We start from the raw sequence: 57671 nt of genomic DNA on the forward strand, positions 1-57671 counted from the left end.
TTGCTACCCCATAGTGACCATGAAACCAATTTGCGACCATTTTTATGAGTAATGAAAATGGGTAAATAAAATAATGATCGAATATCCCTGTTGCTTGACTATCTATTGGATCAAGATTCATTGCACATCCCGATAATGTGAATACGGTAAAAATAATTATGAAACTTAAACTAACTTTTTTAAAAAGTGTGAGTAAGTTGTTTGTAGACATAATTGTCCTCCTCTTATTTTATTATGTTGATTAAAATAAGAGTGAACACCATCTTCTTTATCGTCTTTTTCAGTAATTCTTTTACATATCATCACAAACCAATCCATAAATGATTCATTAGTTATGATTGGTTTTTCTATTTGCGTTAGATTTATTTTTACATGTCGATGATCATTTTGAAATTCATAACTTTGTTTCATCATATGTTTGAAAACAAATTGACTAACATATGCAATCCCTAATGTGATCAACAATAATCCTACATAAAAATAAACCATAGAAACATCAACAAAAATATGATGGAACATATCCATAAACAATCTTACTCACCCCCTTCATGTTCACGTTGTATATTACATTATAATTTAATTTTACCAAACATTGTATACACGTACAACAATCACTTTATTTTTTAATCGTCATTCGGTGCATAAATATATAGCTTACAAGATAAACAATGATACTAAGTCCGAACATATAATAAAAGTAACTAAATTCAAAGTGTAATACGATATATTCCAATAATTGAAATACTGCTCCTTCATTACTCATATCGAAGACAAATAACACACCAATTAATCCCATAAATGAGAAGCCGATTAACTTCCCATATCGATAAAAAATTAACGATATAAAAAATACAACCATACTTAATAACATCGTAATTGATATATCTATAATTATTTCCGTTGCAAAAGTCGAATTCGGCAGTAAATCTGCGATATGATTGATCGTAAATTCACTAGAACCATTCCTCAATACTAATGCTCTACCATTCATATCAAAGAACATTTTCAATATTGCTTGAATCAGTTGAATGACTACTGCGTTCAAAATGGAAGCTATTAATAAGAAAGTACCTAATGATAAGAAAATCGGAAATCTTGTCACTCCTAATTTTATCATAAATGGCATGACTCCTGTCACAACCATCCCAGCAACAATTGGTGTGTAAAAATACATCGGTGCTGATAAGGTAAACTCAGTCATACTCGATTGCAATAAATACGTTGACCCCACTGATAAAATAACTATTCCTATTAAAATAGCCCAAAATGTTAGTAATGATATTTTATAATTCGTATATATCATATGCATTGTACCTTTAATTTCCTGTATCATTTGTTATGCTCCTTTCTCTGTATCAGTTAAATAAATCATTAAATCCTGGATCGGAATTCCTTCCACACTGAATCCCGCCTTTTTAGCTTCTTCTTTATTCCCATAAATGGAGGCAGTCATCATGTTCGCAATTTGCTTCGTTTCCATTACATGTTTATTAGCAATGAAATGTTTCACTTCCTCTACATCACCTGTAATAACGAAGGCACTATTGCGTAATTTTTCTGCTTGTTCATGAAGCATTAATTCTCCTTCTTGCAAAATTAATACTTCCTCAAATAACAAACTTACTTCATCAATTAAATGTGTCGAAAAGATAATCATTCTTTCATTTTTCTCATATTGCTCTAATAAAATATTGTAAAACTTCTTCCGTCCAGCCGCATCAAGTCCAATATATGGTTCATCAAAAATCGTAATTGGGGCATTACTAGCTAAACCAACAATTATTCCAACTGCAGAACTCATTCCTTTTGAATATGTTTTTAGTCGTTTTTTAATTGGAAGTTTATAAAGTTTCACTAGGTCACGTACCAATTGTTCGTCCCAATGGTCATAAATAATAGAGCAAGTTTTAAAAATATCTTTCACTTTCATTTCTTTTTGAAAATTATCGCCTTCTTTAATCATACAAATATTTTTCGTTATTGAACGATTATTAAAAGGAGTCTCGCCATCTACTTTTACTGTTCCAGAAGTTGGTAGTTGTAATCCTGCTAATATATCCATAAAAGTTGTTTTACCTGCTCCATTTCGACCGAGCAGTCCATAAATCTTTGGTCCATTCAATGTAAATGATACATTTTTTAATGCATCGGTCTTTTTATAAGTTTTTGTTAAATGTTCCACCTTCAATTGCATATTACTTCTCCTCCTTTAACATTTTTACTAATTGTTCACTCGTTATATTTAATTTTTTTGCCTCTTCTTGTAAGGGTAAAATAAAATGATCAAAAAACTCTTGTAATCTTTTTTCACGAATAATTTGGATTGCATCCTCTGTGACAAACATTCCAACACCTCTTTGCTTTTTTAATATATTTTCCTGCACAAGTTCATTCATCCCTTGTCTTGCTGTTGCTGGATTTATTTGATAAAACTTCGCTAATTCATTTGTTGATGGAGCTTTTTCACCAATCGCAATCGATCCTTTTAGTATTGCATCCTCTAAAAATTCTTTAATTTGTATATAGATTGGTCGTTGGTCATCTAATTCCCTTTTCATCTGTGCATCACCTTCTTTACGTGTTAGTTAGTTGTATAACTAACCATATAACCAATTAAGTGATTTGTCAATATCATTCCACAAAAAAAAGACGGAAATTATCCGTCTTTTTTAATATTCGTTATATTTGCCTCTACGACTTCGAGCCCGATCCGATCTACTCTTTGTTGTATTTCCTCTTGCAAAAGGTCTTTCATAGTTTGTGGTAAATTTTTTTCAAATTGATTTTTTGTTTCATCGCTTAATTGGGAAGTCATTAAAATTTTTATAGCGGCTACACTCTGTTCTTTCATATAGGTATGGTAATTTTCTACTTCATACAATGCCTTCGCCGTATCCACAACTTTATACTGTATATAAAGATGAACCGCCCATGTTTCATTATCTGTTCCATAAATGGTAATATCTTTTAAATGTATCGACTCATTTCTTAGTGAAATCGTTCGTTTCTTAGTAAGTGGAATGGTAAAAATAAACCCATGTTTGCGAATCGTCCCTACATATCCATGATAAAATGTAATTAATTTCGCTTCATTCGGATATATAAATGTAAAACTCGTTATAAAGAAAAGAGTTATAATAACTAATAATAATGCAACCACATAATGATGATGCAAGAAGCTAAGTACCGCGCATATTGCAAGAATCCCAATTATGATCATTCCTAAAATACCATTCAATGACCATGCTTCTTTTTCAATCATAAAAATTCTTCCTCTCCAAAAGCCATTTCTTCTAGTTTTGCCAATTTTGAGCATTTTAATAAAAATTATTCGAGTTATTTTGAAATATTCCTTTTTGTGTAGGAGTTGGTTATGGTATTCAACTGGATTCTTGCGATTTTGGGGTTGGGTTCTTGAAGGTTTGAAGTTGGGTTCTTACAGCTTCGGCTTGGATTCTTGCAACTTCTCACTGCATTCTTGCAACTTCGCACTGCATTCTTGCAACTTTGGCACGTATTCTTGCAACTTCGACACGCATTCTTGCAACTTCGACACGCATTCTTGCAACTTTGGCACGTATTCTTGCAACTTCGACACGCATTCTTGCAACTTCGCACTGCATTCTTGCAACTTCGCACTGCATTCTTGCAACTAACTAATTTACATAAAAAAGCGGTGCTATCATTGATAGCACCGCTTTAGCCCTTTATGCTTTTTTCATGACAATTTTTTCATCTTCTAATAGAACTTGGACTTCTTTAGTTGTTTCATCTTCTAAAATTAAATCCGTTAATCTATCTTCAATTTCATTTTGGATAACACGACGTAATGGTCTTGCACCAAAACGTGAATCATATCCTAATTTTACTAAATGAGATTTTGCCTCATCTGTTATATCGATAGAAATATCATTATTTTCAATCGTGTTTTCTAATTCTGTAAGCATTAAATCGAAAATGTGTAATAAATGTTCTTCTTCCAGTTCATTAAATGTAACAATTGCATCAAAACGGTTCAAGAATTCAGGCTTAAAGTAATCTGATAAGTTTTCAAAAGAAGAAATTACGTTGTTTTCTTTTTCAAAACCGACATTAACTTCTTTAAACTGTGAACCAGCATTGCTCGTCATAATTATAACTGTATCTTTAAAGCTCACTGTTCTACCATGCGAGTCTGTTAAATGACCATCTTCCATAATTTGCAAGAACATATTTTGTACGTCTGGGTGTGCCTTTTCAATTTCATCTAATAAAATGATTGAATATGGTTGGCGTCGTACCTTTTCCGTTAATTGTCCTGCCTCTTCATGACCTACATATCCTGGTGGAGAACCGATTAATTTTGAGACTGTATGTTTTTCCATATATTCACTCATATCGAGACGAACTAACGCATCTCTTGTACCAAACATTTCTTCTGCTAATACTTTTGATAATTCGGTTTTCCCAACACCAGTTGGTCCAACGAATAAGAATGATCCTATTGGACGATATTTTGATTTTAATCCTGCACGACTACGACGGATTGCCTTAGCAATATGATCCACTGCCTCATCTTGTCCAATAACTTTTGCGCGTAAATGTTCAGCAAAATTTTTCATTTTTTCGCGTTCATCTGTCTGAAGTTTTGTAACAGGAACACCTGTTTTCTCCTCAATTATTTGTTCTATATCTTCTACTTTGACTGCTGCACGAATTTCTGTATCAATTTCTTTCGCCTTGTCTAGTTGTTTTTGTAATTGGATTTCTTGGTAACGTAAGTTTGCTGCACGTTCATAATCTTCTTGTTCTGCAGCTGCTTCTTTTTCTTTCGTTACCTTTTCTAACTGTTGTTCAATAGAGTCAGAATCTTTCTCTGCATTCGCAAGGTTTAATCTAGCACCAACTTCATCCATTAAATCGATTGCTTTATCTGGTAAAAAACGGTCTTGAATGTAACGGTTTGATAATTGTACGAATGCGTCCACTACTTCATCACTATATGTGACACCATGAAATTGTTCGTAACGTGATTTAATTCCTTGTAAAATTTGCACCGTTTCTTCCAATGATGGCTCTTTTACGATAATTGGTTGGAAACGACGTTCTAATGCAGCATCCTTTTCAATTTGACGATACTCTTTTAATGTTGTTGCACCAATAATCTGTAATTCTCCACGAGCTAATGCTGGTTTTAAAATATTCCCTGCATCCATTTGAGATCCTTCTGTCATTCCAGCACCAACTAATAAATGAAGCTCATCGATAAATAAAATAACTTCTGGACGATCTTTTAATTCTTGGATTAATTGCTGCATTCTTTCTTCAAATTGTCCACGGATTCCTGTATTCGCAACTAATGAAGCAACATCTAATACATATACTTCTTTGTTCATTAATTTGGAAGGGACATTTCCCTCTACAATTTTTAATGCTAATCCTTCAGCGATTGCCGTTTTACCAACACCAGGTTCCCCGATTAAAACAGGATTGTTTTTGTTTCGGCGGTTTAAAGTTTCTATGACACGTTTTACCTCTATATCACGACCGATAACTGGATCAATTCGATTGTTTCTCGCATCGTCTGTTACATTATTACCTAATTGATCTAATAAACCATCACGGCCGCCACCTTGTTTCTGCTTAGTTTTTGTTCGACTTTGTCCTTGGTTAGATCCTCCCATATTTTGTTGGAAAAATCCTTGATCAAAAAATCCATCTCCATGCATAAAGTTACTCATATCTGACATTTGATTTTGTACATTGTTAAAACATTCATTACATAAATGTAATTGCATCTTCTCATTATTAAATTGCATTGCCATATTTACATTGGCACGATTAATTCCACACTGTTGACATTTCATATTATAATTCCTCCTTTAATTCATAATATGATGTTATACGTCAAGTTTGTCTTTCGTCATTTTGACTTTGACTATCTTTGACTATGATTTTATTATACACTGACCTTCTTTGACTTTCAAGTCTTTTTGCTTATTTTTTTTAAAAAAAATAAAACAACGCCGAATATGTAGATCGACGTCGTTTCTTCGCTATTTTGATTATTCATTTTATTCGTTATATCTTGCTTTTTCTAATTCTCTAAGTTCTACTCGACGGATTTTTCCTGATACTGTTTTCGGTAGTTCAGTTACAAATTCAATTTTTCTAGGGTATTTATATGGTGCTGTTTCTTTTTTACAAAAAGTTTTTAATTCATCGATTAATAAAGCCTCATCTACAACCTCTTCCCGTAGTACAATAAATGCTTTTACTAATTGGCCACGTATTTCATCTGGTGTCCCAACGACAGCACATTCCTGAACAGCCGGGTGCCTTACGAGTACATCTTCCACTTCAAACGGTCCTATTGTATATCCTGAACTGACAATAATATCATCATCACGGCCTTCAAACCAAAAATATCCGTCTTCATCCTTTTTGGCACGGTCGCCCGTTACATAGAAATCCCCGCGCTTTGCAATAGCCGTTTTTTCTTCATCTTTATAGTACCTTTTAAACAAGGCTGGACTATTTAATGTAACAGCAATATCACCGACTTCTCCAACGTCTACAATTTTTCCTGCTTCATTAATTATTTCTACCTCATTACCAGGTGTTGGTTTCCCCATCGAACCAGGTTTCACTTCCATTTCTTTCATTATACCTAATAAAAGCGTATTTTCAGTTTGTCCATATCCATCGCGTACAGATAAATTAAATGTTTTTTGAAACGTATCAATTACTTCGCGATTTAATGGTTCCCCTGCAGATACCGCACTATGTAAATGGTTTAAATTAAAAGTAGATAATTGATCTAATTTTGCCATCATACGATATTCAGTAGGTGTACAGCATAATACATTAATCTTTTCCTTTTCTAACAATGTCATATATTTTTCCGCATTAAATTTTCCATTATATACAAATCCTGTTGCCCCGGAGCCTAACACAGACATCAATGGGCTCCAAACCCATTTTTGCCATCCTGGAGCAGCTGTCGCCCAAACGAGATCATCTTTTTGAATTGCTAACCAATTTTCAGCTACTGTTCGTAAATGAGCATATCCCCATGCATGTGTATGAACAACACCTTTTGGATTACCCGTCGTTCCAGAAGTATAAGGTAAAAACGCAATATCATCTCTAGACGTATGTTCGATTTCATACTTCGGACTAGCTTCCTCTTTTAAGGCATCTAAAAAATGCCATCCTTCGACACTATCTCCAATTGAGAATTTCAATAAATCATCATATTGCTTGATCCCCTTATAAGCATTGGCAAATGGATAATAACTGACAATTCCTTTAACCTCTCCATGTGTCACACGATATTGTAAATCAGCTGTCGTTAACATTTCTGAACTTGGAATAATAATGATTCCTGATTTTAATGCAGCTAAATATGTTTCATAAGCTTCGATAATCCTAGGCACCATGACGAGTAATTTATCGCCTTTTTGCAATCCTTTTTTGACTAATGCGTTTGCTATTCGATTTACATTTTCAATTAATTTACCATATGTTATTTCTTTTCTCGTACCATTTTCTTCTTTATAGATGAGTGCCAATTTATTTGCCGGATGTCTTTCGATATCCATCATGATGTTATAATTATCTGGAGCAATTAAATCATCTCTATTCATGTTACCACTCCTTTATCTTTATATTATTTAGTATAACAAAATAAAGGAGTTATTTGAATATTCATTTTCTAGAACAATGTCGTATCAATAAATTGTTGGATCATTAGGTCGTCTAAATCTTTAAATGTATAACCTTCTTTTTGTAATTTTTCAATCACATGTTCTAACGCTTCGGCATTATCTTTAGATACTGTATGCAATAAAACGATCGCTCCTGGATGCACTTGTTGCATCATTTTATCATAACTATATTTCCACCCTTCTGTTTTATCGCGTTCCCAATCTTTGTATGCTAATGACCAAAATACATGTATATACCCTTTTTCTTCTGCCCATTGTAAAGATTTTTCATTAAATGTCCCTTTTGGGGGTCGTAAATAAACTAATTGCTTTTCACCAGTAATCTTTTCTACCGCTTTATCCAACTTCTCAATATCTTCATACATCTCGTCTTTCGATATTTTCGTAAAATCTTTGTGATGGTATGAATGGTTACCAATTTGATGACCATCTTTTACCATACGTTTGATTAATTCAGGCTCTTCTTTTACATAATGACCTGTAACAAAAAATGTCGCTGGGACATCATATTTTTTTAACACATCTAATACTTTTTCTGTATAACCTGCTTCATAACCTTGGTCAAACGTAAAATAAATTTCTTTTTCATCTGTATTTCCTATATACAATGTACGATATTTATCAATAATTTTTTCGTATATGCCAAACTCTGGAGGTTTTCCTTCTTTACTTTGTTTAAATCCCCAGCCATAAGCAGCAACATCATTCATTGGTTGAAAGAAACTGACTACCATCATAATCATGAAAATAGATAAAAAGCGTTTCATCACGTTTTCTCCTTTTTCATTAATTTGGCGTAGTAGGATGAAAATATACTTGGAAAAATTTACTCACTTCATACTTTTATTTCATATCACACAGCATAACAAAAAAATCTCCTTAAAGTAGAACAGACTTTATGTTTTATCTGTTTACCTTAAGGAGACTATTTCCCTTTAATTGCATTCCATTTATTCCATTATCATTAATTTAAATTCGTAATGAATGTTTCATACCTTTTTTAATTAAATAAGACTGCAAATCTTATTTCGCTTCTAAATCTTCAATGGAGTTAATGTCCATATAACTTGGAACGGCGAGGCCAATTTTAGCGCCAGATAAATTAGGACCTAAATCGACTAAATTCTTTTCATGTTTGTCGTAGTACTCTTTCGTCGTCACTGGCAGCCAAACTCCTACCGTTGCATCTGCATCCCCATTTGCGATCGATTCAAATAATACTGCTGAATCTAATGGTGTTACATTCACTTTGAAACCGACTTGTTCCATTGCTGCTTTTGCAACACCTGCAGAAGCACGTTCTGAGTCCCATGGATTGGATGCTAATTCAATTTCTACCCCTGTACCATCAACACCTTCCATCCATTTTGCGACTTTTTCTTCATTATCCTTTACCCATTTTTCTGCTACTACTTCTACTTCTTCTCCTGTTTCTTCCGCTTCATATAAAATTGTTTCCATATCTTCAATATCCCATGCAAACTGTTCAAAAAATGCAAAAGCTTCTGGTTCATCTTCCTCTAATCCTAAACGGGTCAATGTATGAATATCTTCTTCCTCACCATAAATACCGAGGGGATCATCTAAATATATCAAATCATCATATTTCACAAACATCCAATGAGGATTCCATCCTGTTATAATAATTGGTTCTTCGTTTTTATATGCACTTTCTAATGCAGCCATCATTGCTGCTGTCGAAGAAAATTCTACATCCCATCCCGCCAAGCTATCGTATTCCTCAATCGCCAATTCTGTTTTATTAGAAATACCTGCACCCGCTTCAATACCAGTAATCGTATAATCTACTCTTTCGCTTAATGACACATCATTTTCTTTTTCATTCGAACATCCAAATAAAAACAGAGAAAATAATATGCTCGATATTATGAAACTAAGCCTTCTCCAGTTATGCATCGTTTACACCTTCTTGTTTAAATGGATTTTAGAAAAAGTCACACCTTTACTTACTTTGCTTCTAAATCTTCAATCGAATCGATATCCATATATTCAGGAACAGAAAGACCAATTTTTGCCCCTGTTAAATTTGCGCCTAAGTCAACAAGTTTATCTTCATGTTTTTCAAAGAAATCTTTATGTGTCATAGGTAACCATGCAGCAACTGTTGCATCCGCATCTCCATTTGCTAATGATTCAAAAACAACCGCAACATCTACAGGAGTAACTTTCACTTCAAACCCTACTTGTTCCATCGCTTCTTTTACAACTCCCGATGATGCTCTTTCAGAATCCCATGGTGTGGAGACGAGTTCAATTGATTCTCCTTCCCCATCTACTCCATCGATCCAGCTAGAAACTTTATCTTCATTCTCTTCTACCCAACGTACTGCCACATCTTCTACTTCATCACCTGTTTCTTCCGCTTCATACATAATTTCTTCCATATCTTCTACATCCCATTTAAATTGCGATAAAAATTTATAAGCTTGTGGGTATTCTTCTTCAAAACCGATACGTGTTAAAGTATTAATTCCTTCTTCTCCACCATAAATATCGAGTGGGTCCTCTAAATATTTTAAATCAGGATATTTTGCGAACATCCAATGTGGATTCCAACCAGTCACAATAATCGGCTCTTTATTTTTATATGCAGTATCCAATTCTGACATCATTGCTGCTGTGGAAGATAATTCTACTTCCCAACCAGACAATTGTTCATATTCTTCGATCGCTTTTTCTGTTGTGACAGAAATTCCTGCACCAGGTTCAATTCCAGTAATTGTATAATCGACCGCTTCACTATAATTTGTATTCCCATCGTTATTTGTTGCATCATTATTCGAACTACTACATCCGGCAATTAATAATGCACTTGTTACTCCTAAAGTAATTAAACTTTTCTTAAATATTTTTTTAAATGTAAGCACTCCCATTTTTTTATGTAAAGAAAAGAGGCTATATAAAATACAGCCTCTTATATCATTTATTTCGTATCTAAATCTTCAATGGAATCAATGTCCATATATGCAGGTACTACTAAACCAATTTTAGCACCTTCTAAGTTTGGACCTAAATCAACTAACTTATCTTCATATTCAGCGAATAAATCACCATGTGTACCTGGTAACCAAGCTGCAACCATTCCATCTGCTTCTCCTGATGCAACAGCTTCCCACATTACAGCATTATCAAGTGGAGTAACTGTAACATCATATCCTAAATCTTCTAACACTAACCCAACGACATTTGTTGAAGCTACTTCTGTATCCCATTCAACGTACACTAGCTCAATACTATCTCCGTCTACTTCATCGATACCGTCTGTCCAAGCTTCTACTTTATCTTCGTTCTCACCAATCCACTCTTCTGCAGCTTCTTTCGGGTCTGCACCTTCAGAAACTTTTAACATAACTTCCTCTAAATCATCTGGAGTCCAGTTGAAATTATCTAATAATGCATATGCTTCAGGCATGTCATCTTCTAAACCTTCACGAACCATCGTATTAATTGTTTCTGCATCACCAAAAGTACCTTCAGGATCTTCTAAATATTTTAAATCATATTTAGCGAACTTCCAGTGTGGTGACCAACCAGTAACAACGATTGGTTCTTCATTTTTAATTGCCTCTCCTAATGCTGTAGCCATCGCACCACTTGAAGAAGCTTGTACTTCCCAACCTTCTAAATCATAATCTTCAATTGCTTGTTCAGATGCTTTAAATACACCTGCACCAGGCTCAATACCAGTAATTTGATAATTCATTTCTTCCCCGTAGTTAGCGCCAGCGTCATTATTGTTCGCTGCACCATCATTGTTGTTTCCAGCATTATTATCGTTACCTCCGCCACAAGCAGCTAATAACAATGTTGCTGATAAACCAGAAACTAAACCAATTTTCTTAAGTTTTGTCAACATAAGATGTATACTCCCCTTTAAAGTAATATATATTTGGAAACTTTTCATATTTGAAAAGATAACCACAAATTATTTTTGTTTATTCATGTTTTGCGTAAAGCGGTCAATAATGATTGCTAAAATAACGATACCGATACCCGCAACAAATCCTGTACCTACTTGAGCACGTTGTAATGCAGATAACACTTCTCTTCCTAATCCTGGCGCACCAATCATGGATGCTATAACAACCATAGATAATGCTAACATAACCGTCTGGTTAATCCCAGCCATAATTGTCGCTTTCGCCATTGGAAGTTCAACCTTAAATAACTTCTGAGCCCCTGTACTTCCAAATGCATCTGAAGCCTCTACTAATTCTTCTGAAACTTGTCTAATCCCTAAATTTGTAAAACGAACTGTCGGTGGTGTTGCGAATATTAATGATGCAAACACACCTGGTACCATTCCAATTCCGAAGAATGCTACTGCTGGAATTAAATATACGAAAGCTGGCATCGTCTGCATAAAGTCAAGAATAGGCGTAATAATTGTTTCAGCAACTTTACTCTTCGCCATTAATATACCGACTGGCACCCCAATAATAATCGATAACAAACTAGCGATTAACACTAATGAAAATGTATCCATTAAATGTCCCCAATAGCCTTGATTTTCGATAATTAATAACCCTACAATGGAAAATACAGCTAATCCAAAACGTTTTCCAGATACAAGAAATGCTAAAATTGCTACGATAATAATCATTGCAATCGGTGGTACCGTGTTTAACATTTCGGCCGTCCACTCCATGAAACTACCAAAATGTTTTTTAATCGGCGTGAATAAGAAAGAAAATTTCTCAGTAATCCATTCTGTAGCTAATTCTGTTTTTTCAGCGATAGGAATCTTGTTAAATAATTGTCCAAGAAGTAAATTATTCATTTCCATTCACACTCCCTTCATTAGCTAGTCCTGCTATAACAGCACCTCGTACGAGTACACCAGCTAATTTTCCATCTTTAATAACTGCTAATGGAATTGGAGTATCATAAATCATATTAAAGATTTCATTCATCGGTGTTTCGACATCTACTTCAGTAATATCTGTACGTAATATTTCGTTTAAATTCGTTATTTCTTCTTTTCTAGCTTTTAATACATCATCTGCCGTTACATACCCTTGTAAACGACGGTCTTTATCTACAACTAAAATGCTAGAAATCCCTTCAGCACGCATTCTTTCTAAAGCAACACGTGGTCCATGACGATCAATATTTACCGTTTCAGGTCGCTTCATAATATGTCCTGCTGTTAACACTTTCGAACGGTCCACATCTTCTACAAATTTTTCTACATAGTCGTTCGCTGGATTTGTTAAAATTTCTTCCGGCGTTCCAATTTGAACTATTTCACCATCACGCATTAATGCAATTCGATCGCCTAATCGTAATGCTTCATCAAGATCATGCGTAATAAATAAAATAGTTTTCTGCATTTTCGCTTGTAAATCGACCATTTCATCTTGCATGTCTTTACGAATCAGTGGGTCAAGTGCAGAGAATGCCTCATCCATTAATAACACTTCTGGATCATTCGTTAATCCTCTCGCTAATCCAACACGTTGTTGCATCCCACCTGAAAGTTGACCAGGGTATTGGTTCGCATAATCCCCTAATCCTACTAATTCTAAAGATTTCAAAGCGATTTCTTTCCGTTTTTCTTTATCCATCTTTTGAATTTCCAAACCGAATTCTGCATTTTCTAATACAGTACGATGCGGGAATAAGGCAAATCGTTGGAAAACCATACTCATTTTTTTACGTCTTACTTCACGTAAAGACTTTTTGTCTAAGTTAGAAATATCTTTTCCATCTACTTTAATCATACCTTTTGTCGGTTCAATTAATCGATTAATTAATCTGATTAATGTTGATTTACCACTACCTGATAAACCCATAATAACGAAAAATTCTCCCTGTTCTACGGAGAATGTTGCATTGTTTACTGCCACCGTACATCCTGTTTTGTTTAAAATTTCTTCCTTTGAAGCACCTTCGTTTACTAATTTCAATGCTTCTTTTGTGTTTTTACCAAATACTTTTGTTAGTCCTTCTACTTCTATTACTGGCACACATTTTCACCTCAACCTATATTTGATGAACCATTTTCAACCTTTAAAAATGGACATCACTTATTAACGTTAACATTCTTCTATAGTTTGTTTCAAATTGCATTGACATTCATTTATATGTTATACACGCGATTTATTATGATTGACCTTAATTTTCTATATGATTACTGACATTTACTCGCTTATGCTCAATAAATGTCAGTTTTATGAGGAGTTCGTGAAAAAATTGCCAAATATACAGTAGAAAACGTTTTATTTTCCTTGGAATTGAGGTTTTCGCTTTTCTAAAAACGCCCGAACTCCTTCACGATGATCTTTTGTTTGGGAGGCTTTCATTTGTCCAGCCTTTTCCAATTGCAGTATTTCTTCTAATTGTAGTTTATTTTGTGTATGTAAAATTTCCTTCGTTTGTAAAAACGCTTGGATTGGTGCCTGTGAAAGTTTAAATGCTAATATTTTTGCTGCCGTAAAAGCATCCTCATCTGATAAAACATCTACATACCCGGCTTGTTTTGCTTCATCTGCATTAATTTGCTCTAAACTCCATATGAATTGTTTAGCTTTTTCGGTTCCTACTCTCTGTTGTAAGAAAAAATGGGCTCCTCCGTCTGGAATAAGTCCAATTCCTCCAAACAACATACCAAATTTAGCCTCTTTATTTGCAACAACATAATCAGCGTTTAACGCAAGGCTCATACCAAGTCCTGCTGCGGAACCGTTCACTGCGGAAATGACTACTTTCGGCATAAAATATAGTGAAGTTACAATATTTGTAATCGCATTCATTAAATCGTCAAATAAATCAACATCTTTTAATGTTGCCATCATACTTACGTCGCCACCTGCACAAAATGCCTTTCCCTCTCCTGTAATAATGACAATTTGATCTTCATTGTTTTTTACTTCCGTTATAATCGCTTCTAACTGCTCTAATGCTTCAATATCTAAAGCATTGTATGTTTCCGGCCTATTTAATTGAATAATTGAAACGCCACTTTCACGAACTAAGTTTATTTTTCCCATTAAAATCACTCCTATATCAATTATGAATAGTCATTCATTATGTGTATTATACCGTATTTTTACTAAAATTCATATAGTGTGATTTTTTAAATACTTAACCATATTTATTTACAAACAATATCCGACCTCCCACCCTATATTATTCCATAAGAGTATATACCCATTAACAGAAATTTCAAACTATTTTTTGTTAAAAAGACTTAGGACAATAGTAAGTGAAATTTTACATCATATGAATATTGAATAATAAGTAATTCGTCCAAAAAATAATGCATGCTTTTTTTAATCATTATTCGTATTTCGTATGAACTCTTAATCTGTCCTAAGTATTTTTAATATATTTACTGCCGAAACATTTCCCCTAATGAAGTTCGTTCTTTTTCCAATGCTTTTACTGTTTCTTCAGATACTTTCTTGTGATCTTCAAATTCCTTTATAAATGCATTGGTTGATTCGTGCACTTCCATTAGTTGATCAAATAGTGCCTCTCCTTCTATAACCCATGCCCCTTCTTCTAAACCTAATTCAATCGTCCAATTCGACATTTCCTCTTTATCATACTTCGTTCCTTCTCCAAAGATAAATAACTGTCCATTTGTTTTAGTTATTTCTTGTACATTAGCTTCTTCCGTTGTCTCCAATGTTTTATCGATAAGTGGAATAATTGCATCAACGTATTCTTTTACCGCTGAAAATCCGTCGACATCGTATGCGTCATGATCAGATTGACAACCTATTAACATCATGTAGAAAACAATTACGAATATAATACCTTTCTTCATCTGTTTGCTCCTTTTAATCAAATGTTAAAGTTGCGAAACGCTCTATAGCCTCTTGTAACGTCGCCGCATTCTGTATCAAAGCAATTCGAACATACCCTTCTCCTTCTGTTCCAAAAGAAGTGCCTGGAACTGTAACGATACCTACTTGTTCGATTAATTTAAATGTAAAATCAATGGAACTCATTCTATAAGGATATTTAGCCCAAACGAACATACCACCAGTAGAAGGAGCAACTTCCCAACCAATCTCTTGTAACCCCTTCGTCATTATTTGATGGCGTTCCTTAAATACCGTTCTTAACTGATCAGTAATTTCTTCTGCGTTTTCCAAAGCAGTCACTGCCGCTTTTTGAATAGGTGCAAATATTCCATAGTCTAAATTAGATTTTAATTGTTTTAATACAGCAATTGCATTTTTGTTACCTACAAAATAAGCAATCCTTGCACCTGCTAAGCTAAAACTTTTTGACAAAGAGTTAATTTCAATGCCAACATCTTTAGCTCCATCTACGGAAAGAAAGCTCGACGGTCTGTCTCCTTCAAAATAATATTCCGAATATGCTGCGTCATGTAGAACTAAAATATTATATGTAGTACATATTTCAATCACTTCTTTAAAAAAAAGTTCATTTGGCATCGCTGGAACCGGATTACCTGGCAAATTTAAAATAAGTAATTTAGCCTTTTTTAACACCTCTTCAGGGATATCTTTTAAATTAGGTAAATAATTATTCTCCTTCTTCAGAGGCATATAGTACGGTTCTGCACCAGCTAGTTTTATGCCAGCATCATATGCAACATATGCTGGATTTGTCGTTAATACAATATCCCCTTCATCACAAAATGCAATCGGTAAATGCACGAGGCCTTCCTGTGATCCCATCGTTTGTAAAACCTCTGTCTCTGCCTCTATATCAACATTTACTCTTCGTTTATAATAATCACTCACAGCTTCATTAAACGATTTGGTTCCTGTTAATGTGTATCCATACATATTTTCTTGTAAACTAGCATCAGATAATGTTTTTCGTATTTTTTCATTTGGCGGAAGATCTGGACTTCCTAAACTTAAATCAATTATTTTTACACCAGTTTTTGCTTTCTCGTTTGCAGCTTTTTTTAAATCCCCAAAAATAGCTGGAGAAAAAATTTCCATTTTTTTCGAATGTTGAATCATCTCAGCTTCCATCCCCTTTTATAACAATCTCCTTTTTATTTTACCATGAAAATATTTTTTACAAATAAAACGTCTACACATAGCTTATTTCCTGGGAAAAATTTTTGAAAGTAGACGAAAACATACATAATATGATACGTTAAAGAAAACTTATTTTAGGAGATTGAAACATGACTTGGGAATATTTAATTTCATTAGAACATTTGAAAACAGTCGGGATAACAATCGGGATTTTCCTATTATTTATTTTGTTCCGAAAATTTTTCACAAAATATATATTTAAATTTTTACTTAAAATTGGTCATAAGGGGAAAACAGCGCTATTCCCCAATATTTTAGCTGCCTTTGAGCGACCGCTACAATGGTTTTTCATCGCATTAGGATTATATGTTTCCATTCAATATTATCCTCATTATAATGGGATTGATGAACCGACGTTTAAATTATTACGTGTTTTTGTCATTTTCTTAATTACTTGGGGATTATTGAATTTAGCTTCTAGTTCTTCGCAGATGTTTCGTTTTATCAATGAAAAGACGAATATTAAACTAGATGATATTTTAATTCCTTTTTTATCCCGCTCATTACAAGTAATTATTGTCGCAATTAGTATTAGTGTTATTTTACAAGAGTTCAATTATCAAGTTGGCGGCTTTTTAACCGGATTAGGACTAGGTGGACTTGCTTTTTCATTAGCCGCACAAGATGCTATTGCAAATTTATTTGGTGGAGTTATTATTATTACGGAAAAACCATTTACGATAAATGATTGGATTACAACACCAAGCGTAGATGGAACGGTAGAAGATATATCATTTCGCAGTACAAAAGTAAGAACATTTGCGCAAGCGCTAGTAACAGTTCCAAATGCAACACTTGCAAATGAACCGATTACGAATTGGAGTAAAATGGGTAAACGTCAAATTACATTTTCATTCATGCTAATGTATGATACTCCAACAACTATTGTAGAGAATGCTATTACGAAAATTGACGAAGCTGTTCGTACACATCCAGAAGTACACCAGGAGACAATCTATGTGAAAGTGAATAATTTAACAGATCAAGGAATTGAAATTATGTTAAACTTTTTCACCGCTTCTACAGAATATGATCCATATATTAATACGCGCGAGGAGTTAAACCTTCGTATTTTAGACATATTAAAAGAAGAAGGGGCAGAAGTCGCTACACCAATGCGCAATTTTCAAACAGAGCAACAATAGAAAAAGGCGATAAAGAATTTATATCTTTATCGCTTTTTCTTATTTTATGATACGATTTGTAAGGGTTTATAATAATAATGTGGAGGTTTTATGTTTCATGTGGTTTATATTTGCTATTATTACAGCAATTGCTTGGGGTGCAGCTAATTTATTTTATAAAAAAGGATCTAATGTCGAAGAAAAATATACGCATTTAAAAATTGTCATTATGGTTGGGTTTGTTATGGGGATTCATGCAACCGCATATATGCTTATAAAAGATATTACTTTTGATCCTTTTGACATGGTTCGTTATTTTCCAGTATCCTTCATGTATATTTTATCGATGACAATTGGATATATCGGATTACGCTACATCGAATTATCGATTGCAGCACCAGTTCAAAACTCAGCTGGAGCAGTAAGTGCAATTTTATTATTCATTTTCTTTCCACGCGAAATGAGTATGATAGATATTGCTGGAATTATTATTGTGACAATCGGGGTTATTACGTTAGCCGTTTACGAAAAACAAGCTGAAACATATGCATTAAAAAGACAAAATGAAATGATTGACCCTAAATACCAATTAAGTTTCTTAGCAATTACATTCCCAATTTTATATGCGTTAATTGATGGAATTGGTACATTTTTAGATGGTGTTTATTTGGATGAATTGACATTAATTCCTGAGGATAATGCATTAATTGCATATGAATACACTTTTTTTATCGTCGCTGTTCTTGCTTTTATATATGTACGTTTTATAAAAAAAGAGAAATATTCATTATTTAAAGAAAAAGATCGTGGAACAGCCGCAATTTTGGAAACGACAGGACAATTTTTCTATGTATTTGCAATTGCAGGAAATGCGATTATCGCTGCACCACTTATTGCTGCACATGGAATATTCTCTGTTATTTTATCAAGAATTTTCCTCAAAGAAGTTCTATCTACTCGCCAATACGTTATGATCGGGGTCGTAATGTTCGGTATTATATTATTAGGTTTATCAGAAGGACTTGCTGAATAACATTTGCAATCAAAAATCTTAACGTAGATATCAATTTTACGTTAAGATTTTTCTTTTATCCTTCATTTTAAACTATTACATATATTTTAGTTGTTTATTCTAAATCAATATTACTAGTGTGAACCGATGAAATGCTCTGCGGCTGATGGTCTTTGTAATCGGATTTAATCTAAAATACTCCTTGAACAGTATTCCTTATGCACAGTATCCTCGCATCAATTCTTGCAACTTCGGGTCGTAATCTTGCAACTTTGGCTCACATTCTTGCAACTTTGGGTCGTAATCTTGCAACTTTGGCTCATATTCTTGCAACTTTGGGTCGGATTCTTGCAACCTCGGGCCGGATTCTTGCAACTTTGGAGTGGATTCTTGCAACTTTGGAGTGGATTCTTGCAACTTCGGGTCATATTCTTGCAACTTTGGAGTGGATTCTTGCAACTTTGGGCCGGATTCTTGCAACTTCGGGCCGGATTCTTGCAACTTTGGGTTGGATTCTTGCAACTACACACGATATTCTTGTAACTACCCAGTTTCCATATTTGCTACTTTACATTTGCATAACGATCAAAAATCATTAAGCTACTCTTCCTTTTTAAATAGCCCGTACATAGAGATACACATAATTTTAGTGGAATACTTACATCCCCATCCATATCTTGCATTAGGATTGCCTTCTTCTCTTGTAAGATATGGTGGTCGGGAAACCAACTTTATCTTATCACGATAGGAAATATTTTTAATGCCATGCTAAAAGCTACTTAAGAACACCCAGCAGAGTCCGATCGGTTTTCATATGCATAAATAAAAAGGAGCTTATCCACTATTGGATAAGCCCCTTCTATTATGCTTTTACTTTTGCAAATTTCTCAGCATTTTTCACGACATAATCGTACGCACTTAATGATGCTGTAGCAGATGCACCCATTGAAATAATAATTTGGTTATAAGCAGAGTCTGTACAGTCTCCTGATGCGTAAACACCCGGAACATTTGTAGCCCCGTACTTATCTACGATTATTTCACCCATTTTATTTCTTTCAACTAAGTCACCGAGCCAAGCAGTATTTGGTACTAAACCAATTTGAACAAAAACACCTTCTAATTCAATATGTTTTTCTTCTTCTGTTGCTCGATCAATATAAGAAATTCCATTTACAACATCTGTACCTGTAATTTCAGTCGTTTGTGCTTGTTTAATAACAGTTACATTTGGTAAACGATGGAGACGGTCTTGTAAAACAGAATCCGCTCTTAACTCCTCACCAAACTCTAATACTGTTACATGTTCTACGATACCAGATAAGTCAATTGCAGCTTCAATTCCAGAGTTTCCCCCGCCGATTACTGCAACACGTTTACCTTCAAATAATGGACCATCACAATGTGGACAGTATGCAACACCTTTGTTACGGAACTCCTCTTCACCAGGAACCCCTACTTTACGCCAGCTTGCTCCAGTAGATAGAACAACTGCTTTACTTTTTAATGTTGCGCCATTTTCTAACTCTAATTCTACATAATCATTTACTTGTAAACTTTTTGCACGTTGTAAATCCATCACATCAATATCATAATCTTTTACATGTGATTCTAAGTTTGCTGCCAATTGTGGACCTTCAATACTGTTCACACTAACAAAATTTTCAATGGTAGCTGTATCTAAAATTTGTCCACCGAATCGTTCTGCAACAATTCCAGTACGGATTCCTTTTCGTGCAGCATAAATTCCTGCTGTTGCCCCACCAGGACCTCCTCCAACAACTAATACATCGAATGGATCTTTATTAGCAAATTCACTTGCATCAGGTCCTGAACCTAATTTTGCTAAAATTTCCGGAATCGTAATACGTCCTCCGTTGAATTCTTCTCCATTTAAGAAAACAGTTGGTACAGCCATAATTTTCTTTTCTTCTACTTCTTGCTTAAATGTAGCACCATCAACCATTGTATGTGTAATGTTAGGATTTAATACAGTCATGATGTTTAAAGCTTGTACTACTTCCGGACATACTTGACATGTCAGGCTAACATACGTATCAAAATGGTATGTGCCTTCTAAATTTTTCACCTGTTCTGCTACTGCTTCATCAATTTTTGGTGCCCTACCACTAACTTGTAATAAAGCTAATACTAATGAAGTGAACTCATGGCCTAAAGGAAGACCAGCAAAAGTTACGCCAGTCTCCTCTGTTCCACGGTTAATGCTGAAACTAGGTGTCCGATTTAAAACAGTATGTTCAATTGTTATTTTAGACGATAATGAAGCTAGTTCATCTACTAAAGATGTCATATCTTCTGAAGCCTTGTCGTTTCCAACACTTAGCTTAATCGTTACATCATCTTCTAAAAGCTCCATATATTGTTTTAATTGTGCTTTCATATCAGCATCTAATATCATTTAAAGCACTCCTTAAATTTTTCCTACTAAGTCTAAGCTAGGCTTTAATGTTTCAGCGCCTTCTTCCCATTTAGCTGGGCAAACTTCGCCTGGGTTATTACGTACGTATTGAGCTGCTTTAATTTTAGAAACTAAAGTACTTGCGTCACGTCCGATTCCATCTGCGTTAATTTCAGCAGCTTGTACAACACCATCTGGATCGATGATGAATGTTCCACGTTGTGCAAGACCTGCATCTTCATCTAACACGTCAAAGTTACGTGAAATTTTTTGTGAAGGGTCACCGATCATAATATACTCAATTTTGCTAATTGCATCTGAGTGATCGTGCCATGCTTTATGTGTAAAGTGTGTATCTGTTGATACAGAGTAAACCTCTACTCCTAATTCTTTTAATTCTGCATATTGATTTTGTAAGTCTTCTAATTCTGTTGGACATACGAATGTGAAGTCAGCTGGGTAAAAACATACGATACTCCACTTTCCTTGTAAATCTTGATCTGATACTGAGATAAACTCTCCGTTTGCTGGGTTATATGCCTCTGCGTTAAATTCTTCGATTTTCTTACCAATTAATGACATGAAAAATTCCTCCTAAGTATATATTGAATATTATTGATCAATCTATTGCTTATCAATAATAATTCTAATCTTATATTTATTCTCTACCTTTTCGATGCGTTTGTCAAGAGTTTGTGTAATTTGTCACATATCGTTCAATTTCTTGTCTTTTATATAGTATGTTCCATATATAAAACAGTTATACATGTCTTTTTATGTACTCTCATCCATCATTTCCATACTTATTGAATCTCATTTACAAGATCAATTTCTCAATTAAGAATGAAACGAATATGAACACATTTTTCAAACATGAAAACTCTTATAAAAATTAATTTTTATGCATCCACAATTACTTATTATAATCAATTCTAAATTAAAATCAATATAAATAACTTCGATTTTTTTAATATTTACCCTTTATTATATATACATTCGAATTCTCAATTACTTTCACAACAATGATAATAAAGATTTCATCATCTCGAAAAATAAAATGATATTTATTTTTACTTTTATTACTTTAGGTTGTTTAGTCACTTTGACAAAATATGATATAGCAGCAAAAAAGGCGCCATTTTCAGGAGATTGATCTCCTAAAAATGGCGCCTTTCACATAGTTAAATCATACATGACCACAAAGTCTATTTCACTTCATATTTATTTTCTTTCATATCTAAAATATAAGCATTTAATACTCCACCAGTATTAATGATAATTCCTGATAAATAAAACCAAATCATTAATATAATGACTGTTCCTAAACTTCCATATGTCGCTGAATAGTTTCCTAATGTATTGACATAAAACGAAAAGCCTAAAGATGCAATTTGCCATAAAATTGTCGTAAATAATGCGCCCCATACAACATACGTCACTTTAATCTTTCTATTTGGTGCGAATTTATACAAAATAACGAATGCGACAAAGAATGTTAAAGAACTCGCTGAAAGACGGACGAGATCCCATATATCTGCCAAACTATGTAATCCGATTAAACCGAATAACTTTTCTCCAATTAATTTACCAAAAACCGATAGCAATAATGCAACTGCAACAACTATAATAAGAACAAACATTAAAACAAATGCTACTAAACGATTTTTTATGAAGGAACGTTCTTCCTCAATTTGATATGCTTTGTTAAATGATTTTGCAATAGCATTAAATGCATTAGATGCAGACCAAATTGTACCTAGTATACTAACAGATAACAATCCACCACTTCTCGTATTTACTAGATTCGTTAAGTTCGATTCAATCATCACGACTACTTCTTCAGGCAAGTATGTACCGATACTATCTAAAAATTCATCTACTTGAATTGGCAAAAAACCTAATAATGTTACTAAGAATAGTAAAAACGGAAATAAAGATAAAAGGAAAAAGTATGCCAATTGTGCAGATAGGCCCATCACGTCTGCCTCACCTATTCGACGTGTCATTTCCTTTGAAAATCGAATGATTTTTTGCATATTTTTTCCCTCTCTCCCATTTACAAAACAACATCATTTTATTTTAAAAATCTATTTACAGTTGATTCGACTTGTTCCAATGTGTTGACCGCACCGTCTACATTATTTTCTACAAAAGATGATACAGATTGCACTGTATCTTTCATTTGGTCAATCACTTCCGATGGGTTTGCAATACAGTCTGTTACATTATCTTTCAATTGTACGAGACCGTCCTTTGCATATGCACGTGTTTCCTTATTAAATAAACTAACGACTCCACCAATTGCCGCTCCTGCAATAATTCCTGTTAATAGTTTTCTTTTCCCCATTTTCCTGTCTCCTAACCATTTATTTTATGTTCTGTTTTAATTTTTTTTAATAAAGCATCACATGCTTCACTTACTAATTCATATGTATAATCAAAATTCCCTGTAAAATATGGGTCTGGTACATTGACTTCCTTTGGATTTTCTACAATATCCATTAATTTGCCAAAATGAAGCTTCTTTTTATCAAATGAATAAATATCTTCTATATCTAATATATTTTGTTCATCCATTGCTAATACATAATCAAATGTCTCGAAATCTTTTTCATTTACTTGCCTTGCTCGCATACCATCATATGAAATTTCTAACGTATCTAATTTTCCCCTTGTACCATGATGTGGCTGTTTACCTGTATGCCAACTGGCTGTCCCAGCAGAATCTACTTCAATCTTATTTTCCAATCCTGCTTCCTTTACTTTATGACGAAAAACCGCTTCCGCCATTGGGGATCTACAAATATTTCCTAAACACACGAATAATACACGTACCATATGATCCCTCCAATATACTATTTTTTTATATTGTACAATGTTTATGAAATAGGTTCAATACATGCTTTTTCATTATGTTTCACGTTATTTACCACATCGCTTACAGTATAATAATGAAAATGAACATCGTCTACTTCATCTAAAAATTGCTTTGCTTCTGCCGCATTACGGAAACTATCTTTTAACCAAACATCTTCCGCTTCTTCCGATAAAATAATCGGCATTCGGTGATGAACGGAACGAATGGATTCATTTGCTTCCTTTGTAAGAAGCGTGCACGTAAACAAAGGACCATTTTCATCTTCCCACTTATCCCATAGCGCTGCAAAACTAAATAAATGTGTCCCATCTACTTGAATACGTTTCGGAATTCTTTCCATGTCTGTTCGTTGCCACTCATAGAAACTATCTGCAATAACAATACAACGTTTCCTCGCCATAAGTTGTTTAAAACTCGGCTTTTGATGTGCTGTTTCACTTCGAGCATTAATCATTTTCGAGCCGATTTTTTTATCTTTTGACCAAGACGGAACTAAACCCCATTTCAAATATCCTGCCCGTCTTTTTGTGCCATCATGGATGACAGCTAGCACATTTTGACCTGGTGCTACATTATAACTCATTTCAAAATTTGCAATATCTGTTCCAATTTGGAATCGATCTATAATGGTTTGCTTATCTTGCAAAATTGTATAACGTCCACACATATGTGCTGATGCTCCTTTCATGGTCGAATAAGAATTACCCTTGTATGACCTATCATATCATGAATCCCTGTTTTTTCTTTTGTAAATGCTACAATCAAATATAATAATTTAAAGCCGAACGTAATATTATAAATAAATCGCCCTACAACTTCGCGGAATAATAAATCTATCCACTTGATTGTAGCACCATCTTTTCGAACTACTTTTAAACCGAAAACCATTTTTCCTAATGTCGCCTGAAAAAACTTCGTCATACAAACAAAATATGCATAATAAATAATAGTAGAAACAATAACAGAAACAGACCATAAAGGAAACAATGATTTCTCTTGGATGTTTATGGGTAAAAGTGAATCTACGATAATACCTTGTAAACTAATAATAACAATAATATCGACTAAATATGCCCAAAACCGCAACCAAAATCCTGCAAACTGCATATCGCCCTCTTTTAATTCGTTTGTTCCTTCCACATCCTCTTTCATGAACGACTCATATGTTGTCATATCCATATTCCTTTCTATTAATATAAATACATTGCTTGTGGTTTATCTGATTGACGAATTAAATGCATAACTGTCTCTATCTCACTATCTGTTTGTTGCAACTTATTTTTAGCTTCCATTACAAAATAGGAAAACATATTTGCTTTCTGGTTATATTGAATTACTTGTGCATTTTCTAACCCGTACGTTTTCTGTAAATCTTCCAATGCATCATTAAATGTACCTACTTCATCCACTAGTCCAACTTTTTTAGCTTGGTTTCCTGTATATACTCGCCCATCTCCAATTTCACGCACTTTTTTCTCTGTCATTTGACGTCCATCGACAATAACTTGGACGAATTCATCATACATTTCATCAATCATCGATTGTAAAATCTCTTCCTCTTCCTTCGTCATTTCTCTTGAAGGCGACATAATATCTTTATGTTTTCCACTTTTGATCGTGTTGAATGTTATGCCATATTTCTCTGCTAAACCAGCATAGTTCATTGATTCCATAATGACACCAATCGAACCTGTAATCGTACTAGGTGTTGCGAAAACTTTATCAGCCGGTGCTGCCGCATAATATCCTCCAGAAGCAGCGGTTTCCCCCATCGTTACGTAAAATGGTTTATCATATTCCTCTTGCAATGCAAGTAAACTTTCATGAATTTCTGCTGTCGGTCCTACTGCTCCACCTGGAGAATCGATTTGCAATAAGACGGCTTTTATACTATCATCTTCTGCTGCTAATTCAATTGTTTTTAACATACGATAATGGCTATATCCTTGTCCAATATGTGGGGGAACAACATCTTCCATAATTACACCGTTTAGTTGTAACACAGCAATTCTTTCATCCCAATCCCCATCTTCTATTATTACTTCATCATATGTAGGATCACTCATCGAAAATAAATCATTTTGTGATATCCGGACAATAGAAGTATTAAATTGAACACCAATAGAGACGATGAATAACGACACTACAACAATTAAGGCAATCCAACGTTTTTTATTCATATGCGAACTTCCTTCCTTAAATTTTACTCTATTAAAAATCGTACATGAAAGCTAAAGTAAGTACAATTAATTTCACGTAAAATGTAAATGTAATTGTCGCAAATATAATGCAATTAGAAAAAGAAATTTAACAACATAATTTTAATCACAACTTCTTTGGAGATCATACATCTATTAATATGCTTCATAAAACTATTTCTTTCCATCATTTTAATGAAAAAGAGGCTTGAATATAACTAGTTTCTAATGATAAGCAGGACCAGTTTTCATTCCAATTTCGCTGAAATGAAAGGAGCACCCCAGGCAAGCCGTGTCCGAAACCAATAGAGAAAGTGCTCTTCCTTCTCTATTAGTTGAGGCCAACCCGTGGAATGCGCAGTAGATTAATGGAGCTATATACTTGATTAAATAAAATAAAAAGGTAACTCCAGTAAAAATTAATTTACTGAAATTACCTTTTTCATTTCAATGAGTTAGTTCTTTATTTATAAGAATTTCGTTTCAATCCAGTCTCTACTTATTTATTATTTTCCGATAAACTGTTGTGTCCAATAGTTTCCATTTTCAATATACCCAATTCCGATATGTGTATAATCTTTGTTTAAAATATTTGCACGGTGTCCTTCACTATTCATCCAAGCATCGACAACTTCTGCCGGTGTACGTTGACCCATTGCAATATTTTCACCCGCTGTTCGATATGTAATACCAAACTGTTTCATCATATCAAACGGCGAACCATATGTTGGGCTTTGGTGATCAAAGTATCCATTTTTCGCCATATCATTTGATTTTTCACGAGCAACTTCACTTAATTTCACATCAAGTTGTAACGGGGCTAAACCATTTTTTTCACGTTCTACATTCGTTAATGTTAATACTTCCTGTTCGAAAGCACTAATTTCTTGATCACTAACTTCTTCAGTAGGTGGTTCTTCTTCTCCTGGAACTTGCTCTACCTCTTGTTCAGTTTGATTTGGAAACCACTGATTCCACCAATGATCAAATGAAGAACTATCTTGCTCAGTTGATGGCTGTTGTGCATCATTTTGTTCATCAACAGGCATTGTTGCGGATGCAAAAACGTGATCACCTGCTCCCACCCATACACACGCAATTGCAAACATTGTTATAAAAAATCTCTTACTCATTCTTTCCACTCCTTTTCGTTTGTGCATTTATCATAGCATTTATTTTTTGTTATATTACGACCGTATTTTTCCAGTACATAAAGCAACTTTATAAACCTTTACATAGTGCTTTTTTGTGATTCTACTTCTTGGATAATATTTAATAAAATGGATGTCTTTACCACAAATATTGTATTGACAACTTTTTAAATTAGCTCTATTGTTACATCTTTATTGCTCATTTATAACAAAACCTATTTACAAAATTATCTGAATATTGTAATATATAGTTAATAATCAATCTCCCTAACTCTTTCATGTGTTTAAAGAGTATGTGGCCAGTTTTAGATTAACTTGATGAATAAGTTAGCTAGAACTGGCTTTTTCTTTAGTAGATTTTTGGAGAGGAGTATGTATGATGCATTTCGATTTTTCTGATGAACAAACTTTATTACGTAAAACTACACGTCAATTTGTTGATGAAAAAATTATGCCTTATATAGCAAAATGGGATCGTGAAGGGGCATTTGATCCGTCAGTTATGCATGAATTGGCAAAGAGTGGCTTTATGGGTGTTTGTATACCAGAGGCATATGGAGGAAGTGGAATGGATTATAATGCACTAGCAATCGTCTGTGAAGAATTAGAACGTGGAGATAATGCATTTCGAACAGCCGTATCGGTACATACCGGATTAAATAGCATGACATTACTACAATGGGGAAATGAAGCACAAAAACAACAATATTTAGTTCCTCAAGCAAAAGGGGAAAAGATTGGTGCATTTGGTTTAACAGAGCCAAATGCTGGTTCTGATGTCGTTGCAATGGAGGCGACAGCTTATACTGATGGTGACTACTATATTTTAAATGGACAAAAAACTTGGATTTCCTTATCTGATATTGCAGATCATTTTATCGTTTTTGCCTATACGAAGAAAGAAAAAAAACATCACGGCATTTCTGCATTCATCGTGGAAAGAGATTTTCCAGGTTTTTCTTCAAAGCCAATTAAAGGTAAATTAGGTATACGTGCTGGAAATACAGGAGAAATTTTTTTTGATGACGTGAAAATACCGAAGAAAAATTTACTCGGTCAAGAAGGAGAGGGATTCAAAATAGCAATGTCTGCGCTTGATAATGGACGTTTCACTGTTGCAGCTGGTGCTGTTGGAACAATCATGGCTTGTTTAGAATCCTCAATCACCTATTGCAACGAAAGAAAAACATTTGGAAAACCGATAGGTGAACATCAACTTGTACAGCAAATGATTGCCAATATGGAAGCTGGGTTACAAATGAGTCGATTACTCGTTTACCGAGCAGGTGCATTAAAAAATGCAGGTAAAAGAAATACTCGAGAAACATCTCTCGCTAAATGGCAGGCATGTGATTTTGCGAATAAAGCGGCAGACGATGCCGTACAAATTCATGGAGCATACGGTTTTTCAGACGAATATCCTGTCGAACGATATTTACGGAATTCAAAGGCACCGGTAATATATGAGGGAACGCGTGAAATTCATACAATTATGCAAGCGGAATATGTGCTTGGATATCGTCAGGATAAACCATTAAATAAAATGCTCCCTGCTTGGAAACATAATCAATAAATATGATTGCAACATGATTTTCAGATAAAGCTTTATATAAAATGCACAAAAAAGACAGGCTTAAAATACACAAGTAACCATTGAATGTTACGATAGAAACATATACTTTTATGTTAATGTTTCTATCCACTGAGTACTGAATTGTATCTTTCAAGCCTGTCTCCACCTTATAACCGATTCGTTTCCACCATAAATATTCTTTTAAAATGTCATTCTATGTTCTTTTATATGGATACCTCGTTCTTTTAGTGCGGCGATATATTGTTTACCAGGGACAATCTTTTCTGGCGGAACAACACCACGTTCTGTAATTGTTCCACTGGCAATTAATTGTGCAACAATCGAAACCGTTGCACCTGTCACTTGTGACATTGCTGTTCGTTCTCGTGCTTTATCATAATACGTAATCAATTCATAAGATAATAATGTATCTACATCCGCTTTTTTTCCACTTATATACGCCTTCAATAACACAACATCTTCTTTATCTGTTGGATCGACAAACGGTTCTAATACTTTTAACAAAACTTCTCGCGGTTTTACATATTGATCATCTTCTAATTCGACAAACAAATACCGGTCTGTCATTTGTAAATCAACAAATAATTGAAATTTTTCCCGATGACCAGGATAGCGAATCGTTTTATATTCTAATGTATGCACGTCAGAAAAACTATCTAATAAGGTGGACGTACCTCCTGAAGTATGAAATGCTTCAAGTGGACCAAACTTTTCAAAATAAATTTCTTCCGGTTCAGATAAAGATAAAACATCTTCTCTTTTTCCATTGCGAATAATAGTGGAGGGATCTGTATAATGATCTAACAAACCTTCCATGGAAAAAACATGATGATAACCTAAAGGTGCTTCAGGTCGTAATGGAATCCCACCAACATATAGTTTAATCATTTCTACTTCCTCTAACTTGGAAGCACCATAGCCAGTTAAAATATTAATCATACCAGGTGCTACACCTAAATCTGGAATAATCGTAATCCCTTTTTCTACTGCTTCATCATTTAGGCGTAATACATTATCTGTCACATCACCAATATGCCCTCCTAGGTCAATGACATGTGTACCTACATCGATTCCTACCTTTGCAACTGTTTCATTAAAACTATAAAACAACGCATTAATAACGACATCAAATTGCTGCATGAAGTTTTCTAGTTCCTCTGTATGTGTTGCATCGACCTCAAACGGAAATAGCTTTTCTGATTGTGCCAATTCTACAAGTTCATACACATGATCCATCTCAACATCTGCCAGGCCAACCATTTCTACACCTTCACTATTTAATGCATCCATTGCAGCTTCTTTTCCCATAAATCCAGCGCCTAAAATACCTATTTTCATAAAATCCCCCCTATTTTCAGCGATTAATCTACATCAATTTGAGCACGTTGCAATTTCCCACTATAATCAACATAAATTGCTTTCCATTCTGTAAATACATCAAGTGCTTGCACACCTGAATCTCGATGGCCATTCCCTGTTCCTTTCGTTCCTCCGAATGGTAAATGAATTTCTGCTCCCGTTGTTCCAGCGTTGATATAAACAATCCCGGTATCTAAATCTCGTTGTGCTTGGAACACACGATTCACATCATTTGTAAAAATGGCACTAGATAATCCGTATGCCACACTGTTGTTTACTGTAATCGCTTCTTCAAAAGACGCTACCGGGATGAAAGATACGACTGGACCAAAAATTTCTTCCTGTGCAATACGCATCTCACTCGTTACATTCGTAAACAATGTTGGGGCAAAATAATACCCTTTATTATATGGCGCTTCTGTTAAACGATGTCCTCCAGCTAACAATGTCGCACCTTCTTCTTTTCCTATTTCTATATAGGATGCAATTTTTTCTAAACCAGCTTGATTAATAATCGGTCCAACCTTCACGTCTTTTTCTAAACCATTTCCGATCGTTAGTTTATTCATTTTCGCTAAAAGCCTTTCCTCTAATGCTTCTTTCACATTTTCATGGACAATAACACGACTACATGCCGTACATCTTTGACCACTCGTTCCAAACGCACTCCAAATAATTCCTTCCACCGCCAAGTCAAGGTCTGCATCATCCATAACGATAACGGCATTTTTTCCACCTAATTCTAAAGAAACTTTTTTTAATTGACGCCCACACTCACTTGCAATATGGCTTCCCGTTTCATTTGATCCTGTGAATGAAATGACATGAATGTCTTTATGTTGCACCATTGCATCCCCTACTTCCCCACCTGCACCATACACAATATTTATAATTCCTTTTGGTAAACCGGCTTCTTCAAATATCTTCCCTAACTCCGTTGCCATTAATGGTGTTTCTGTTGCAGGTTTCCAAATGACTGCATTTCCAGCAATGATTGCCGGAAACGACTTCCATGTTGCAATTGCAATCGGAAAATTCCACGGTGTAATGATACCGACTACCCCAATAGGCGCACGAACACTCATCGCGAATTTATCTTTCAATTCTGCGTTAACTGTTTGCCCGCATAATCGTCTACCTTCACCTGCCATATAAAAAGCCATATCAATTCCTTCTTGTACTTCCCCACGGGCTTCTTCTAACACTTTTCCATTTTCAAGTGTAAGTAATGTCGCAATCTTCTCTTTTCGCTCTTTCATTAATTGACCAACTTTATAAAGAATTTCAGCTCTTTGTGGTGCTGGTACAAGTGCCCATTCTTTTTGTGCTAATTTGGCTGCTTTTACTGCCTCATTTACTTCTCTCTCACTTGAAAGAGGTACTTCCACGATTTTTTCCAATGTAGCTGGATTAATAACATCTGTAAATTTTTCTCCATTTATCCAATTTCCGTTAATATAATTTTGCAATGTAGTCTGCTCAATGTATGGATGGCTCATCATCCTTCTCCTCCTTTTTTGTAAACGCTATCATTTTTTCGTATGTTATGTATGTATATTCAGTATAACGTACATAAAATACGCATTCAATCTCCATATTAAAATTTTTCGTAGTATAATAAAAGAAAAGGAAAGAGGCTTGCATATGCTTATCTTATTTTATTTATCGATTATATTTTCTATTATAAGTTTTGGATTAGCCTTAGTGAAAGAGTCGACCTTATTTTTAATCATAACGATTATATGTTCTTTCCCTTCCGCTCTTTATCTCGCAGGTTATCCTGCATTACGTTTTAGTATTTTTATTCCGTTCATATATATAAGTATTTTTTACATATGCAAAAAGAGATGGAGACATCAGTGATTTTATGTGAAATAGCATTAAACAGAAAAAACTACAAAAATACATATAGCAACTTCTCAGTTAAAACTATTGTTTATTTCTGTAGCTTCTCCATATCTTAACTAATGCAAAATTTTATGTTTTTTCAACTTACAAATGTATATGTTCCATCGTTACATTTGTTCCTCTAATGCATACAATGCCCGGTAATAGTCATTTTCTTTTAATAATTGATCATGATGTCCCGCTAATTTTATCTGGCCATCTTCTAAAAAAACAACTTGATCCATCCACTTCGCACCAATTAAATGGTGTGTAACTAAAACCATCGTTTTATCACTTGCTGCTTCTACAAATGTTTGAATTAAATCTCTTTCCGTTTTTGGATCTAATCCAACAGTCGGTTCATCCAATAATATAATGGGCGTTTCCTGCACTAATACGCGAGCAAAGGCAATTCGTTGGCGTTGTCCTCCTGAAAACCGTTTTCCTAGCTCATCCACATTCGTATGAATTCCTTTGGGCAATGTACGAATATAATCCATTAAATGCACTTTTTCCAAAACCATTTCAATCTCTTCATCTGTCACATTTTCACAACCGATACGGATGTTGTTCGCTACCGTCGTATGAAAAATATGCGGTTTTTGATTTAATACGGCAATATGTTTCGACAAAAACGAAGCGTCAATCATTTCGTTGCCTACTAATATTTCCCCTTTAGTCGGTTTTAATAATCCTGCAAGCATTTTTAACAAAGTTGACTTTCCTGCCCCACTTTTACCTAAAAGAGCTACTTTTTCTCCTGGTAAAACTTGTACACTTATATCATGTATCGTATTTTCTTTTTCACCATCATATTGATACATTACATTACGTAATTCTATTCCTAATGGACCATCAAGCGGTGTAATAACGGAAGATGTATCCTCATTTGTTTTTTCCACATGTACAAATGTTTGTAAACGGTCCATCGTTTCTTTATAAATAGGTACTTCTTCCATTGCATCACTTAACGGCAACAATGCATCGATAATCGAAAAGGTCATTAAGACGAATGCAGCAAGTACAGTTGCAGAAATAACCTCTTCACCAACTATCTTATTTGTCCATATGAGCATTACAACTATTGAAATACCACCGATAAATCGTAAGACAGCATCCCGAACATGGTGCCAACGATTCGTTTTTTGTTCGTACTGTAATAATGTTTCGTGGTGTTGCATCATATTTTTTTCTAACTCATTATATCTGCCACTAATTAACCAATCTAACTGGCCAAAAATCGCATCGGTTACATGACGGTAATAGTTATTTCTTTCTACTCTCTCTTCTGAATATGTCTGTTTCATTTTCATATACGAAATAAACGGAATGAGAAACACAATAATTCCTAACAATAATACAAAATAAACCATAAACACGATATCAAAAACACCGATAACAATGATAATAATAGTATAAATGAGCAATCCAATAATACTTGGAAATAAAGTTTTTAAATAAAAATCTTGTAAACGTTCGATATCCTCTGATAACACTTGGAATAAATCTCCTGTTTCATATTTGCCTCTTAAGGAAATCGCGTCTTTTTCTAAAGCATCATATAGTCGCTTACGATATTTTGCTAAAATAGATAAAACGACATCATGGCCAACGAGTTTTTCTAAATAAGGAAAAACAGCTTGTCCAATACTAAATGCACGAACAGAAACAATCGGCACATATACTAGCATGATGTTTTCTGGACGTAAAGATGATTTGGAAATTAAATAACCGGAAACAAATAATAACATGGCACCTGAAGCAATACCTAAAAATCCGAACAAAACGGCTAAAGACATTTTACCCTTAAATTGTTTTATATATGTCGATACCCAATCATGCACTGCCATCGCCCCTTTGCTCGTCAAAAAATAGATGATACGCTTCATTTTGTTGTAATAAGGCATCATGCTCTCCACATGCACCGACTTTTCCTTCATCAACCCAAATAATTTGGGTACTATTTTTCACCCAATGGAGACGGTGTGTCGTTATAAATACGAATTTGTCGTAAAAATGTTCTAATATCAATTGTTTGATTTCGTATTCTGTTTCGATATCTAAATGTGCGGTCGGTTCGTCTAATAAAATAATTTGTTTATTACTTAGTAATGCTCTAGCAAGTGCAACTCGTTGCTCTTGTCCACCACTTATCGTTCTTCCACCTTCACCAATTTTTTCATGAATGCCATTTGGAAAACTATCCACTAAAGATTGTAACCCTATCTGTTGAACTATTTCCAACACATGTTCATCAGATGCAGCTGGTTCATAAAAGCGAATATTATCTGCTAATGAAACTGGAAATATATATGGATGTTGTGGTATATAAGCAATTTGATCAAACCAGGAAGCATCATGTAATGTATCCCACATACTATTGTTTACTCGGAAATCTCCTTCTGTCGGATCTATACGTCCTGCTAACAATTGAAGCAAAGTCGTCTTTCCTGCACCACTTTCCCCAAGTATTGCAACAAAACCTCGATCAACACGCACATTTATCCCTTCTAAAATTGGACGTTCCTCGATTGTAACGCCAATATTGTTCAATGCCACAGTTTCCACTCGTTCCTCTACTTGTTTTGTAGATGCAGTTAAATTACGTTCACTAGCAAGCCAATCATTAATTTCAGCCATCGCTACTTGACCATCTAATGTAGCATGAAAATCTTTTCCGATTTGTTTAATCGGAGAAAAATATTCAGGTGCTAACAATAAAATAGTTAATGCTGGTAACAACAATATCGTTCCATCAATTAATCGTAAACCTAACCCAACTGCAACAAAAGCGATAGATAAACTCGTAAAAAAATCTAATGCAAAAGAAGATAAAAAAGCAATTCGTAATGTTTTCATCGTCGTTTTTCTATAGTCATTACTTACTTTTTCAATTCGTCTTCCGTGTACTTTACTTTTCCCTAAAAAAGCAAGTGTTTCTAACCCTTTTAATGAATCAACAAAATGATTCGCCAATCTCGTATATGTCACATATTGTTTATCTGCCATTTTTTCCGCGGCAAGTCCTAATAAAATCATAAACATAATAATAATAGGAACGGTAAAAATTAATATATATGCGGAAGAACGATCCACGAAAAACACATACAAAACGATAAACACCGGAACAATTACCGTTTTAATCATCCTTATCCCAATAATTTCTACATACGTTTTCACATGGGCAATACCCTCCATTAATAACTGGACAAGATGGCCCGTTCCGATTTTTTGCACATCAGTACTTGGTTGGTGAAAATATTGATATAATAACTGTTCTCGTAAATATGTACTGACTTGATCACTATGTTTTTGCGCAATAATTCCTTCTACATGTGTCAAAATATACCTTAATATAAAAGCGATAAAAAAGAAGCCGATATCGATGAACACATCTTCTATCGGCATTTTTTGAAATAACAAAGTAATTGCTCTCGCTAAATAAATACTTTGCGCTATAATTAATCCTACTTCTATAAAAATAAAACATGTCAAAAGACTATAAGTAGAAAGGGCTCCCGGATACATCGGTAACCCTTTTTGACGTTTATTTTTCATTAATACTCCAACTCATCATCTGACTTAATTCTTTTTCTAAATACGTAGTAACTCCAAATAGTATACCCTAAAACGAAAGGTAATATTGCCACAGAAAATATTGTCATTACTTTTAAACTGTATGACCCGGAAGCAGCGGAGAATACTGTTAAACTATATGCATCCGAAATCGAGCTAATCATGACTCGTGGAAACATTCCGATAAAAATACTTCCCGTTAACAAGATAATCGTTACAGACGTTAATAAAAACGCATTAATATCCATCTTATTATTGTTATATAAGTTTGCAAACAGCAATGCAACCCACGCTAATAACGGGATAACAAAAAATGTTTGCCCATGATACGTAAATACATCTGAAACGAAATAGCCGATTACAATAAATGCTAGGAATGTAATGATTGTAAATGGTGCTACTTTTCTCCCCATCGCTCTCGCTCGTTCTTGTAATTCACCGGTTGTACGAATCGTTATAAATTGTAATCCATGTGTCAATGTTAATAATAAAAACATGACACCACCGAGCAATGCGTACGGATGTAAAAATTGGATGAATCCACCAACCATTTCCTTCTCTCCATTAATCGGCATTCCGACCATGAAGTTCGCTAAAACAACACCCCATAAAATTGGTGGCAAGAAACTTCCAAGCCAAATCCCCCAATCCCATGTCGCTTTCCATTTCTCATTGTGTATTTCACCCCTAAATTGAAAGGCTGCTCCTCGAACAATGAGAGCAATAAGCATAAAGACAAGTGGAATATAAAAACCACTGAACATCGTTGCATACCAATGTGGGAATGCTGCAAACATAGCCCCACCGGCTGTAATAAGCCAAACCTCATTAGCATCCCAAAACGGGCCAATTGTATTTAAATATACTTTCTTTTCTTGTTCATTTCGGCCTAAAAAACGGGCAATCGTACCAACACCAAAGTCAAATCCTTCTAACACGAAAAATCCTACAAAAAATATCGTTATAACGATAAACCAAAATTCATTAAGAGACAACTCCAGCACCTCCATCCTCTTGATCAAATGGGTCTGTCATAACTTCTCTTTCCTTCTCATCATGATCTTCTTTTTTAATATGACGAACGAATAAATAAATTGTAATAATCGCTAATATTGTATATAGCGTTACAAATGTCAGAAGCGAAAATAACATTTCTCCAGCCGAAACGGAAGGAGATACAGCGTCTTCTGTACGCATGATGCCATATACGACCCATGGTTGTCTACCAATCTCTGTCAAGATCCATCCAGCAGTATTCGCGATAAATGGTAGGGCCATCCCATACGTAATTAGTTTTAAATAAAATTTACGATTTTGTAATTTTTCTAATCGTGCTAAATAAATTCCGTAAAATCCTAATAACAACATAACCCCACCAGCTCCAGTCATTATACGAAACGCCCAGAATAATGTTTTAACGGGTGGGATATAATCCCCAGGACCATATTTTCCCTCATATTGTGCTTGTAAATCATTCATTCCCTCTAATGAACCACTAAATTCATTAAAAGATAGAAAACTTAATAGTACTGGAATATCGATAGAAAAATCATTCTGTCGTTCTTCCGTATTAATGTTTGCATATACCGTAAATGGCGCGGGATCCCCACTGTTTTCCCACAGTGCTTCTGCTGCCGCCATTTTCATCGGTTGTGACTGAACTAAGTACTGTGCCTGCCAGTGTCCTGTAAATAAAATAGCAAATGCTGAAAATGCACCGACCGTAATTGCTATATTAAATGATTTTTTAAACATTTCTAAATCATGTCTTCGCGCAATTTTCCATGCACTAATTCCAGCAATTAAAAATGCACCTGTTGCAAATGATGTTAATAAAACATGTGGAAATTGTGCCCAAAAATGTGGATTCGTTAAAATCGCTACAAAATCATTCATTTGTGCACGTCCATCTACCATTTCAAACCCTACTGGATTTTGCATGAAAGAGTTTGCCGTCAAAATCCAAAATGCCGAAAAAATAGAACCTAATGATACGAGCCAAACAGTTAGCAAATGCACCTTTTTAGATAATCTATTCCATCCGAACACCCATAGTCCGATAAATGTTGATTCCATAAAAAAGGCTAATAGTCCTTCTATTGCAAGTGATGGACCAAATACATCCCCAACAAATCGTGAATAGTTTGACCAGTTCATACCAAACTGGAATTCTTGTAAAATACCTGTCACGACTCCGATTGCGAAGTTAATTAAAAATAATACTCCCCAAAACTTCGTCATACGTTTGTACATTTCATCGCCTTTAAACACATACAATGTTTGCATGATTGCGATAATTAAAGCTAAACCTATTGATACTGGAACGAAAAAATAGTGGAAAATAGTAGTTGAAGCAAATTGTAGACGAGCAATTATTAAAGGATCCAATCTCAAAACATCCTTTCTGTCATAAATTTATCGTACGTTCTTACTAATTTAGTATAGAATAAAAAAACGATTTTGTTTGAAAAACTTATTACAATTCATGTACAGAATAATGAATCTTTCGTGACAGTTATATGAATACGCTTACAATTTCTCATTTTAAAAAAAGTGTTATAACGTGATTGTTACTACCGTGTATATAATAGTCTAAAATAATGAAACTGGGACAAATTTTTCATAAAAGGAATAAAGGTTAGTGTGTCACTTCAACATATACTTCACTTTTCACGTATACCATCATATTACCTTTTTTGCTTTGTCCCAAACTCATTCGATCATTTTAATCAAGTACTTCCATTACGACAAGCCTGTATACACGAGACATTTACACAAGCTTGTCTAAATAAAAAACTCATTTATCATTTACTTTTTTTAGTATCTCTTTTTTCTTGTAAATGTACCACATCTGCTTTTTCCTTCGATTGGAAAAAACTTTTGATAAATAATACTAAAATAAACAATAACCATGATGTAACGACATAATAAATAATCTTTGCATTTCCTTGAATATGATCCAAGAAAATTGTCATGCCACCCCAAATAATCCCTACTGCAAGTAACTGAAAACCGAAAAATTTCTTCGGATTTACATCCATTGTATCATCCCCTATAATGCTTTCTATTTTAATTATATACAATTAATACATTTCTTGAAACGCTTTTACCATTAAATCGTAATTTAACGGTCCAATCGCTATATTATGGATCGACCCATCTGTATTTAGTAAATAAGACGTCGGTAATGCATTCGCTTGATACGTTGTAGCAATCATCGTATCCATATCTTTTAGAATAGTAAAAGTAATATCTAATTCCTCTAAAAAGTTCGTTACTGTTTGTAAGCTTGATTCTGTATCCGTTAAATTAACTGCTAAAATGACGATATCTTCACCAAATTCCTCATGAACTTTTTGCATATCAGGCATTTCAGAACGACAAGGTGGACACCAAGTTGCCCAAAAATTCAACAAAACTTTTTGTCCGCGGTAATCGGATAATTTCACTTTTTCGCCATCTATTGTTTCTAATTCAAAATCAGGCGCAATATTTCCTCGCTCAATACCAACTTCACCCTTCGGAACACTTTCTACTTCTTCCTCATCATCTTTTACTTCCATTTCTGTTTGTGTAGCTGTGATCATTTCTTCTTTTTTTGTTTCTTCTTCTTTTTTCGTCGAAACAAAATCAAACACTGCATAACCTGCCAATCCTAAAATGATTAGGATGATGATCCATTTTTTCATGTTTTTATCCCTCACTATACTTCTTTTCTAATAAAATAAAACAACTATATAAAACACATAACAAACCGATGAAAATTGGGCTTACTATGTATTGAAACAACCGGACCGAACCAAGATAATACGAACAAATTATTTGCAAGCTAAACCAACTATAAATGACGATATGTAATTGATATGGATATCGTTCCAATAAAATGTATAGGAGAAGTAAAATCGTATAAATAATTATATAGTAGAAGTAATATGTGTTTTTTTCTACTATTAGTTGCAAAAGTTCATACATAAACAATGTACCTAATAAAACCGGTATAAATGCATTCCATATTGGTCTAAATGGTCGTTTCTTTTTAAATGTTTCATACACTGTATATATACTTACCAATATAAGCGCTATATATAACGCTCTTCTATCACTCGGATATGCTAATATCGCAAAGGGATCCTTTATAAACACTTGAAAATTGACGATTATTTTCCCAATCCATATGCAAAGAATGATATGTATAGTAAGTGATATTATTTCATCTATTCGTTTTTTCTTATGTAACTTTTCTTCTCGGTCCAAAACATAATAAAACAATAAACCAAAGAGGTAGCTTGCGACCAATATAAGTAAAAAACGTAATACCGTCGTTGAAACCAATAATCTTTCCTCCACCATATATATTCTTTCTTTAGTATAACGTAGCATATATAAAATAGCTTATATTCAGCTTCACTTCACAACTTTGTTAAAAATTAAATATACGATAACGAATGCAATATTTCCGTCACGAAATGTTATACCAAAAATGCTCTTTCTGCTTAAACATGACACTGCTAATAGAAATATTGAATAAGCGTATCGCTAGAACCGAATATCTTTCTGCCTATTTTGTTAAAAAGCAAAATGAAAACGGTCACATTTATCTGATGATAATAAACGTGACCGTTTTCCATAATGATAGATTCGTTTTGTCGCTATCTCTTTTTTTATTATTTTGCAATTAAATCATGATAGGCTTCTGTTTTTTCCATTTTACTTTGTACATACGAGCAAACAGGTTCGATTTTAAGATTTTGTTCTCGAGCATACGATGTAATAACTTCTACTAGTTTTCCTGCAATACCCTGCCCTCTCAATTCATCTGACACATAAGTATGGTCTACAGTAATAACCCCATCACTTTTCGGTTGAAATGTAATTTCTGCAAGTGGATTTTCTTCATCTTCACCAATATAAAATTTATTCGTTCCTTGTACAATATTTGCCATATGCTCTCCTCCTTATATTTTCTATCGTAACATATGTTATCTGAAATTTCTAAAAGATAGTTCTTGGATATTTAGTAATACAATGAAGACTAATTTTCTTTGTATTATTCTTCCAAACATATTATCCTATCTTCGTCCCATTTGGAACTTCCTCATCAGGTCGCAGCAATACAACATCTTCTTCTGTGGGGACACCACCTAGCACTAGAACTTCTGATTTAAATCCAGCGATACGCATTGGTGGGAAATTCACCACTGCTACTACTTGCCTTCCAACAAGTTGATCTGGCTCATAACGTTTCGTAATTTGTGCGGACGATTGTTTTATGCCAATTTCTCCAAAATCAATTTTCACTTTAATAGCTGGCTTCCTTGCTTCAGGAAATGGTGTTGCTTCAATGATCGTTCCCACTCTCATATCTACTTTTAAAAAATCATCAAATTGAATCATGTTTATCCTCCTACTTTGCATCGATAATTGTCAGTTGTTTTGGAAAGGATGTTAATACTTCCACTTCTCCATTGGGGTGTACGTACACATCATCTTCAATTCTAACCCCACCTACTCCTTCTTTATAAATACCTGGCTCTATCGTAAACAATAATCCTCCTAATATCTTTTCTTTGTTCTCACCATGAATTGAAGGTGCTTCATGCACTTCCAAACCTAGCCCATGACCAGTGCGGTGGGTAAAATAAGCACCATAAGAAGCATCTTCTATTACCGTTCTTGCTGCATGATCAATGTTTTTAATCGGATCCCCTAATCTTACTGCTTCAATAGCTTTTTCATTTGCTTTCAGTACCGCATCATATATCTGTCTTTGCTCATCTGATATTTTCCCAATCGCAAATGTTCTCGTTATATCTGAACAATAATGATCAACAAATACTCCAAAATCAAATAATAAAAAGTCACCATATTGGATTTGTCGATCACCTGGCTCTCCATGTGGCAACCCACTATTTTCACCAGTAAGTACCATCGTATCAAAAGCGACCTTTTCTGCTCCTAAATCTTGCAATGTCGTTTCTAACTTCGTTTTAATCTCATTTTCGGTCATCCCGATTTTTATAAATGGAATAATTTCATCTAAAGCATTTTCCGTAATAGAAATTGCCTTTTTTACTTTTTCTATTTCTATCGTTGATTTACGTAAACGCATATCGATGATAGCCCGTTCAACTGATTTAAAATTATTTATTCCTGTCTCCTTCTGTAACGCTTCATACTGTGCTACGGTCATATAATTTTTTTCAATGAAACAAATAGCCGATTTCTCTTTCATATATGCGGCTAATTTAGCATAACCATTTTCCGTATCACCTATAGGTATGAATTCATCTACGTTTTCTGCTTCTTTTTGCGCTTTTTTCAAATCTAATGTTGGTAAAAATAACGTCGTCCGTTTCTCTTTCATATCGATTAATAATCCAAGAAATCGTTCATGTGGTTCCGCATACAAGTTTGTCACATAATATATATTTAGCGGATCCATTAATAAAATATAAGTTGCTTCAGTCGTTATATTTTCATGTTGCATTAATTGTCTGATTCTTTCTCTATACATGATTACTTTTCCCCTTGTTCCATCTTTTCGGTAAAAATTGCTTTCGCTTCTTCTTTTGATTTCCGATCAATAAAATAAGCAATTGCCGCCTCACATAACGCATAAGTCCCAGCACTCGCTACCACTCCAGATATAATATTCCCTGCTCCGGGTATAAATTTAGCAAGTTGTCTTGATATATTTCTTAATGTAAATCCAACTCCAACATTTATGCCCATCGCACTTAAAAATTTCATTATTGTTTTTCGATTAAACTTCTGCCCACTAATAAGTGCTATCGTACTAATCATCGATAATTGCATTCCCGTAATAACAGGCATATCGGCAATTGGAATGGGAGTGGCGCCAACTAAACCTGTGACAGAGGCGGTGCTTTTCCCTATTTTTCTTGCCAATTTTTTTTGTACTGCTGTGACTCGTGATAGTTTAGCTAAAATAACCTGTGCCTCTTCAGGTAATTCCTTTAATAAATAATATAATAATTCGTCTATATTGTACCTACGATCATACACTAGCTTATCATCTTCAAATTCCATATATGCACAAACTGGTATGACAGTCGTCGGCTTTTCTAATCGTTGGATCAATTTCTCCTCTAGTAATTGCACAGTTGCATCGATATTTTCTCGTTTCACTGGATGATCAAACGGTGGTTCACTATTTGACACTGGTGCAAGTTCGTCCACTTGTGTAACGATACCCGCAATTGGTATATCGTATTGATGTACGTCTTCAATCATCTCTTTTAATTCTTTTAATTGATCGATATCTTCATCGATGCGTGCCCCTACTTCTTTTCCTTTACATAAAAACAACATGACATCCGGGCATTTTTCCTTAATGGCATCCTTTATTTCCTCAATTGGAGTCGCTGATTTAGTTGCCTCTGTAGGATCATGTCCTTCTCCAAGTCCTCTCGTATCTAATATATCGATCCCACCTAAATCATTTTCATACTTATACCATTTCCCTGTTCCTGTTTGTGCCTTATAATGGCCGATACTCGCTTTCATTTCGCCAAAAATCGCATTAATTAAACTCGACTTGCCTGCTCCACGCCTACCAACAATAACGATACGTGCTGGACGGGCATGTATTAAAAAAGATTGCAATTTAGTCACTTCCTTTTTAATAAGCGATTTTGTATTTGCCGGCATTTTTGTTTGATCGACCTTAAGTAAAATAGAACTAAACAACTGTTTCCATTCATCGTACATATTTTCATTATTTTCTGTCATTTCAATCACCACGATTGTCGTTATTTTTCTCTTCTTTATTGTAACGTATTTTATCCTTCTTGAAAAATAGCAGATGTATTTCCTGTCATTCCAGTTTCAATTCATAAAAAATCATCTTTTACTCCAACAAACGGAATATTGACAATCTGTGTCGTATATTGATATACATCTAATACAATCTCTAATCCTTATCGACTTAATGTTGATCTAATTGAAATATAAAGATTGTCTTTGCTTTTTGAATTGATTTGTCCATTTTTAATCCCCTTCTTCCTTCGATTTTCTATATTTTATGTATCTTTCTTTCATTTACTCATTAAAAATAACTATCCTCTATTTATTTATTATATTAAATAGCGTATAATGATATATGATATCTTATATCATTTAATCAAAGAGAGGAGTCTTATGATGTCGAATAGTTTTATCGTAAAAAACCCTGCTACTGGGGAAGCATTAGCAACAATAGAACGGGATAGTGAAGAAGTAATTTTACAAAAGATCGCTACTGGAAATGATGCATTTCAAACATGGAAAAAAACAAATGCACATGAAAGATCAAAATTATTATCAAAATGGTCGACATTAATTCAGGAGCATAAAGCTTCTATCGCAGAAGTAATGACGAAAGAAAACGGAAAACCACTTGCTGAATCTTTAGGGGAAGTAGATTATGCAACTAGTTATATTGATTGGTATGCAGAAGAGGCAAAAAGATTATATGGACGCACTATTCCTTCCCATGCAAATGGGAAAGAATTAATCGTCCAACAACATCCTATCGGGTTAGTCGGTGCAATTACACCATGGAACTTTCCAGCTGCAATGATGACTAGAAAAGCCGCACCAGCATTAGCTGCAGGTTGTACGTTCATCGTGAAACCAGCAGAAGAAACACCTTTAACGACGATTCGCTTAGTCGAACTTGCACATGAAGCAGGGATTCCCGAAGATGTGATTCAATGTGTAAGTGGCCGTGGTCGCGTTATTGGAAGTCTCTTTACTGAAAGCCCATACATTAAGAAAATTACTTTTACAGGTTCAACGCCTGTAGGAAAACAGCTCATTAAAGATAGTGCTGCAACCGTAAAAAGTGTCACGATGGAATTAGGTGGACATGCTCCTGTCATTGTGGCTGAAGACGCAAACATTGACTTAGCTGTCGAACAAACAATTATTACAAAATTTAGAAATGCAGGACAAACTTGTGTTTGCGCAAATAGAGTCATCGTACACGAATCCATCGTAGAAGAGTTTTCTAAAAAATTAGCAGAACGTACAAAAAAACTTGTTGTCGGAAATGGACTAGATCAAAAGACAGACGTTGGTCCAGTTATTAATAAAGGGAGTTATGAAAAAATTACCGATCAAATTGCAGACGCGGTAAATAAAGGTGCTACTATATTAGCGGGTGCACAGTATGATGTAGACCATGATAAAGAATATTACTTTATCCATCCGACGATTTTGACTGATGTAACAGAAGAAATGGATATTATGCATGAAGAAACATTCGGTCCAGTTGCCCCAATTACAACGTATAAAGAATTAGATGAAGCAATTGAGATTGCCAATAATACACCATACGGTCTAGCTGCTTACTTCTTCACAGATAATTATCGAATTGGGAACTATTTATTCAATCATCTTGATTACGGAATTATTGGTTGGAATGATGGAGCACCATCTGCTGCACATGTTCCTTTCGGTGGAATGAAAGAAAGTGGACTTGGTCGTGAAGGCGGAATCGAAGGGATCGAACCATATTTAGAAACGAAATATTTATCGATTGGAAACTTATACGAATAATTTCTTCGTTATTCATACACGAGACATTCGCATATAATAAATGTATGTTCTACAAAAACGGAGCTGGAACTTAACTAGATTCTAATTATAAAAAATTGGTCATGTTTATGACGATAAGATGGCTCTTTGGCAAACAATGTTGGTGATCCTCTTAAAGTAAACTAATATTTAATTGTGTGGAGTCAATAAGAATAGCGTGAATATGTCACTTCGGAAATGTACTCCGCTTTCCGCGTGCGGCTGCTAAGCCAAGTTCAGGCTTTGCCTTCCCTTGTCTTATCTAGGCCTTTTTTCACGCAGAAGTCTACGTACATTTCCTACGTTTCATCTGGCTGTTTACATGTTGGTTTCCTCTTCCTTTGTAGCTTAAGCTGCAAGGGAGGAGGATTTTTTACTTTGTATGATTGATCTCCATTTAAAATGTAAAATAATTCTCTTTTTAAAACTATAAAAATATCGATATCCATATGCAACGCGATTCCATACCTTTATTTTGTTATTAATCTCTTCGATACGACCGTTATTGTATGAATACATCAAGCTATGTTTGATATACGATATATGTTTTTCAATGTCTTAATGCTTGTCTTCATGTAATGAAAGTATAACGATTGGTCAACGGTATTTAGTGTATACGTCAATTTAGCTGTAATAAACTTAGCCATTCTTCCTTGATATGACCTTAATTCTACAGCATTTTCTTCAATTTCGATGTTCTTATCTTATATATCAAGCAGTAATTTTATATTATTAGAATGAGACAAGTGATTTCCCTCCTGGATTAGGTTTTCAACAACTTTCATTCTAAAGGGAAATTCACTTGTTTTCTATTTTTATGCATAAAAAAGGTGCCAGTGAATTTTTTCCACCAACACCAAATATTGTAGAGACCTTAAAAACACCCTTAACATTAGATTTTCCGTCTAACATTAAGGGTGTCGGTTATTTCATTAAGTTTTAGACGAAACTACTTTGGATATCAACTTTTTATTGTTTTCCAAATTGTTGGATTGGGTGGTCAGCAACAGATACGTGAATGATTTTCTTTTCTGTATAGAAATCAAACGCGTAATGGCCACCTTCACGTCCAATACCTGAACTTTTCGAACCACCGAATGGAGTACGTAAGTCACGAACGTTTTGTGCGTTTACCCATAACATTCCTGCATCGATTTGATGTGCAACACGGTGACCTCGTTTAATATCATTCGTCCATACATAACCAGCTAATCCGTAATCAACATCATTTGCTAAACGAACCGCTTCCTCCTCGTCTTTAAAAGACATTACTGTTAAAACTGGTCCAAAAATTTCCTCCTGAGCAACACGCATATCATTTGTCGCATTCACGATCATTGTCGGAGCGACAAAGTTTCCACGCTTATACTCTTCTGGAATTTCGCGTGTAATAACCGTTGCACCTTCATCTTTTGCGATTTGTAAATAGCTAACTACCTTGTCATAATGTTCCGTATGAATTAGAGGTCCAACCTCTGTCGTATCATCCATTGGATCGCCAATTTTCACGTTTTGTACACGTGCTTCTAACGCCTCTATAAATTTATCTTTAATGTTTTCTTGGATGAATAAACGTGAGTTTGCTGTACATCTTTCACCGTTGAACGAGAAAATTCCCCAAACAACTGCATCTAATGCACGATCAAAGTCTGCATCATCAAAAACTAAAATTGGAGATTTTCCACCTAACTCCATAGAAGTCGCTTTCAATGTGTCCGCACTGTTTTTAATAATCGTCGAACCAGTTGTCGTTTCACCCGTAAATGATATTAATTGTACATCAGGGTGTTTTACGAGTGCATCTCCTGCCGTTTCACCGAATCCGTGTACAACGTTAAATACACCTTTTGGTAAACCTGCTTTATCAATTACTTGCGCTAATAAATTAGCAGATAATGGAGAGAATTCAGCAGGTTTTAACACAACCGTATTCCCTGTCGCTAATGCCGGAGCAACTTTCCATGTTTCTAACATGAATGGCGCATTCCATGGTGTAATTAATCCCGCCACTCCTACTGGTACATTCATCGTATAGTTAATGAAGTTTTCATCTACTTGATATGCCTCACCAATTAAACGGCTATCAACCATTCTTGCATAGAAACGGAAGTTTTCAGAAGCACGAGCAACCATATTACGAGTTTGTTTAATTGGTAATCCTGTATCTAATGATTCTAAATAAGCTATATTTTCTACTTCTTCATCAATTAAATCAGCAATTTTATAAATATATGCTAAACGTTCTGATAACTTCATCGTACGCCAAGGACCATTATCAAATGCATCCCTTGCCGCTGCTACTGCTTTTTCAATATCTGATTTACGTCCTTCTTGTACAAGGTTTACCGTTTCATTTGTAAATGGGTTATAATTTTCAAATGTCGCACCTGCTTCACTCGGAACAAATTCTCCATTTATATATAAAGAAATATCTGGTTGTTTCACATGTTCTAATTTTGCCATTTTTTTCACCTGTCCTTTTACATATATTTTTTGTACAAAAGTTTCTCTATTAAAACCAATCTGTTTAATTTTAGAAGTTTTAAAAAAGGGTGGGACACCATGTATAATGCATTTTTCAATGTGTCCCAATATACATTATTTTTCTAAAATATTTAAATCAACCATTACTTGACGAGCTTCAGCTTGCAATTCTTCTGACGGTAAACCTAATGGTAAACGAATTTTCGGTGTAATTTTCCCCATCATTCCTAAAGCAGCCTTTGCAACCGTTGGGTTCGTGTCTTTAAATAATACGTCGTTTAATGGCATTAACTCATAGTGTAAATCTTGTGCTTTTTTAATATCGCCTGCTTCCCAAGCGTTATATAATTCAGCTACTCTTTTCGGCTCAACGTTTGCTGTTGCACTAATGAATCCAGCTCCACCGATTGCTAACATTGGGTAGCATAATAATTCGATTCCAGAATATAGTAAGAAGTCACGTCCACAGTTTAATAGGACACGGTTCACATGTTCGAAATCCTTATTTGATTCTTTCGCTCCGATAATGTTTGGACAAGCATCTACTAAACGCTTCATCGTTTCTACTTCCATATTTACTGCAGAACGTCCTGGAATATTATAAATAATAATTGGAATATCTACAGAATCGGCAACTGTTTTAAAGTGTTGGAATAATGCTTCTTGGTTTGGCTTATTGTAGTAAGGAACGATGACCATCGCTGCATCTACACCAATTTCTTCTGCATACTTCGTTAATTCCATCGTTTCATCATGGTTTGTCGAACCTGTACCAGGAGCGAAAAATACGCGTCCGTCAATCGTTTCTTTTGCTAAATCCATAACACGTTTTCTTTCTTCTATCGTTAATGAGCTCGGCTCTCCACTTGTACCAGTAACTGAAATCCCGTGACTCCCGCTCTCAATTTGCCAGTTAACTAATGATTTAAATGTTTCTTCATCAATTGACCCATCTTCTTTAAATGGTGTAATTACTGGACAGATCGATCCTCTTAACTTCTGCTTTGCTTCTTCATATTTATTCATATCTATCTTCTCCTTTATATAAAATGTGTTATTATTTTCTCTACCATAAATAATATACTAAATCATATATGATTTCAAGTGTAATCTAATATTTTTTATTTTTTCATAAAATTAGGGCGAATCTATAATAGTTCCGCCCTATCTTTTTTTTATTATTCTCCTACTAGCTCTCTCGCACGGTCATATACTTCTTGACCTGGTAATCCTTTACCTTCAACGTTTTCAATCCAATTTTCAATTGTTGGATTAATAAATTCACTCCACTCTTCTAATTCGGCATCAGATAACTCATAAATTTCAATTCCTTTTTCCTCTGCCTGCTCGACAGCTTCCTTACCAAATTGGTCGAACGTTTCTCCTGTTGTTTTCACCATAGCTTCACCAGTTAAATCTTGTAATAATGTTTGATCTTCGTCATTTAAACTATTAAATTCATCTTCATTCATAACGACAAACATTGTAGTAGAATAGAAGTTTCCTACTGTTGCATATTTCAATACTTCATCTAAGCCCCATGTTTTAACCGCTTCCCATGGTGCTATCGTTCCATCTACTACTCCACGTTCTAATGCTTCAAAGTTTTCGTTCATTGGCATCGATACTGGCGTTGCTCCTAATGCTTCAAGCCATTCACTCGTTTCAGGAGACGGAGAACGAATTCTCATCCCTTTTAAATCTTCAATTGATTTTACTTGTTTATCTGTTGTGTATAATTGTGCAGGGTCTGTCGTATATAACCATAAAGGCACAGTTCCCGCATACTCATCTTTAAATTCATCAAACTCATTATATAATTCCCATAATGTTTTCGTTCCTTCTACTGAAGAAGTAGACATGAACGGAAGCTCCATGACAGATGTTAATGGGAATTGGTTCGGTGTATACCCATTTACACTTAATGCGATATCAACAGAACCAGTCTCTGCAGCATCGAAATGTTCATCCGGCGCAGCTAAAGATGCACCTGGATAAGAAGTTATTTGAATTCTTCCATCTGATTGTTCTTCTAAATCAGCCGCTAAGTCTTGTACTACATCCTCCATAAAATGTGATGGAGGGAAAAAGTGCGAAAAATCCCATTCATAGTTGCCGCCACCTGCATCACCACTACCATTTGCATCTGAGTTAGAGCCGCCACATGCAGCAAGTACCAACATCGAAACCATTGCAACAAAAAGTAAATACCATTTCTTTTTCATCATAACACCTCTTCATATCAGTAATCGCTTTCATTTATATCATATATTATTAAATATATTATTTCAAGTTGTTTCATAGATTATTCTGACTATTTTTCATAAAAAAATATGAAAGAAGAATAAAATCAATCCCTCTTCTTTCATATCCTTATACTACCTCATTAAATCTGGTAAAAATGTAACGATTTCTGGGAAGATAACGATCAATGCTAAACAAAGAATAATCGTTAAAAGCATTGGTGTTACTCCTTTAAAAATACGTTGAATCGGTACATCCTTCACAATCCCACTTATAATATAAACACTTAAACCTAATGGCGGCGTTAATAATCCCATATTCATAACGAAGATCATCACAACGCCAAACCAAATACCGTCATATCCTAACATCGTAATTAATGGATATACAACTGGTAATGTTAAAACGTAAATCGCAATTCCTTCTAAAAACATACCTAAAAAGAAATATACAATTAAAATACAAATTAAAATGATAGTCGATGGTAACGCTAATTCGGAAACAAATTTCGTAATAACGACTGGTATTTTACTCAGTGCTAAAAACTTACTGAAAATATCTGCACCAATTAAAATAAAGAAAATCATCGCTGTTAATCGTGTTGTTTCATTTAAGGAGTTTAAAAAATCTTTCCAACTTAATCGACGTGTAACAACTGCTAATAAAAATGCCCCAAATGCCCCAATTCCCCCTGCTTCTGTCGGAGTGAAAAATCCAAAATAAATTCCCCCAACACTTAATGCAAATAGAAATAAAAATGGCCAAATGCTATTTAATGAAACAATTTTTTCTTTAAATGTTTTCTTCTCTGTTACAGGAGCTAATGATGGATTACGAAGCACCATAAAATAAATAACAATCATGAATAAAAACATTTGTAATAATCCTGGTACTAATCCAGCAATAAGTAATTTCCCAATTGGTTCCATCGTTAAAATACCATATAATACCAAAATAACACTCGGTGGAATTAAAATCCCTAACGTACCGCCCGCAGCTACACAAGAAGTAGATAGTCCGTCATCATAACGATATTTTTTCATTTCAGGCAACGCAATTTTTGCCATCGTAGCTGTCGTTGCATTCACAGATCCTGAAATTGCTGAGAACATAGCACTTGTTCCAATCGTCGTAATTGCTAAACCGCCTTTTATATGTCCAATCCAAGCATCTACAGCACGGTATAAGTCATTTCCAAATCCACTATAAGATAAAAACATTCCCATTAAAATAAATAATGGAATGACACTTAATGAATACGAACTAGCAGTCGAAAATGGCGTCGTTCCTAATTGTACGAGTGCTGAATCCCAACCACGAATCCATCCTAAACCAACTGTTCCTACAATTATAAGCGACACACTAACTGGTATCCTAAGTATAAATAAAACTAATAATCCAATAATTCCGATAATACCGATCATCTCTGGACTCATTCTTTATTCACCGCCATTCGAAAATATGAAATTGCCTTTATAATTGCCATCAATGCAAAAACAACCAGCGTAATCGTAATAATAAATAAAAATGGATAAACAGTAATAGATAAATCTGTCGTCGTCGTTTTTCTTTCCATCATACGTAAACCATTATTGAAAATATGTTGTGACATAAGTAATACGACAGCGACAATAATTAACTCAACTATTCCATTGATAATATGGCGAACTTTCGCTGGTAAAAGATCTACCACGAAATCAATCGTAATATGTTCGTCTTTTCTATGTGTAATTGCTAATGCTAAAAAGACGAGTAAAGCCGCCCCCAATTCGGTCATTTCATATGTTCCTTTTAATGGCTTGTTCATAATATTTCTTCCCAATACATCAAATGTAATAATCGACATAATAAAAATTAGTGCAAAGTTTGATAATAGCTGTTGAAAGTTAGCAATGCCATTAATAATTTTTTCCGCTTTGTTTATCGGTTTTTCCATCTTCCTCACTCCATTTCATTCATTTTCTAATACATTTCATCTCTTTCATTAATCGTCTTCCACATTTGACCGATGACAATTCCTCCTACTATTTCTTGTAATAACTGTTGATTCTCTTTGTTAATAGCATGAAATTTTGCGTTTTTACCAAGACAAATGAGCTATATGGAAAAGTTTCATAGTTTAAACTGATGACAACGCTATCATTTCTTTCATTTGTACCATTTCCACAAGCATGAATAATAAAATAATCCATCCAAAAAAATAAAAACATGATGTACTTTTTAGTCAATATTCATATAAAACTTCTCATGTACAAATTAATTTGAACCTATCATATATCACATATATCTTTTCAATATTTTTTCAGCAATATTCTCATTATTTAAAATCGACGAACAGTTACCTTTTCTAGTAGTAAACGACAACAAGTCTTGAATTCATATACAAATTCATATATATTAAATATATGATTAATAAGAAGAAGTTAAATAAAAGACAATATGCTTATCAAGTAATCCGTTCTCGAATTATTGATGGTCAATATGTACCAGGACAGCGCATCGTTATTGATCAAATTGCTAAGGAGGTTAATTCTAGTCATATTCCAGTACGTGAAGCAATTCACCAGCTAGAATCTGAACAGTTAATCGAATACAAGCCGAATATTGGAGCAGTTGTAAAAGGGATTAACAATCAAGTCTATATCGAAACATTAGAGGTTCTAGCCGTTTTAGAAGGATATGCTACTGCATTAAGCGCTGCACATATCGATCAATCGGGAATCGACGAACTAGTCCGTATTAACGATCAGATGGAACAATGTTTAAAAAATTATGAACTAGATAAAATTGGTATCTATAATAGAGAATTTCACTTTTCTATTTACGACTATTGTCCAAACCAATTTTTAATCGCTAATATTCAAGAAATGTGGCAACGACTAGATGTTGTTCGAAATACAGGATTTACTTTTTTCCCAAAACGAACACCACACTCCATTGAAGAACATAATCAAATTATTTCATACTTCCAAAATGGAGCTGATTTCTCTACGATTGAAAATTATACGAGAAATCATAAATTGAATACATTAGAAGCATTTAAACAGACGAATGAAGCTTAAATAACTAGCTATGTGTTCTATACATAGCTAGTTTTTTGTTATTTATACCGTACATGAATATTATTTTGCTTATATGTTGCACGAGTAAATTCAAATATTTCCATCGATAAAGCTAAATAACGTTGTTCAAAGATTGGTGCAAAGTGTTTCTTAATTGATTCAAATAAATCATCACACACTTTTTTTATCGTTTCTTCTGAACGACCAGCACCTAATTTAATCGTTACATGGACAAATGCATCATCTTCCGTTCCATCTGCTACACAGTAATCATGTAATGCAATTGCTCTTGTTCTCAGCCCACCAATCGGAATGACATCCTCATGTGTTAACAATGTTGTATTCACATTTTTTAGTAATACTCCTATATCTGTTTCCTCTGCTAAATTATCCGTATATTCGATAATTACATGTGGCATGAAAACAACCCCTTCTTACTTGTAGTCTTCCCCTACAATTGTATTTACTAATCGGCCGACACCTTCTACTTCTGTTACAACTTCATCGCCAATTTTTGTATCGACAGATCCTTTCGGCGTACCAGTTAAAATAATATCATTTTCATTTAATGTCATGAATGAACTTAAATATTCAATTAAATCAGGGATACTAAATACCATATCTGCTGTCGTTCCTTGTTGTTCCACTTTCCCATTAATATATGTCGTTAATTTTAAGTTCATCGGATCCTCAATATCTTCCTTATCTACAAACCATGGTCCAATTGGTGTACATGTATCTCTGTTTTTCACTCGTAAATTCGGTCGATAGTAGTTCTCTAAATAATCACGGATTGCATAATCATTTGCTACTGTATAACCTTTAACATAATCATATGCATCTTCTTTTTTAATATTTTTCCCACGTTTTCCTATAACGACAGCAAGTTCACACTCATAATGCATGAATGTCACATCACTCGGACGAACGGTATGACCTAAATGTCCAATAAACGTATTCGGTCCTTTTAAAAATACTAACGGTTCTTCTGGTGCTTTAAATGACAATTCTGCAGCATGATCTGCATAGTTTAACCCTAGTGTAAATACTGTTTCAGGCTCTACTGGAGGCAACCAAACAACATCTGTTTCCTCTACTAATCTACCATCATGTAATTGTACTTTTCCCTCTACTTCTGTTGCGTCTTGAATTAAACCACCGTAGCTTACTCTTGCTCGTTTCATACAATTTCTCCTCCTACTACATGCTTTTCAGATACAACTCTATTTTCAAGTTTACCAATTTGATCGATTTCAATCGTGACAAGATCATCTTCTTTTGCTAAAGGAGCATTTTCAGGGACACCTACTAACAATACATCCCCTTCATTTAATGTCATATAGTCTGTTACATCTGCTAATAATTTTTCAACAGACCGAAGTAAGTTTTTCGTTGTATTTTCTTGTTTTACTTCTCCATTGATCGACACTTTAATTTGTAAATCATTTGGATTTTCTACCGATTCTTTTTGTACAATCCATGGACCAACAGGTAAAAATCCATCACGTGCTTTATATTTCACTGCTGGGCGGTGAACACTTTCGTGTGGAATGCTGACATCATTAGCAATTGTATATCCTAACACATAGTCTAATGCTTCCTCTTCCTTCACTTTCGTCGCGACTTTACCAATAACAATTGCCAGTGCTGCTCCTACTTCTACAGACTCCTCAGATACTGGTAATGGTATAAGTTGCTGTGCACTAATATATGTATTTTTCGGTTTAATATATAAAACAGGTGCCTTTGGCGGATTTTGATATGGAGCTTCATTCATTTTCGGTGCTAGTTGGTCATATGCGCCTTTAAAGTTCAATAATGCACCATAAACCGTTCCCTGAATCGGAACATCTAATGGTAATGTATCAATTTGATAATCGATTTGATCTATTTCAATCGTTTCATCGTTCAACACGTTTCCTTCTAATTTTTGTGAAATGCCTCGTAATTTCAGTTGTACATTGCTCATCCTTTAACACTCCTTCGATTTAATAAATCATAACTCGAAACACGAACGATATTATACAAAGATTTTACACTCTATATAATAAACGTCCGTGTTTCTTTTTCAATATATACATTTATCGTTTTCATATTTCTACGTAGTTGTCAATACTTGGTTGTGTCCATACTTTCCAGTAAAGAATGTTAGTGGGTTCCCATCTGTTTGTTTAATATCTAATACTTTTCCAACGAATAATGTATGGTCTCCAACAACATACGAATTGTCTACATCACATGCGATAGAAGCGAGTGTTCCATCAAGTACTGGAATGTTTTCAATGTATTGAAAGTCAATTTCCCTTTCGTCTTTTGTTTGTCCTGCAAAATGCATCGATAAATCTTTCTGATGATCCGCTAAAATATTAACAGCAAATTTATTTGCTTCTTTTATTTTATCTAACATATTAGCACGATTATCAATCGAAATCATAATTAGTTTTGGGTGCAATGAAACAGACATAAACGCATTTGCTGTCATTCCATGAGGCTCTCCATCTACTTCCGTTGTAATCACCGTTACCCCTGTTGCAAACTTCCCCATCGCATTACGAAACTCACGATCATCCATTGCTATTCCCTCCTTAAAAAATTATGCGAAAATTAATTCGCTTACTCTTATTTGTTTTAAAAATGTAATATGACAATAACTTAAATCCATATGATCATATAAATCATTTACTTGAATAATTGCTTTATTTTGTTCGACCATTAATTGGCCATTAGTTGTATATCCATTTGCACAAATTTTAATGAGATACGTACCTTTATTAGGTAAAATATACTTTTCATTGATTTCTGCTCTGAACATATCATAATCAATCTGCATTAACTTCGCCTGTATGGTATAATCATTTCCTAAAAATTGAATCACTTCTTCGACTTTTCCTTGTTGTACTAATGCCTTCGTTTCCGTTGAACCAATTTTGATTGCATGGACCGTCTTTTTAGGGATGACTGAAACAGAATAACATTCTGTCGATTGCGCGACTCGTCGCAACATAGCAACGTTTCCCTTTGCTTTAAAACCAAATGTAAAATCAAACCCTACAACGACATGCTTTACATTCATTTGAAGTACATATCTATCAATAAACTCGTAAGGATCCAAAGAAGCAAATGGAAAGTCAAATTTCATTACAAAAATCGTATCAATCCCACAAGCTGCAATTTTTTCGATTTTCTCTTGCAGTAAAGTTATATATTTACGATTTTCCATCCCTTTGATCACTTCATCAGGATGTGGACTGAAAGTGAATGCTGCACTTTTTATATGGTGCTGTTTAGCATAGCGACTTGTTGATTTTAATAATTCTTGATGTCCTAAATGTACCCCATCAAAAAACCCCATCGCCATTGCGTAAGCATCTTTTTGTCGCATTTCCGTTTCACAATCAAGAAAAATGACTTCCATTTTTTTGCCTCTCCTTTCCTCTTTAACCTTGGCGTTAGAAATGTGCTTTTTAATTTGTATACATCATAAATGGATGAATGCACATTCCCTCCGCACTTTCCTTTGCTCTATTTTTTATAGCGTAAAATCCGGCTTATATAATGTTAATTTCGCTTTTTCTTTTTCGATGAGTTCTCCCGTTAATACGTGGATGAATGGAGATGCTTCATCAAACCAACTATCTGGCGCTTCATGACCCCAGAATGTTTGACGTGTTTTGTCATGTACACTCCAACGTTTCGGTTCGAAATCTCCGTCACCTGTGAAATAATCTCCGAAATAAAACTCGATACGGTGCCCATCTGGATCACGTAAATATAAGAAAAACGCGTTCGATAATCCGTGACGACCTGGTCCACGCTCAATATTGTCAGCCATTCCCATCGACGCTAACACATCACAAGTGTGGATTAACGCTAATGGATCTGGTAACCAGTATCCAACATGGTGTAATTGTGGTCCATCTCCATTCATGAACGCTTGGTCATGTACGTTTCCTTTTTGATGTGTCCAAATTGCCCATAATTTCCCTTCGTCATCTTCTGTATACTCAGATGGACGGAAACCGAATTCTTCATTATAGAAATCATACGCTTTTTGCACGTCAGGCACTAAGCAGTTTAAATGGTCGATACGCTGTACACGAGAACCTTTTTGTAAGTCGTAACGTTGTAATAAACTTTCCACTTTATCCATTTCCGCATAGAATTCTAACGATAACCCTGACACATCTTGGACGCGTAACGCACGGCCTACCGCATGTTGTTCCCCCTTTGGTACCCATTTATATGCAAGGTCATTTTTCTTCACTACTTCTTCAATTTTATCTAACTCTTCTTCTGCATATACTTTGTAACTAATTACTTCTACAGCAGCTTTATCTGACTT

Annotated in this window: 56 protein-coding genes and 2 pseudogenes (1 of these 58 running past the window's edge); 5 read left to right on the forward strand and 53 right to left on the reverse strand. The window is 34.5% G+C overall.

What is annotated here, in order from left to right; all coding sequences use genetic code 11:
- Window positions 1-165 precede the first annotated feature (165 nt).
- The 17 genes from SPD45_RS11825 to SPD45_RS11905 form a co-directional block, all read right to left on the reverse strand.
- On the reverse strand, window positions 166-531 hold the full coding sequence (locus SPD45_RS11825) for a hypothetical protein (RefSeq protein ID WP_336267976.1): 366 nt from the start codon (window positions 529-531) through the stop codon (window positions 166-168).
- An 85-nt stretch (window positions 532-616) separates the two neighbouring features.
- The gene (locus tag SPD45_RS11830; RefSeq protein ID WP_336267977.1) at window positions 617-1333 is read right to left on the reverse strand and encodes a hypothetical protein; all 717 of its coding nucleotides are present in this window, start codon (window positions 1331-1333) and stop codon (window positions 617-619) included.
- Window positions 1334-1336: 3 nt separating this feature from the next.
- Window positions 1337-2194: an ABC transporter ATP-binding protein gene (locus SPD45_RS11835; RefSeq protein ID WP_336267978.1), complete on the reverse strand. Its 858-nt coding sequence runs from the start codon at window positions 2192-2194 to the stop codon at window positions 1337-1339.
- Window position 2195: 1 nt separating this feature from the next.
- Window positions 2196-2558 carry a GntR family transcriptional regulator gene (locus SPD45_RS11840; protein ID WP_336267979.1) on the reverse strand — a complete coding sequence of 121 codons (363 nt, stop codon included), beginning with the start codon at window positions 2556-2558 and terminating at the stop codon, window positions 2196-2198.
- A gap of 98 nt (window positions 2559-2656) precedes the next feature.
- A complete protein-coding gene (locus tag SPD45_RS11845; RefSeq protein WP_336267980.1) occupies window positions 2657-3262 on the reverse strand; it encodes an SPFH domain-containing protein in 606 nt (201 codons plus the stop codon).
- Between the two features lie 174 nt (window positions 3263-3436).
- The gene (locus SPD45_RS11850) at window positions 3437-3652 is read right to left on the reverse strand and encodes a hypothetical protein (protein WP_336267981.1); all 216 of its coding nucleotides are present in this window, start codon (window positions 3650-3652) and stop codon (window positions 3437-3439) included.
- Between the two features lie 55 nt (window positions 3653-3707).
- Window positions 3708-5846, reverse strand: coding sequence for an ATP-dependent Clp protease ATP-binding subunit (locus SPD45_RS11855; RefSeq protein WP_336267982.1), 2139 nt, complete (start codon window positions 5844-5846; stop codon window positions 3708-3710).
- A 207-nt stretch (window positions 5847-6053) separates the two neighbouring features.
- Window positions 6054-7628, reverse strand: a complete 1575-nt coding sequence (gene mbcS / locus SPD45_RS11860; RefSeq protein ID WP_336267983.1) for an acyl-CoA synthetase MbcS — start codon at window positions 7626-7628, stop codon at window positions 6054-6056.
- 68 nt (window positions 7629-7696) lie between these two features.
- Window positions 7697-8476, reverse strand: a complete 780-nt coding sequence (gene pdaA / locus SPD45_RS11865; RefSeq protein WP_336267984.1) for a delta-lactam-biosynthetic de-N-acetylase — start codon at window positions 8474-8476, stop codon at window positions 7697-7699.
- Window positions 8477-8732: 256 nt separating this feature from the next.
- The gene (locus tag SPD45_RS11870) at window positions 8733-9626 is read right to left on the reverse strand and encodes a glycine betaine ABC transporter substrate-binding protein (RefSeq protein ID WP_336267985.1); all 894 of its coding nucleotides are present in this window, start codon (window positions 9624-9626) and stop codon (window positions 8733-8735) included.
- A 50-nt stretch (window positions 9627-9676) separates the two neighbouring features.
- Window positions 9677-10603, reverse strand: coding sequence for a glycine betaine ABC transporter substrate-binding protein (locus SPD45_RS11875; RefSeq protein WP_442962025.1), 927 nt, complete (start codon window positions 10601-10603; stop codon window positions 9677-9679).
- A 50-nt stretch (window positions 10604-10653) separates the two neighbouring features.
- Complete coding sequence (locus SPD45_RS11880) at window positions 10654-11586, reverse strand: glycine betaine ABC transporter substrate-binding protein (protein ID WP_336267987.1); 933 nt, start codon at window positions 11584-11586, stop codon at window positions 10654-10656.
- A 69-nt stretch (window positions 11587-11655) separates the two neighbouring features.
- On the reverse strand, window positions 11656-12516 hold the full coding sequence (locus tag SPD45_RS11885; protein WP_442962026.1) for an ABC transporter permease: 861 nt from the start codon (window positions 12514-12516) through the stop codon (window positions 11656-11658).
- Window positions 12503-13699 carry a quaternary amine ABC transporter ATP-binding protein gene (locus tag SPD45_RS11890; RefSeq protein WP_336267988.1) on the reverse strand — a complete coding sequence of 399 codons (1197 nt, stop codon included), beginning with the start codon at window positions 13697-13699 and terminating at the stop codon, window positions 12503-12505. Before SPD45_RS11890 ends, SPD45_RS11885 begins: the two co-directional genes overlap by 14 nt.
- A gap of 252 nt (window positions 13700-13951) precedes the next feature.
- The gene (locus SPD45_RS11895) at window positions 13952-14722 is read right to left on the reverse strand and encodes an enoyl-CoA hydratase (RefSeq protein ID WP_336267989.1); all 771 of its coding nucleotides are present in this window, start codon (window positions 14720-14722) and stop codon (window positions 13952-13954) included.
- A gap of 341 nt (window positions 14723-15063) precedes the next feature.
- Window positions 15064-15504, reverse strand: coding sequence for a hypothetical protein (locus SPD45_RS11900; RefSeq protein WP_336267990.1), 441 nt, complete (start codon window positions 15502-15504; stop codon window positions 15064-15066).
- Between the two features lie 13 nt (window positions 15505-15517).
- A complete protein-coding gene (locus SPD45_RS11905; protein WP_336267991.1) occupies window positions 15518-16681 on the reverse strand; it encodes an aminotransferase class I/II-fold pyridoxal phosphate-dependent enzyme in 1164 nt (387 codons plus the stop codon).
- Between the two features lie 170 nt (window positions 16682-16851).
- Between SPD45_RS11905 and SPD45_RS11910 the strand changes: the two genes are divergently transcribed.
- Both SPD45_RS11910 and SPD45_RS11915 read left to right on the forward strand, forming a co-directional pair.
- Entirely contained in the window at window positions 16852-17907 is a 1056-nt protein-coding gene (locus tag SPD45_RS11910; protein WP_336267992.1) for a mechanosensitive ion channel family protein, read from the forward strand.
- Between the two features lie 97 nt (window positions 17908-18004).
- Window positions 18005-18919 carry an EamA family transporter gene (locus SPD45_RS11915; RefSeq protein ID WP_336267993.1) on the forward strand — a complete coding sequence of 305 codons (915 nt, stop codon included), beginning with the start codon at window positions 18005-18007 and terminating at the stop codon, window positions 18917-18919.
- A 195-nt stretch (window positions 18920-19114) separates the two neighbouring features.
- Here the strand turns inward: SPD45_RS11915 and SPD45_RS11920 are convergent, their stop codons facing one another.
- The 11 genes and pseudogenes from SPD45_RS11920 to SPD45_RS11970 form a co-directional block, all read right to left on the reverse strand.
- Window positions 19115-19420 carry a hypothetical protein gene (locus SPD45_RS11920; RefSeq protein WP_336267994.1) on the reverse strand — a complete coding sequence of 102 codons (306 nt, stop codon included), beginning with the start codon at window positions 19418-19420 and terminating at the stop codon, window positions 19115-19117.
- Between the two features lie 44 nt (window positions 19421-19464).
- Window positions 19465-19560 (reverse strand): annotated as a pseudogene (locus SPD45_RS11925) (IS200/IS605 family transposase); the annotation flags it as partial.
- 200 nt (window positions 19561-19760) lie between these two features.
- Window positions 19761-21317, reverse strand: coding sequence for an alkyl hydroperoxide reductase subunit F (ahpF, locus tag SPD45_RS11930; protein WP_336267995.1), 1557 nt, complete (start codon window positions 21315-21317; stop codon window positions 19761-19763).
- A 12-nt stretch (window positions 21318-21329) separates the two neighbouring features.
- Window positions 21330-21899 (reverse strand): alkyl hydroperoxide reductase subunit C, encoded by a 570-nt coding sequence (gene ahpC, locus SPD45_RS11935; protein ID WP_336267996.1) that lies wholly within the window; start codon window positions 21897-21899, stop codon window positions 21330-21332.
- 623 nt (window positions 21900-22522) lie between these two features.
- Window positions 22523-23353: a YihY/virulence factor BrkB family protein gene (locus SPD45_RS11940; protein WP_336267997.1), complete on the reverse strand. Its 831-nt coding sequence runs from the start codon at window positions 23351-23353 to the stop codon at window positions 22523-22525.
- Between the two features lie 38 nt (window positions 23354-23391).
- A complete protein-coding gene (locus tag SPD45_RS11945) occupies window positions 23392-23664 on the reverse strand; it encodes a YtxH domain-containing protein (RefSeq protein ID WP_336267998.1) in 273 nt (90 codons plus the stop codon).
- An 11-nt stretch (window positions 23665-23675) separates the two neighbouring features.
- Window positions 23676-24155, reverse strand: coding sequence for a low molecular weight protein-tyrosine-phosphatase (locus SPD45_RS11950; RefSeq protein WP_336267999.1), 480 nt, complete (start codon window positions 24153-24155; stop codon window positions 23676-23678).
- Between the two features lie 41 nt (window positions 24156-24196).
- Entirely contained in the window at window positions 24197-24862 is a 666-nt protein-coding gene (locus SPD45_RS11955) for an SOS response-associated peptidase (protein WP_336268000.1), read from the reverse strand.
- 17 nt (window positions 24863-24879) lie between these two features.
- On the reverse strand, window positions 24880-25368 hold the full coding sequence (locus SPD45_RS11960) for an RDD family protein (RefSeq protein WP_336268001.1): 489 nt from the start codon (window positions 25366-25368) through the stop codon (window positions 24880-24882).
- A gap of 17 nt (window positions 25369-25385) precedes the next feature.
- Window positions 25386-26375, reverse strand: coding sequence for a signal peptide peptidase SppA (gene sppA, locus SPD45_RS11965; RefSeq protein ID WP_336268002.1), 990 nt, complete (start codon window positions 26373-26375; stop codon window positions 25386-25388).
- Window positions 26376-26899: 524 nt separating this feature from the next.
- A pseudogene (locus SPD45_RS11970) lies at window positions 26900-27430 on the reverse strand (CAP domain-containing protein); the annotation flags it as partial.
- Window positions 27431-27923: 493 nt separating this feature from the next.
- Between SPD45_RS11970 and SPD45_RS11975 the strand changes: the two are divergent.
- On the forward strand, window positions 27924-29117 hold the full coding sequence (locus SPD45_RS11975) for an acyl-CoA dehydrogenase family protein (protein WP_336268049.1): 1194 nt from the start codon (window positions 27924-27926) through the stop codon (window positions 29115-29117).
- A gap of 201 nt (window positions 29118-29318) precedes the next feature.
- Here the strand turns inward: SPD45_RS11975 and SPD45_RS11980 are convergent, their stop codons facing one another.
- The 13 genes from SPD45_RS11980 to SPD45_RS12040 all read right to left on the reverse strand — a co-directional run bounded on the left by SPD45_RS11980 (window position 29319) and on the right by SPD45_RS12040 (window position 43712).
- Complete coding sequence (locus SPD45_RS11980; protein ID WP_336268003.1) at window positions 29319-30476, reverse strand: saccharopine dehydrogenase C-terminal domain-containing protein; 1158 nt, start codon at window positions 30474-30476, stop codon at window positions 29319-29321.
- A 23-nt stretch (window positions 30477-30499) separates the two neighbouring features.
- Window positions 30500-31996, reverse strand: a complete 1497-nt coding sequence (locus SPD45_RS11985) for an aldehyde dehydrogenase family protein (RefSeq protein WP_336268004.1) — start codon at window positions 31994-31996, stop codon at window positions 30500-30502.
- Window positions 31997-32512: 516 nt separating this feature from the next.
- Window positions 32513-34291, reverse strand: coding sequence for a thiol reductant ABC exporter subunit CydC (gene cydC, locus SPD45_RS11990; protein ID WP_442962027.1), 1779 nt, complete (start codon window positions 34289-34291; stop codon window positions 32513-32515).
- Window positions 34221-35942 (reverse strand): thiol reductant ABC exporter subunit CydD, encoded by a 1722-nt coding sequence (gene cydD, locus SPD45_RS11995; RefSeq protein WP_336268005.1) that lies wholly within the window; start codon window positions 35940-35942, stop codon window positions 34221-34223. Before cydD ends, cydC begins: the two co-directional genes overlap by 71 nt.
- The gene (cydB, locus tag SPD45_RS12000) at window positions 35942-36970 is read right to left on the reverse strand and encodes a cytochrome d ubiquinol oxidase subunit II (protein WP_336268051.1); all 1029 of its coding nucleotides are present in this window, start codon (window positions 36968-36970) and stop codon (window positions 35942-35944) included. Before cydB ends, cydD begins: the two co-directional genes overlap by 1 nt.
- Entirely contained in the window at window positions 36945-38348 is a 1404-nt protein-coding gene (locus tag SPD45_RS12005; protein WP_336268006.1) for a cytochrome ubiquinol oxidase subunit I, read from the reverse strand. Before SPD45_RS12005 ends, cydB begins: the two co-directional genes overlap by 26 nt.
- Before the next feature lie 416 nt (window positions 38349-38764).
- Entirely contained in the window at window positions 38765-39001 is a 237-nt protein-coding gene (locus SPD45_RS12010; RefSeq protein ID WP_336268007.1) for a hypothetical protein, read from the reverse strand.
- A gap of 42 nt (window positions 39002-39043) precedes the next feature.
- On the reverse strand, window positions 39044-39649 hold the full coding sequence (locus tag SPD45_RS12015; RefSeq protein ID WP_336268008.1) for a peroxiredoxin family protein: 606 nt from the start codon (window positions 39647-39649) through the stop codon (window positions 39044-39046).
- Window positions 39650-39653: 4 nt separating this feature from the next.
- On the reverse strand, window positions 39654-40292 hold the full coding sequence (locus SPD45_RS12020) for a hypothetical protein (protein WP_336268009.1): 639 nt from the start codon (window positions 40290-40292) through the stop codon (window positions 39654-39656).
- 332 nt (window positions 40293-40624) lie between these two features.
- Window positions 40625-40903: a GNAT family N-acetyltransferase gene (locus tag SPD45_RS12025; protein WP_336268010.1), complete on the reverse strand. Its 279-nt coding sequence runs from the start codon at window positions 40901-40903 to the stop codon at window positions 40625-40627.
- A gap of 121 nt (window positions 40904-41024) precedes the next feature.
- On the reverse strand, window positions 41025-41354 hold the full coding sequence (gene csaA / locus SPD45_RS12030; RefSeq protein WP_336268011.1) for a chaperone CsaA: 330 nt from the start codon (window positions 41352-41354) through the stop codon (window positions 41025-41027).
- A gap of 10 nt (window positions 41355-41364) precedes the next feature.
- The gene (locus SPD45_RS12035) at window positions 41365-42474 is read right to left on the reverse strand and encodes a M24 family metallopeptidase (RefSeq protein WP_336268012.1); all 1110 of its coding nucleotides are present in this window, start codon (window positions 42472-42474) and stop codon (window positions 41365-41367) included.
- Window positions 42475-42476: 2 nt separating this feature from the next.
- Window positions 42477-43712 carry a GTPase family protein gene (locus SPD45_RS12040; RefSeq protein ID WP_336268013.1) on the reverse strand — a complete coding sequence of 412 codons (1236 nt, stop codon included), beginning with the start codon at window positions 43710-43712 and terminating at the stop codon, window positions 42477-42479.
- Window positions 43713-44123: 411 nt separating this feature from the next.
- Between SPD45_RS12040 and SPD45_RS12045 the strand changes: the two genes are divergently transcribed.
- Window positions 44124-45521 carry an NAD-dependent succinate-semialdehyde dehydrogenase gene (locus SPD45_RS12045; protein WP_336268014.1) on the forward strand — a complete coding sequence of 466 codons (1398 nt, stop codon included), beginning with the start codon at window positions 44124-44126 and terminating at the stop codon, window positions 45519-45521.
- Window positions 45522-45887: 366 nt separating this feature from the next.
- Here the strand turns inward: SPD45_RS12045 and SPD45_RS12050 are convergent, their stop codons facing one another.
- From SPD45_RS12050 to SPD45_RS12075, 6 genes are all read right to left on the reverse strand, one after another.
- The gene (locus SPD45_RS12050) at window positions 45888-46058 is read right to left on the reverse strand and encodes a transposase (protein ID WP_336268015.1); all 171 of its coding nucleotides are present in this window, start codon (window positions 46056-46058) and stop codon (window positions 45888-45890) included.
- Between the two features lie 450 nt (window positions 46059-46508).
- Window positions 46509-48002, reverse strand: a complete 1494-nt coding sequence (gene hpaE / locus SPD45_RS12055) for a 5-carboxymethyl-2-hydroxymuconate semialdehyde dehydrogenase (protein WP_336268016.1) — start codon at window positions 48000-48002, stop codon at window positions 46509-46511.
- Window positions 48003-48137: 135 nt separating this feature from the next.
- Window positions 48138-49049: a 2,4-dihydroxyhept-2-ene-1,7-dioic acid aldolase gene (hpaI, locus tag SPD45_RS12060; protein WP_336268017.1), complete on the reverse strand. Its 912-nt coding sequence runs from the start codon at window positions 49047-49049 to the stop codon at window positions 48138-48140.
- Between the two features lie 152 nt (window positions 49050-49201).
- Window positions 49202-50248: a TRAP transporter substrate-binding protein gene (locus SPD45_RS12065; RefSeq protein WP_336268018.1), complete on the reverse strand. Its 1047-nt coding sequence runs from the start codon at window positions 50246-50248 to the stop codon at window positions 49202-49204.
- A 153-nt stretch (window positions 50249-50401) separates the two neighbouring features.
- A complete protein-coding gene (locus tag SPD45_RS12070) occupies window positions 50402-51703 on the reverse strand; it encodes a TRAP transporter large permease (RefSeq protein WP_336268019.1) in 1302 nt (433 codons plus the stop codon).
- Complete coding sequence (locus SPD45_RS12075) at window positions 51700-52203, reverse strand: TRAP transporter small permease (protein ID WP_336268020.1); 504 nt, start codon at window positions 52201-52203, stop codon at window positions 51700-51702. The genes SPD45_RS12070 and SPD45_RS12075 overlap by 4 nt, the downstream gene beginning before the upstream one ends.
- 472 nt (window positions 52204-52675) lie before the next feature.
- Here SPD45_RS12075 and SPD45_RS12080 point away from each other — a divergent pair, with 472 nt between their 5' ends.
- Window positions 52676-53329, forward strand: a complete 654-nt coding sequence (locus SPD45_RS12080) for a GntR family transcriptional regulator (protein ID WP_442962028.1) — start codon at window positions 52676-52678, stop codon at window positions 53327-53329.
- 38 nt (window positions 53330-53367) lie between these two features.
- Here SPD45_RS12080 and SPD45_RS12085 read toward each other — a convergent pair whose 3' ends face one another.
- The 6 genes from SPD45_RS12085 to hpaD form a co-directional block, all read right to left on the reverse strand.
- Window positions 53368-53748 carry a 5-carboxymethyl-2-hydroxymuconate Delta-isomerase gene (locus SPD45_RS12085; RefSeq protein WP_336268022.1) on the reverse strand — a complete coding sequence of 127 codons (381 nt, stop codon included), beginning with the start codon at window positions 53746-53748 and terminating at the stop codon, window positions 53368-53370.
- Between the two features lie 15 nt (window positions 53749-53763).
- Entirely contained in the window at window positions 53764-54513 is a 750-nt protein-coding gene (locus SPD45_RS12090) for a fumarylacetoacetate hydrolase family protein (protein WP_336268023.1), read from the reverse strand.
- On the reverse strand, window positions 54510-55298 hold the full coding sequence (locus SPD45_RS12095) for a fumarylacetoacetate hydrolase family protein (RefSeq protein WP_336268024.1): 789 nt from the start codon (window positions 55296-55298) through the stop codon (window positions 54510-54512). The genes SPD45_RS12090 and SPD45_RS12095 overlap by 4 nt, the downstream gene beginning before the upstream one ends.
- A gap of 129 nt (window positions 55299-55427) precedes the next feature.
- On the reverse strand, window positions 55428-55901 hold the full coding sequence (locus SPD45_RS12100) for a flavin reductase family protein (protein WP_336268025.1): 474 nt from the start codon (window positions 55899-55901) through the stop codon (window positions 55428-55430).
- Between the two features lie 21 nt (window positions 55902-55922).
- Window positions 55923-56744 carry an FAD synthetase family protein gene (locus SPD45_RS12105; RefSeq protein ID WP_336268026.1) on the reverse strand — a complete coding sequence of 274 codons (822 nt, stop codon included), beginning with the start codon at window positions 56742-56744 and terminating at the stop codon, window positions 55923-55925.
- A gap of 114 nt (window positions 56745-56858) precedes the next feature.
- A protein-coding gene (gene hpaD, locus SPD45_RS12110; RefSeq protein WP_336268027.1) for a 3,4-dihydroxyphenylacetate 2,3-dioxygenase crosses the window boundary here: on the reverse strand, window positions 56859-57671 show its 3' portion. Its footprint extends 171 nt past the window's final position; the window shows 813 of its 984 coding nt (coding positions 172-984); its start codon lies beyond the right edge, outside the window; the stop codon is at window positions 56859-56861.

Source organism: Pseudogracilibacillus sp. SO10305, from assembly GCF_037072005.1.
Taxonomy (GTDB): Bacteria; Bacillota; Bacilli; order Bacillales; family Amphibacillaceae; genus Pseudogracilibacillus; species Pseudogracilibacillus intestinigallinarum.

Bases quoted from the DNA above. Each gene is read 5' to 3' on its own strand.
- SPD45_RS12015 (WP_336268008.1), bottom strand. From the start codon at position 39,649: ATGAAAAAATGGATCATCATCCTAATCATTTTAGGATTGGCAGGTTAT.
- SPD45_RS11980 (WP_336268003.1), bottom strand. From the start codon at position 30,476: ATGAAAATAGGTATTTTAGGCGCTGGATTTATGGGAAAAGAAGCTGCA.
- SPD45_RS11835 (WP_336267978.1), bottom strand. From the start codon at position 2,194: ATGCAATTGAAGGTGGAACATTTAACAAAAACTTATAAAAAGACCGAT.
- cydB (WP_336268051.1), bottom strand. From the start codon at position 36,970: ATGGAGGTGCTGGAGTTGTCTCTTAATGAATTTTGGTTTATCGTTATA.
- SPD45_RS11910 (WP_336267992.1), top strand. From the start codon at position 16,852: ATGACTTGGGAATATTTAATTTCATTAGAACATTTGAAAACAGTCGGG.
- SPD45_RS11975 (WP_336268049.1), top strand. From the start codon at position 27,924: ATGCATTTCGATTTTTCTGATGAACAAACTTTATTACGTAAAACTACA.
- SPD45_RS11985 (WP_336268004.1), bottom strand. From the start codon at position 31,996: ATGAGCCATCCATACATTGAGCAGACTACATTGCAAAATTATATTAAC.
- SPD45_RS12070 (WP_336268019.1), bottom strand. From the start codon at position 51,703: ATGAGTCCAGAGATGATCGGTATTATCGGAATTATTGGATTATTAGTT.
- SPD45_RS12075 (WP_336268020.1), bottom strand. From the start codon at position 52,203: ATGGAAAAACCGATAAACAAAGCGGAAAAAATTATTAATGGCATTGCT.
- SPD45_RS11885 (WP_442962026.1), bottom strand. From the start codon at position 12,516: ATGGAAATGAATAATTTACTTCTTGGACAATTATTTAACAAGATTCCT.
- SPD45_RS11940 (WP_336267997.1), bottom strand. From the start codon at position 23,353: ATGCAAAAAATCATTCGATTTTCAAAGGAAATGACACGTCGAATAGGT.
- SPD45_RS11830 (WP_336267977.1), bottom strand. From the start codon at position 1,333: ATGATACAGGAAATTAAAGGTACAATGCATATGATATATACGAATTAT.
- ahpC (WP_336267996.1), bottom strand. From the start codon at position 21,899: ATGTCATTAATTGGTAAGAAAATCGAAGAATTTAACGCAGAGGCATAT.
- SPD45_RS11845 (WP_336267980.1), bottom strand. From the start codon at position 3,262: ATGATTGAAAAAGAAGCATGGTCATTGAATGGTATTTTAGGAATGATC.
- SPD45_RS12095 (WP_336268024.1), bottom strand. From the start codon at position 55,298: ATGAGCAATGTACAACTGAAATTACGAGGCATTTCACAAAAATTAGAA.
- SPD45_RS11955 (WP_336268000.1), bottom strand. From the start codon at position 24,862: ATGTGTGGACGTTATACAATTTTGCAAGATAAGCAAACCATTATAGAT.
- SPD45_RS11900 (WP_336267990.1), bottom strand. From the start codon at position 15,504: ATGAAGAAAGGTATTATATTCGTAATTGTTTTCTACATGATGTTAATA.
- SPD45_RS11840 (WP_336267979.1), bottom strand. From the start codon at position 2,558: ATGAAAAGGGAATTAGATGACCAACGACCAATCTATATACAAATTAAA.
- hpaE (WP_336268016.1), bottom strand. From the start codon at position 48,002: ATGGCAAAATTAGAACATGTGAAACAACCAGATATTTCTTTATATATA.
- SPD45_RS11855 (WP_336267982.1), bottom strand. From the start codon at position 5,846: ATGAAATGTCAACAGTGTGGAATTAATCGTGCCAATGTAAATATGGCA.
- cydD (WP_336268005.1), bottom strand. From the start codon at position 35,942: ATGAAAAATAAACGTCAAAAAGGGTTACCGATGTATCCGGGAGCCCTT.
- mbcS (WP_336267983.1), bottom strand. From the start codon at position 7,628: ATGAATAGAGATGATTTAATTGCTCCAGATAATTATAACATCATGATG.
- SPD45_RS12010 (WP_336268007.1), bottom strand. From the start codon at position 39,001: ATGGATGTAAATCCGAAGAAATTTTTCGGTTTTCAGTTACTTGCAGTA.
- SPD45_RS11880 (WP_336267987.1), bottom strand. From the start codon at position 11,586: ATGTTGACAAAACTTAAGAAAATTGGTTTAGTTTCTGGTTTATCAGCA.
- SPD45_RS11905 (WP_336267991.1), bottom strand. From the start codon at position 16,681: ATGATTCAACATTCGAAAAAAATGGAAATTTTTTCTCCAGCTATTTTT.
- SPD45_RS12090 (WP_336268023.1), bottom strand. From the start codon at position 54,513: ATGAAACGAGCAAGAGTAAGCTACGGTGGTTTAATTCAAGACGCAACA.
- SPD45_RS11915 (WP_336267993.1), top strand. From the start codon at position 18,005: ATGTGGTTTATATTTGCTATTATTACAGCAATTGCTTGGGGTGCAGCT.
- SPD45_RS11870 (WP_336267985.1), bottom strand. From the start codon at position 9,626: ATGCATAACTGGAGAAGGCTTAGTTTCATAATATCGAGCATATTATTT.
- SPD45_RS12105 (WP_336268026.1), bottom strand. From the start codon at position 56,744: ATGGAAGTCATTTTTCTTGATTGTGAAACGGAAATGCGACAAAAAGAT.
- SPD45_RS11875 (WP_442962025.1), bottom strand. From the start codon at position 10,603: ATGGGAGTGCTTACATTTAAAAAAATATTTAAGAAAAGTTTAATTACT.
- SPD45_RS12050 (WP_336268015.1), bottom strand. From the start codon at position 46,058: ATGTATTCATACAATAACGGTCGTATCGAAGAGATTAATAACAAAATA.
- ahpF (WP_336267995.1), bottom strand. From the start codon at position 21,317: ATGATATTAGATGCTGATATGAAAGCACAATTAAAACAATATATGGAG.
- hpaI (WP_336268017.1), bottom strand. From the start codon at position 49,049: ATGAATAAATATGAAGAAGCAAAGCAGAAGTTAAGAGGATCGATCTGT.
- SPD45_RS11895 (WP_336267989.1), bottom strand. From the start codon at position 14,722: ATGGGAAAAATAAACTTAGTTCGTGAAAGTGGCGTTTCAATTATTCAA.
- SPD45_RS12025 (WP_336268010.1), bottom strand. From the start codon at position 40,903: ATGGCAAATATTGTACAAGGAACGAATAAATTTTATATTGGTGAAGAT.
- csaA (WP_336268011.1), bottom strand. From the start codon at position 41,354: ATGATTCAATTTGATGATTTTTTAAAAGTAGATATGAGAGTGGGAACG.
- SPD45_RS11950 (WP_336267999.1), bottom strand. From the start codon at position 24,155: ATGGTACGTGTATTATTCGTGTGTTTAGGAAATATTTGTAGATCCCCA.
- SPD45_RS12040 (WP_336268013.1), bottom strand. From the start codon at position 43,712: ATGACAGAAAATAATGAAAATATGTACGATGAATGGAAACAGTTGTTT.
- SPD45_RS11945 (WP_336267998.1), bottom strand. From the start codon at position 23,664: ATGGGGAAAAGAAAACTATTAACAGGAATTATTGCAGGAGCGGCAATT.
- SPD45_RS11960 (WP_336268001.1), bottom strand. From the start codon at position 25,368: ATGACAACATATGAGTCGTTCATGAAAGAGGATGTGGAAGGAACAAAC.
- SPD45_RS12100 (WP_336268025.1), bottom strand. From the start codon at position 55,901: ATGGATGATCGTGAGTTTCGTAATGCGATGGGGAAGTTTGCAACAGGG.
- SPD45_RS12065 (WP_336268018.1), bottom strand. From the start codon at position 50,248: ATGAAAAAGAAATGGTATTTACTTTTTGTTGCAATGGTTTCGATGTTG.
- cydC (WP_442962027.1), bottom strand. From the start codon at position 34,291: ATGCCTTATTACAACAAAATGAAGCGTATCATCTATTTTTTGACGAGC.
- SPD45_RS12045 (WP_336268014.1), top strand. From the start codon at position 44,124: ATGTCGAATAGTTTTATCGTAAAAAACCCTGCTACTGGGGAAGCATTA.
- SPD45_RS12035 (WP_336268012.1), bottom strand. From the start codon at position 42,474: ATGTATAGAGAAAGAATCAGACAATTAATGCAACATGAAAATATAACG.
- sppA (WP_336268002.1), bottom strand. From the start codon at position 26,375: ATGAATAAAAAACGTTGGATTGCCTTAATTGTTGTAGTGTCGTTATTC.
- SPD45_RS12085 (WP_336268022.1), bottom strand. From the start codon at position 53,748: ATGCCACATGTAATTATCGAATATACGGATAATTTAGCAGAGGAAACA.
- pdaA (WP_336267984.1), bottom strand. From the start codon at position 8,476: ATGAAACGCTTTTTATCTATTTTCATGATTATGATGGTAGTCAGTTTC.